43 protein-coding genes and 1 pseudogene are annotated in these 54164 nt (G+C 27.7%); 31 read left to right on the plus strand and 13 right to left on the minus strand.

The window, feature by feature from the left end:
- Window positions 1–75 precede the first annotated feature (75 nt).
- From HUJ77_RS00495 to HUJ77_RS00505, 3 genes are all read right to left on the minus strand, one after another.
- Window positions 76–876, minus strand: coding sequence for an Rpn family recombination-promoting nuclease/putative transposase (locus HUJ77_RS00495; protein WP_291706608.1), 801 nt, complete (start codon window positions 874–876; stop codon window positions 76–78).
- 188 nt (window positions 877–1064) lie between these two features.
- A complete protein-coding gene (locus HUJ77_RS00500; RefSeq protein ID WP_291706609.1) occupies window positions 1065–2348 on the minus strand; it encodes an MFS transporter in 1284 nt (427 codons plus the stop codon).
- A gap of 194 nt (window positions 2349–2542) precedes the next feature.
- Window positions 2543–3844 (minus strand): ectonucleotide pyrophosphatase/phosphodiesterase, encoded by a 1302-nt coding sequence (locus HUJ77_RS00505; protein ID WP_291706610.1) that lies wholly within the window; start codon window positions 3842–3844, stop codon window positions 2543–2545.
- A 149-nt stretch (window positions 3845–3993) separates the two neighbouring features.
- Here HUJ77_RS00505 and HUJ77_RS00510 point away from each other — a divergent pair, with 149 nt between their 5' ends.
- From HUJ77_RS00510 to HUJ77_RS00520, 3 genes are read left to right on the plus strand one after another with little or no spacing between them, the layout of a single operon-like run.
- On the plus strand, window positions 3994–4578 hold the full coding sequence (locus HUJ77_RS00510; protein WP_291706611.1) for a hypothetical protein: 585 nt from the start codon (window positions 3994–3996) through the stop codon (window positions 4576–4578).
- Between the two features lie 58 nt (window positions 4579–4636).
- Window positions 4637–5311: a response regulator transcription factor gene (locus HUJ77_RS00515; protein ID WP_291706612.1), complete on the plus strand. Its 675-nt coding sequence runs from the start codon at window positions 4637–4639 to the stop codon at window positions 5309–5311.
- Complete coding sequence (locus HUJ77_RS00520; protein ID WP_291706613.1) at window positions 5298–5606, plus strand: hypothetical protein; 309 nt, start codon at window positions 5298–5300, stop codon at window positions 5604–5606. Before HUJ77_RS00515 ends, HUJ77_RS00520 begins: the two co-directional genes overlap by 14 nt.
- A 327-nt stretch (window positions 5607–5933) precedes the next feature.
- Here HUJ77_RS00520 and HUJ77_RS00525 read toward each other — a convergent pair whose 3' ends face one another.
- The 3 genes from HUJ77_RS00525 to HUJ77_RS00535 all read right to left on the minus strand — a co-directional run bounded on the left by HUJ77_RS00525 (window position 5934) and on the right by HUJ77_RS00535 (window position 8194).
- Window positions 5934–7685 (minus strand): methyl-accepting chemotaxis protein, encoded by a 1752-nt coding sequence (locus HUJ77_RS00525; protein ID WP_291706614.1) that lies wholly within the window; start codon window positions 7683–7685, stop codon window positions 5934–5936.
- 105 nt (window positions 7686–7790) lie between these two features.
- On the minus strand, window positions 7791–7955 hold the full coding sequence (locus tag HUJ77_RS00530; protein WP_291706615.1) for a hypothetical protein: 165 nt from the start codon (window positions 7953–7955) through the stop codon (window positions 7791–7793).
- Window positions 7956–7978: 23 nt separating this feature from the next.
- The gene (locus tag HUJ77_RS00535) at window positions 7979–8194 is read right to left on the minus strand and encodes a hypothetical protein (protein ID WP_291706616.1); all 216 of its coding nucleotides are present in this window, start codon (window positions 8192–8194) and stop codon (window positions 7979–7981) included.
- Window positions 8195–8396: 202 nt separating this feature from the next.
- Here HUJ77_RS00535 and HUJ77_RS00540 point away from each other — a divergent pair, with 202 nt between their 5' ends.
- From HUJ77_RS00540 to HUJ77_RS00560, 5 genes are all read left to right on the plus strand, one after another.
- Window positions 8397–9335: a type I phosphomannose isomerase catalytic subunit gene (locus HUJ77_RS00540; protein WP_291706617.1), complete on the plus strand. Its 939-nt coding sequence runs from the start codon at window positions 8397–8399 to the stop codon at window positions 9333–9335.
- Window positions 9336–9489: 154 nt separating this feature from the next.
- Window positions 9490–10200 carry a GntR family transcriptional regulator gene (locus tag HUJ77_RS00545; RefSeq protein WP_291706618.1) on the plus strand — a complete coding sequence of 237 codons (711 nt, stop codon included), beginning with the start codon at window positions 9490–9492 and terminating at the stop codon, window positions 10198–10200.
- 118 nt (window positions 10201–10318) lie between these two features.
- On the plus strand, window positions 10319–11719 hold the full coding sequence (locus HUJ77_RS00550; RefSeq protein WP_291706619.1) for a glycoside hydrolase family 1 protein: 1401 nt from the start codon (window positions 10319–10321) through the stop codon (window positions 11717–11719).
- A gap of 45 nt (window positions 11720–11764) precedes the next feature.
- Complete coding sequence (locus HUJ77_RS00555; protein WP_291706620.1) at window positions 11765–12676, plus strand: ROK family protein; 912 nt, start codon at window positions 11765–11767, stop codon at window positions 12674–12676.
- Window positions 12677–12845: 169 nt separating this feature from the next.
- Window positions 12846–14297, plus strand: a complete 1452-nt coding sequence (locus HUJ77_RS00560; RefSeq protein WP_291706621.1) for an ABC transporter substrate-binding protein — start codon at window positions 12846–12848, stop codon at window positions 14295–14297.
- A gap of 70 nt (window positions 14298–14367) precedes the next feature.
- On the opposite strand, the gene HUJ77_RS00565 is transcribed toward HUJ77_RS00560, so the two are convergent.
- The 3 genes and pseudogenes from HUJ77_RS00565 to HUJ77_RS00575 all read right to left on the minus strand — a co-directional run.
- Entirely contained in the window at window positions 14368–14820 is a 453-nt protein-coding gene (locus tag HUJ77_RS00565) for a glycoside hydrolase family 125 protein (protein WP_366032499.1), read from the minus strand.
- A gap of 20 nt (window positions 14821–14840) precedes the next feature.
- A complete protein-coding gene (locus HUJ77_RS00570) occupies window positions 14841–15065 on the minus strand; it encodes a hypothetical protein (RefSeq protein WP_291706657.1) in 225 nt (74 codons plus the stop codon).
- 126 nt (window positions 15066–15191) lie between these two features.
- Window positions 15192–15527, minus strand: a pseudogene (locus HUJ77_RS00575) (DUF624 domain-containing protein); the annotation flags it as partial.
- Window positions 15528–15724: 197 nt separating this feature from the next.
- Between HUJ77_RS00575 and HUJ77_RS00580 the strand changes: the two are divergent.
- The 9 genes from HUJ77_RS00580 to HUJ77_RS00620 all read left to right on the plus strand — a co-directional run bounded on the left by HUJ77_RS00580 (window position 15725) and on the right by HUJ77_RS00620 (window position 30133).
- Window positions 15725–17455, plus strand: a complete 1731-nt coding sequence (locus HUJ77_RS00580; RefSeq protein ID WP_291706622.1) for a histidine kinase — start codon at window positions 15725–15727, stop codon at window positions 17453–17455.
- 2 nt (window positions 17456–17457) lie between these two features.
- The gene (locus tag HUJ77_RS00585) at window positions 17458–18978 is read left to right on the plus strand and encodes a response regulator (protein ID WP_291706623.1); all 1521 of its coding nucleotides are present in this window, start codon (window positions 17458–17460) and stop codon (window positions 18976–18978) included.
- Between the two features lie 153 nt (window positions 18979–19131).
- Window positions 19132–20091, plus strand: coding sequence for an ABC transporter permease subunit (locus tag HUJ77_RS00590; RefSeq protein WP_291706624.1), 960 nt, complete (start codon window positions 19132–19134; stop codon window positions 20089–20091).
- Between the two features lie 20 nt (window positions 20092–20111).
- A complete protein-coding gene (locus HUJ77_RS00595; protein ID WP_291706625.1) occupies window positions 20112–21119 on the plus strand; it encodes a carbohydrate ABC transporter permease in 1008 nt (335 codons plus the stop codon).
- Between the two features lie 85 nt (window positions 21120–21204).
- Window positions 21205–24342, plus strand: a complete 3138-nt coding sequence (locus HUJ77_RS00600; protein WP_291706626.1) for an alpha-mannosidase — start codon at window positions 21205–21207, stop codon at window positions 24340–24342.
- A gap of 131 nt (window positions 24343–24473) precedes the next feature.
- Window positions 24474–26351, plus strand: a complete 1878-nt coding sequence (locus tag HUJ77_RS00605; protein WP_291706627.1) for a glycoside hydrolase family 20 zincin-like fold domain-containing protein — start codon at window positions 24474–24476, stop codon at window positions 26349–26351.
- A gap of 147 nt (window positions 26352–26498) precedes the next feature.
- The gene (locus HUJ77_RS00610) at window positions 26499–27491 is read left to right on the plus strand and encodes an aldo/keto reductase (RefSeq protein ID WP_291706628.1); all 993 of its coding nucleotides are present in this window, start codon (window positions 26499–26501) and stop codon (window positions 27489–27491) included.
- 12 nt (window positions 27492–27503) lie between these two features.
- A complete protein-coding gene (locus HUJ77_RS00615) occupies window positions 27504–28496 on the plus strand; it encodes an SGNH/GDSL hydrolase family protein (RefSeq protein WP_291706629.1) in 993 nt (330 codons plus the stop codon).
- 263 nt (window positions 28497–28759) lie between these two features.
- Window positions 28760–30133, plus strand: coding sequence for an MATE family efflux transporter (locus tag HUJ77_RS00620; RefSeq protein WP_291706630.1), 1374 nt, complete (start codon window positions 28760–28762; stop codon window positions 30131–30133).
- A gap of 856 nt (window positions 30134–30989) precedes the next feature.
- Here the strand turns inward: HUJ77_RS00620 and HUJ77_RS00625 are convergent.
- Window positions 30990–31847, minus strand: a complete 858-nt coding sequence (locus tag HUJ77_RS00625) for an AraC family transcriptional regulator (protein WP_291706631.1) — start codon at window positions 31845–31847, stop codon at window positions 30990–30992.
- A gap of 207 nt (window positions 31848–32054) precedes the next feature.
- Here HUJ77_RS00625 and HUJ77_RS00630 point away from each other — a divergent pair, with 207 nt between their 5' ends.
- From HUJ77_RS00630 to HUJ77_RS00665, 8 genes are all read left to right on the plus strand, one after another.
- Window positions 32055–33797 carry an ABC transporter ATP-binding protein gene (locus HUJ77_RS00630; RefSeq protein ID WP_291706632.1) on the plus strand — a complete coding sequence of 581 codons (1743 nt, stop codon included), beginning with the start codon at window positions 32055–32057 and terminating at the stop codon, window positions 33795–33797.
- Window positions 33798–35567: an ABC transporter ATP-binding protein gene (locus tag HUJ77_RS00635; protein WP_291706633.1), complete on the plus strand. Its 1770-nt coding sequence runs from the start codon at window positions 33798–33800 to the stop codon at window positions 35565–35567.
- Window positions 35568–36076: 509 nt separating this feature from the next.
- On the plus strand, window positions 36077–38023 hold the full coding sequence (gene abc-f, locus HUJ77_RS00640) for a ribosomal protection-like ABC-F family protein (RefSeq protein WP_291706634.1): 1947 nt from the start codon (window positions 36077–36079) through the stop codon (window positions 38021–38023).
- A gap of 84 nt (window positions 38024–38107) precedes the next feature.
- A complete protein-coding gene (locus HUJ77_RS00645; RefSeq protein WP_291706635.1) occupies window positions 38108–39292 on the plus strand; it encodes an MFS transporter in 1185 nt (394 codons plus the stop codon).
- A gap of 666 nt (window positions 39293–39958) precedes the next feature.
- Window positions 39959–41017 (plus strand): methionine ABC transporter ATP-binding protein, encoded by a 1059-nt coding sequence (locus tag HUJ77_RS00650; protein WP_291706636.1) that lies wholly within the window; start codon window positions 39959–39961, stop codon window positions 41015–41017.
- Entirely contained in the window at window positions 40986–41666 is a 681-nt protein-coding gene (locus tag HUJ77_RS00655; protein WP_291706637.1) for a methionine ABC transporter permease, read from the plus strand. The genes HUJ77_RS00650 and HUJ77_RS00655 overlap by 32 nt, the downstream gene beginning before the upstream one ends.
- 34 nt (window positions 41667–41700) lie before the next feature.
- Window positions 41701–42531: a MetQ/NlpA family ABC transporter substrate-binding protein gene (locus tag HUJ77_RS00660; RefSeq protein ID WP_291706638.1), complete on the plus strand. Its 831-nt coding sequence runs from the start codon at window positions 41701–41703 to the stop codon at window positions 42529–42531.
- A gap of 18 nt (window positions 42532–42549) precedes the next feature.
- A complete protein-coding gene (locus HUJ77_RS00665; protein WP_291706639.1) occupies window positions 42550–43719 on the plus strand; it encodes an amidohydrolase in 1170 nt (389 codons plus the stop codon).
- 171 nt (window positions 43720–43890) lie between these two features.
- On the opposite strand, the gene HUJ77_RS00670 is transcribed toward HUJ77_RS00665, so the two are convergent.
- From HUJ77_RS00670 to HUJ77_RS00680, 3 genes are all read right to left on the minus strand, one after another.
- Window positions 43891–45117 carry a C40 family peptidase gene (locus HUJ77_RS00670; RefSeq protein WP_291706640.1) on the minus strand — a complete coding sequence of 409 codons (1227 nt, stop codon included), beginning with the start codon at window positions 45115–45117 and terminating at the stop codon, window positions 43891–43893.
- A gap of 305 nt (window positions 45118–45422) precedes the next feature.
- Complete coding sequence (locus HUJ77_RS00675; RefSeq protein ID WP_291706641.1) at window positions 45423–46448, minus strand: hypothetical protein; 1026 nt, start codon at window positions 46446–46448, stop codon at window positions 45423–45425.
- Window positions 46448–46951: a hypothetical protein gene (locus HUJ77_RS00680; protein ID WP_291706642.1), complete on the minus strand. Its 504-nt coding sequence runs from the start codon at window positions 46949–46951 to the stop codon at window positions 46448–46450. Before HUJ77_RS00680 ends, HUJ77_RS00675 begins: the two co-directional genes overlap by 1 nt.
- Before the next feature lie 222 nt (window positions 46952–47173).
- Between HUJ77_RS00680 and HUJ77_RS00685 the strand changes: the two genes are divergently transcribed.
- The 6 genes from HUJ77_RS00685 to HUJ77_RS00710 all read left to right on the plus strand — a co-directional run bounded on the left by HUJ77_RS00685 (window position 47174) and on the right by HUJ77_RS00710 (window position 54080).
- Window positions 47174–48145 carry a DUF624 domain-containing protein gene (locus HUJ77_RS00685; protein ID WP_291706643.1) on the plus strand — a complete coding sequence of 324 codons (972 nt, stop codon included), beginning with the start codon at window positions 47174–47176 and terminating at the stop codon, window positions 48143–48145.
- A gap of 48 nt (window positions 48146–48193) precedes the next feature.
- On the plus strand, window positions 48194–48940 hold the full coding sequence (locus HUJ77_RS00690) for a hypothetical protein (RefSeq protein WP_291706644.1): 747 nt from the start codon (window positions 48194–48196) through the stop codon (window positions 48938–48940).
- 163 nt (window positions 48941–49103) lie between these two features.
- On the plus strand, window positions 49104–49907 hold the full coding sequence (locus HUJ77_RS00695) for an HAD family hydrolase (protein WP_291706645.1): 804 nt from the start codon (window positions 49104–49106) through the stop codon (window positions 49905–49907).
- Window positions 49908–50230: 323 nt separating this feature from the next.
- Window positions 50231–51136: a Gfo/Idh/MocA family oxidoreductase gene (locus HUJ77_RS00700; protein WP_291706646.1), complete on the plus strand. Its 906-nt coding sequence runs from the start codon at window positions 50231–50233 to the stop codon at window positions 51134–51136.
- Between the two features lie 227 nt (window positions 51137–51363).
- On the plus strand, window positions 51364–52491 hold the full coding sequence (locus HUJ77_RS00705) for an ABC transporter ATP-binding protein (protein WP_291706647.1): 1128 nt from the start codon (window positions 51364–51366) through the stop codon (window positions 52489–52491).
- Window positions 52491–54080: a glycine betaine ABC transporter substrate-binding protein gene (locus HUJ77_RS00710; RefSeq protein WP_291706648.1), complete on the plus strand. Its 1590-nt coding sequence runs from the start codon at window positions 52491–52493 to the stop codon at window positions 54078–54080. Before HUJ77_RS00705 ends, HUJ77_RS00710 begins: the two co-directional genes overlap by 1 nt.
- Window positions 54081–54164: the final 84 nt, after the last annotated feature.

Raw genomic sequence — 54164 nt, forward strand, 5'->3', positions numbered from 1 at the left:
ATTTCCAGTTATATTCGTAAATCAAATTTATTATTTACACAAATTTTTAAACATTCTCAACCAATTAGGTTTCCGCTATATTGTAATATTTAAAATTTCTTCTTTGCTAAGTTTTGTGTATTTCATTATTTTTTCAATAGGCTCATTATCTTTAAGCATTTCTTTAGCTAGATTCAATCTTTCTTCTTCTCTACCTTCTTTTCTACCTTCTTCTAACTTTTCTCTATCACGTTCTAAAAGTGTCATAAATTCCACCTCCACATTAGGATTACTCTTAACTTCAATTACTCTTCTATGAATATTTTTAACTAAAGTACTCTTGCTTTTTTCAGCTGTTTTATCATCTGAATTCTCTACATACTCTAAAAATTCAATTAGTTCTTCACTTAAATCATTTAATATTCCCTTTGTATTTAATATTATTTTATTTGTATCATCTTCTAATTTTATAGTATTATCTTCAACACATACAGTTTCAAATGTATATTTATGTCTTCCTGCTTTAAATAAGTCAAAAGTACATATGAAAATAATATAACTTTTAGATAGCTTTTTATAATCTTCACCTTTACTGATTAAATCTAAATCAATATTTCCTTGATAATATCTTAATCTTTTGGGAAGATTTCTATTATTTCCTCTTTGCATTTCAACATTATAAACTGTATTATTTTCATCTTTAACATATATATCTAATCTAATGCCTTTACTTTCTAAAAGTAAATCTATAGTCTTTTGATTTTCAGGCATTTCTATTTTTTCAATTTCAATTTCTAAAAGCTTTTCTAAAAATTCTTTACATATTTCTTTATCACTCATTACTTTAGCAAATAAGAAATCATCTTCTAAATTTAATTCTTTTAAAGTTTTAATCATTACAATTTTCCTTATTTAAATTTATTTTGTCATTTACTTAAGTTCTTACCTTTATTATATAAAATTATTCAATTAATCTCAACGATAAATTAGTAGGTATAGTTTATGTAAAAACATAGTTCTAAAGAAAGTTAAATACTAACTTTAGAGCTATGTTTATTTTGATGTTATTTTAATATATTTTCAAATTACATTGATAAATCTTTATTTTGACTCATAGCAGCTTTATGATTAGTATCATCTACTCTTGTTAAGCAAAGGAATCCTATTACAAATAGTACTATTAAGCTTAAAATACCATTTCTAGTATGACCTGTTGCTTGAGTTATTATTGCCATAAGTAATGGACCCATAATAGCAGCGAACTTTCCGAAGATATTATAGAAACCAAAGAACTCATTTGCATTTTCTTTAGGTACCATCTTTCCGTAGAAGGACCTAGAAATTGCTTGGATACCACCTTGAGCAGAGCCAACTGCCATAGCTAGAATCCAGAAGTCTAAGGTAGTTTTTATAAAATATCCATAAATACATATTATAGTATAAGTAATAATTCCGATGTAAAGTAATTTTTTACCACCAATTTTTTCAGATAACTTACCATATAACATTGTAAATGGGAAAGCTACAAATTGAGTTAATAGTAAAATTATAAGTAAGGATATCATAGAAATTCCAAGGTCAGTTCCATAGGAGGTAGCCATACCTATAATAGTATCTACACCATCTATATAGAAGAAGTATGCTATTAAGAATAAGAATATATTTTTATGATTTTTAATAGCTTTAAGTGTAGTAAATAATCTTTTAAAGGATTTTTTTACAGGATTCTTTTCTGGTTCAACATAGTATATTTGATTAACATTCTTTAATATTGGAATGGTAAATATCATCCACCATAGTGATGTAATTAAAAAGGTAATCTTACATGCAAGGGCAAGACTAATAGGTAAAATTTCTTTTTGAGAAAGTAAAACTACACCTATTGAAATAATAAATGGAATTGTACTTCCAATATATCCAAGAGCAAATCCATAGGATGAAACCTTATCCATTCTATCTGGAGTAGTTACATCTATTAAAAATGCATCATAGAAAATATTAGTTCCAGAGAATCCAACTAAGGCAAAGCCATAGCATATTAATAATAATATAGGATTATTTTCTGGAATAAAAGCAAGTAAAGTTGTAAATAAAACACCTATACTAAAGAAGAACTTAAAAAATCTCTTTTTATTTCCCTTATAATCAGCTATAGTACCAAGAATTGGTGCAAGTATTGATACAACCATAGTAGATAAGGAAATAGTATATCCCCAAAGAGCTGTAGAATTAGCAGAGGACATTCCACCTGCTGATGCAACAGATTTGAAATATATAGGCAATACAGTAGATGTAATAGTCATTGAATAAGCAGAGTTAGCCCAATCATAAAATGCCCAACTCTTTTCTTGTTTTGTTAAACTTTTCATATTTTCCCCCTTTAAAGATAATATTTTAAACGTAGATTGTCCAAATTCAATTTAAAATTTTTTCTCAAGTTTAGTATTAATTTTTTTATTATTTTTGTTAAATTATATTATTGCAAATTACATATATTCCTTGTAAGTCCATATGGAGCTTGCAATTTAGTGGGAGAACACTATATGTAATTTGCATTAATTTACTACTCAAAAATTCTTAGTTCTGCTTCTCCATCAGTTTTCCCAAGGTTAACTCCTAGAATTTTAGCTAGTGTAGGACCATGATTAATAAGCTTACCACCATCAATTTTAAGTCCTTTCTTTATACCTTTTCCATAAGCCATAAAGAAGGTAGTATAGTTAGATTTTTTAGGGTGATATCCATGAGTTGCCTTAGTTCTATGAGGAACATTTCCAACTTCATCTTCCTTCACTTTTTCAATTACACTTCCTAAAGCTTCATTAACAAAATAAAAATTATTATTACCTTCAACCATAAAACTACAATTAGGGTCAGCACCTTCATTTTCAGCTTCCTTTGAAGTTAATATAAATTCAATAGGTGAGTTTTCCTTATTTTTTAGTTCCTCTAATAATTCCTTAACTATTTCATAAGTTTTGCTATCATTTTTATCTTTTAGATAGACATAAGAAGACCCATCGCAGCTTTTAGCTACAGCCTTATAAGATTTAATTACTCCTTTGTCATTAACATTAAGTAAGCCCTTTTCTCTAAATAAGGAGTTAAGTCTAATTAAATAATCACCATCTAAAGCACTATGATCACCTAAAGCAACAATAGTACAATCTTCAAAGATATTTGCTTCTTTTAAAGTAGTTATTAACTCTCCCAATCTTTCGTTATGTCTTATTAATGCTTCACTAACTTCCTTGCTATTATATCCATGATAATGTCTGTTAGTATCAACATCTGTATAGTGAATCAATAACAAATTAGGTTTATATTTAGCAATAGTATATTTTGCAGATTCATGAACAAAGTTATCTAAAGCAGGTTGAGATAACCCATGTCTTAAATATCCGAAACGCTTATTTAAATCTAATTGATATTTAACACTTCCAGATAGAGCAGACATAACCAATTGGTTTTGCCAAGGTTTTGGAGCAAATATTTCTGTTAAATTATAATTTATGCTACTGCGTCCAGAAACCGGCCATAATAAAGCAGCAGTAGTTAATCCCTTTTCAGCTGCTAAATCATATATGGTAGGTGCTTTTATATATTTCCTATACCAATACCAATTTGGATTCATATCAGAAAACTTATTTAAAGTATTATTTATAATCCCATGATTTTTAGGATACATTCCTGTGCTAATTGTAGCATGGGCAGGATAAGTTAATGTTGGATAGACACTTTCAACATTTGTTATTAAGCTACCATTATCTATTAAGTATTTAAAATTATTTAGTTTCTTTAGTTTATCAATATCTTCTGATGATACAGCATCAAATGATATGACTATCAAATATTTTGATTCCATTTTTCCTCCAATCTTTCTATATAGTATAATTTATATATTAATTATACATTTATTTTAATAGAAATAGAATATATTGGTATAAAACATTATATTTTAATATTATAGATTTAATTATTATATAGAATCATGCTGAAAATGTGGTGATATAAATGAGCAAAGATAATTGTAATCCCTATGCTGGTGGAGAAGTTCCACCCTGTAGTGAGTTTTTAGGTAATGCTAATCCAATAATTAAAGATGGAGAATTAATTTTTAAAAATAACAATAGAGTATTTTATTTTTTAAGTACAAATTCACTAATTAATAATTCTACCACAGGGTGTTTTGCCCTTGGAAGTTCAAATGTTCAAACTAATTTACAAATTAGTTTAGAAACCTTCTTGGTAGGTTTATATATAAATGAAGTAGAGATTGGCAATATAAAACATTCAAAAGATAATACTATTCATAGTAATAAAGAAGCCAATGATTTTATTAACACTACCCTTGAAAATAATCCAGAGATAACAGTAGACTACAATCCAGAAATAATAATAGTTATATCTAACAGTAATGCTATTCTTTCCTTATATACAAATATAATAAACATATCTCCTTTAAATTATTACATCCTATTTATATTAAATAGATTAGAAAATAATCCAGGATTATTCTTTGGAAACAATTCTTATGCCACAGAAGATTCAATTAATTTTAGCTTAGCAGATTTAGCATTAAGATTTCCCTTTGAATGAAAATAATGAGATAATAAGATTATTAAATTATAAAGGACTATAATCTAGGGGTGAGAATATGGAGAGAATACTTATAGTAGAAGATGAAAAGCAAATTAGTAAAGTAATGAAATTATATCTAGAAAAAGAAGGCTATTCTATTGATTTAGCTAGTGATGGGAAAATAGCAGATGAATTAATAGGAAATAATATTTATGACCTTGTTATACTAGATATTATGATGCCCTATAAGGATGGATGGTATCTTTTAAAAAAGATAAAATCCATAAATAATAGTACACAAGTTATTATTACTAGTGCTAGAGGAGAAGAAGAGGATAGAATCTTTGGACTTGAGCTAGGTGCAGATGATTATATGGTTAAACCAATAAGTATGAGAGAGCTATTATTAAGAGTTTCATTAAGACTAAAGAATTCAAAAAAGGAAGAAATAGATGAATTTTATTTAGGGAGCTTAAAGGTAGAGAATAATAATAGAAGAGTTTTTGAAGGTAATAAAGAAATAATCTTAACTCCTAAGGAATATGACTTAATGCTATTTTTTATTGAAAATAAAAATAGGGTGTACTCAAGGGAAGACTTAATATTAAAGGTTTGGGGATATGATTTCTATGGCGATTCAAGAACAGTTGATACTCATATTAAAAAACTTAGGGAAAAGATTACTTTCTTTAGAGATAATTTAAAAACTATATGGAGGGTAGGCTATAGCCTTACAATTGAAAATGAATAAGATAGGTAAAAGAATTATTAAATACATGATTATTATTAATTTAATAGTAGCAGTTGTAGGAATCTTACTAACTTCTTTTATACTTCCTAAGGTATATATTAATAATGAGTACTCTGATTTAGAGAATGTAAGTGAGTATTTTATAGAGGCAGCAAAAAATAATACTACTATAGATTTAGGAAATATATATGCTGTATTAATAAAAGATAATTCAGTTACTAATCTGTGGAAGAAAAGTATGGGCGGAGATGGAAGAGGTCCTATGTCACAAATGGGTAGGTTGGAGGTAGTGTAGCTACTTTTGCAGCAGAAACTAATGAAGATACCACAGTAAATGAAGTAAACACAATTACTGAAGAAAGTAATACTTATGGAAAAGAAAATTGTCCATATTATACTGAAGAAAATAAGGGGTTAGGAAATCCAGAATGTCCATATTATGAAGAAAATCATAATGAAAATAATGAAGGTCTTGGACAAGGGAAAAGATATGGTTATAATTCAGAAAATAAGGGGAATGGTAATTGTAACGGAACTGGACAAAGAAATATGAGAGGCAGAAGTAATAATTAATAAAAAATAGGAGCTGTTGCGACAGCTCCTATTTTTAGTCATTATCTAATTAAATGCTTTTTTCTAATTTAAACTTTGATACAAGATCAAGAAGTTCTTGAGATACTTCAACTTGCTTTGTAGCAGTATCCACCATCATTATGACAGTTTCAGTTGTTTCTGTTATACTATTTTTTACATTATCAACAGTACCAGATGAATTTTGTGACATAGAGGCTAATGATTGAATAGCATCGCTTAATTCAGACATAGTTGCTGAAACTTCTTCAGACATAGCAGCTATATTTTCACTCATTTCTCTTATAAATAATCCATCTTTTTCGTATTTATCACCAACATCTATAAAGTTATTAAATTCTGTCATTATTTCTGTATTAATAAAGTCTAGAAGATTTTTACTGCTATTAGTAATATCATTAAATGCAGTTTTTACTTCACTTATTGTATTTTTAACATTTTGAACAGAAATCTTAGATTGTTCAGCAAGAACTCTAACTTCTTCAGCTACTACTGCAAAGCCTTTTCCTTGTTCCCCTGCACGAGCTGCTTCAATAGCTGCATTTAATGCTAAAAGATTTGTTTGTTCAGCAATTTCTTCAATAGAGTTTGCCATATGTACTATTTCATTAACAACATTTCCTCTATCTATAGAAGACTTTATATTCTTTTCAAAGTCTTTATAAATAGAATTTGTATTGTTAATTACATATTCAGTATTATCTTTAATTTCTGTAGATCTTCTTTGGATCTTTTCAGCATTCATATTACCATCATTAGCTTTTTCAGAAAGAACTTCTATGCTAGAAGAAACTTCTATTATAGATGCAGCTAACTCTTCTGTTATTGCACTAGTTTCTTGAATAGTAGAATTAATATCTTGTGTAGCTTCGTTAATTTGATCAAATTGAACAGTAATTTCTTCTATTCCCATAGCAAAATTTTCACTAGATGAATTAACATTCCTAGTAGTATTTGTAACAGTATTTATTATATTTTTTAAATTTTCTTGAGCTATATTTAAGGCAGTTGAAATTTCTCCAAACTCATCCTTATATTTAATTTCTATATTTTCAGATAAATCATATTGAGATAATCTATCAGATAAACCTAATACTTTTTTTAAGGACTTAGATATTCTAGAGGTTATTACAGCTGCGGAAACTAAGGTTGCAAATAATGCAAGTATTAGAACTATAGCAGATACTCTCACAGAATAATTATAAATTTTACTATTTGTATTAAGAGAATCTTCTGCCCAAGTGTTATTTAATTCAACTAAACGAGTTAATTTAATAGTAAGATCATTTCTTAAATTATCAAGTTCTTGAACATGAGTTGCTGCGTGTTCATACTTATTTTCTTCTACTAAATCTATGATTTCATTAGAAACTTCAACATTACTTTTTATACCTTTAATTATTTCATCAAATCTTTGTCTATCTTCATCAGATTTTATAGTCTTATTATATAATTCGATAAGTTGTTCATTACGAGTATTATTGTAAGTAATATTTTGAATTGTTGTTTTTCTTTCAATGTTATTTGGAGTGTTAAGTAATAGTTTACTACTAAGATAGTTAAATGTAGAATTTTCACTTAATTCATTTATGTATGAAATTCCAAGAGTGTTGTTCAGATAAAGACTTTCACTTGCTGTATTAACTTTATAAATACTAAAAAATCCTATCCCCCAAATACATAGTAATAAAACAATTAATAAAGTAAAAGTAATAATAAGCTTAGACGAAATTTTGTTTATCCATTTGAGTTTATTCTTCTTGTTTTTTAGTTTTTTCCTCATATCAATCTCCTTATATGTTATTAATTAAATAAAAAAAGATAACCACTTTAATTATCGATAAAAAATAAGGATAATTAAGTGGTTATCTTAAATTATTACTAAATACTAATAAAATTGATTGGTTTTGCTTACTCTATCTATGTGCTCCCTATCAAAATTATTATCAAGGGAAGCAGATGAATTATTTGATTTTAATGGAGTAGCAACATTTTTGCCTTTCATAGGAATTGTCCCATCTGTTCTTTTCTTTTTATTATTAGATTTAGACATATTACATTCCTCCTAATAATTTACTAAATATCATCATTTAGAGTTGCATCAAACTGTTCTGTGTAATCAAATTCTGCATTTGAAATATTATTTATAACTATTGGATCTTCAACAGTACTTGGTAATATTGAAGAAGGACCTTCTATTTTACCATGACTTATTAAAGCATGTTCTTCTGGAGCATAGCCTGTTCTATCTTCTGGTAAATAAGCATTTTTATTGTTTTTAATTTTTGACATATAAACTCCTCCTTATATAGATATTATTTGAAGGAAAAGATTTTTAATTCCTAGTATTATCTTCTAATATTGTATTAGGAAAATAAAATTTATAAGTGTAACTAAATAAATTATGATAAAATAATCTAGAGTAAAAGAGTTATTGTAGTTAAAGTGAGAAAATAACTTAAAATATATATTTTTAATTAAAAGGAGGAGAATTATGTATCCAATTAAATTCGAAAATTTATATTACGATAAAATTTGGGGCGGAAGAGATTTTGAAAACTTTAGAGATAATCTTCCAGAAGGTGAAATAGGAGAAAGTTGGGATATAGCTTGTCATCCAAATGGAACTGGAACAGTTGAAAATGGTGAATTTAAAGGAATTAAATTTGATGAGTTAATAAATAGATTTGGACATGCTTTAGTTGGTAATAAAATAACATTAGAAAAATTTCCTTTACTTATTAAATTAATAAATTCAAAAGAAAAATTATCAGTACAAGTTCATCCAGGTGATGAATATGCAGCAAAATATGAAGGTGATTATGGTAAAACTGAGGCTTGGTATGTTATGGATGCAAAACCAGGTGCATCTTTAATAGTAGGAACAAAAAATTGCACTAAGGAAGAATTTGAAGCAGCAATAAAGAATAATAAAGTTGAAGAATATTTAAATAAAATTGAAGTTAAAAAAGGAGATTGCTTCTTAATTAATAGTGGTTTAGTACATGCTATTTGCGAAGGGGTTATTATAGCAGAAATCCAACAAAATAGTGATGTAACTTATAGAGTTTATGATTATGGAAGACCAAGAGAAATTCATGTTGATAAAGCTCTTGATGTTATTAATTTTGATCTTCAATGTGAAAATTTAAGTGAGAATGAAGAAGTTAAGAATGAAGGATATTCACAAAGTATTCTTTGTAAAAATCAATATTTTGGAATAGAAAAAATATCAATAGATAGTGAATACCTTGATAAAAGTAATGAAGATAACTTTGATATGTATACTTGTGTTGAAGGTGAAGGAACAATTGAAGGTAAAGGCTTCTTAGAAAATATAAAGATGGGTGATAGCTTCTTAATTCCAGCAACCTTAGGAGATTATAAAATCAAAGGAAATATTAAAGTATTAAAGAGTTATCCAGTAGTTTAATATTAAAAACTTACAAAGTTAAATTGAAAAATTAAAACTCCGAAAGGAGTTTTTTCTTTGATTTTACACTCTTTAAAGTTATAGCTTTTTCGTTGTAGATATATAATTTGTAATATATAATATATTTAATTAATGAAAGATAAGGGGATTTTAAATGACTAAATATGAGGAAATAGCTGCTTCCATAAAAAACAAAATAGCAAGCGGGGAATATAAAGCTAATGATCAATTGCCTTTTGAAAAGAATATGTGTGAAAAATTTAATGCTAGTAAGATGACTGTAAAAAAAGCATTAGATTTATTAGTTACTGAAGGATTAATAGTAAAAAGAAGAGGATCAGGTACCTTCGTAAAGGATATATCACAGAATGAAATAGATAATTTGTCCATTAAAAATCAATTTGCAGGATTCACAGCCACTATGGTTGGACATAATGTAGAAACTAAAATATTAGATTTTAAAATTATAAATGCAGAGGATAAGGTTGCAGAGAATCTAAAGATTGAAAAGGATGATTTTGTTTGTTTAATACACAGAGTTAGATATGTAGATGGGAAAGCAATTGTTATAGAAAAAACATATATGCCATTATATCTTTTCCCTTCAATAAAGAGAGTAGATGTTGAAGGCTCAATTTATAGTTATATAGAAGATAAATTAAAGTATAAGATACAAAGCTGTCATTCCACAGTTAGAGCACAAAAATCAGAGGATCTAGATAAGGAATATTTGAAATTGCAAAGTGATGAACCTGTGCTTGAAATAGAAAGAATTGGGTATTTAGATAATGGAAAAGTATTTGAATATTCATTTTCAAGACATAGATATGATACATATGAATTTAAAGCTATAATTATTAAATAATTATAGCTTTTTTTAAAATAAATCTGAATTTAAATATATATATTAATATAAAAAGTATAGATATATTCTCAATATATAGATATAATTTACTTATAATATTTTGAGGAGGAGAAGTAATATGGCAAATAAATATGTTTTTCCTGAAGGCTTCTGGTGGGGATCAGCAACTTCAGGACCACAAAGTGAAGGTAATTTTAATAAGATAAATAAAAATCTTTTCGACTATTGGTATGAAATAGAACCAGAGGCTTTCTTTGATAGGGTAGGACCAGATGTTGCCTCCAATTTTTATAACTCCTATAAAGAAGATATAGCTATGATTAAGGAAATTGGCTTAAATAGCTTAAGAACTTCTATTCAATGGACTCGTCTTATTAAAAATTTTGAGACTGGAGAAGTTCATGAGGATGGAGTAAAGTTTTATAATAATGTTATTGATGAAATTATAAAAAATGGAATGATTCCTGTAATGAATTTACACCATTTTGATTTACCAATAGAATTATATGAAAAATATGGTGGATGGGAATCAAAATATGTTGTTGACTTATTTGTAAAATTTGCAAAGGTAGCCTTTGAGTTATTTGCAGATAGGGTTAAACATTGGACAACCTTTAATGAACCAATTGTAGTAGTTGAAGGAGAATATCTATATAGATTCCATTATCCTAAAATAGTAAATGGTAAAAAGGCAATGCAAGTTTTATATAACTTAAATTTAGCTTCTGCTAAGGTAATTAAGGAATATAAAGATGGCGGATATGGAAAAGATAATGGACAAATTGGTATAGTATTAAATTTAACTCCTGCATATCCAAGAGATGCTAAAAATGAAAAGGATTTAGAAGCTTCTAAAATAGCTGATAACTTCTTTAACAATTCATTTTTAGATCCAGCTGTAAAAGGAGAGTTTCCAGAGAAGATTGTAAAGCTTTTAAAATCTGAAAATGTGCTTTGGGAATGCACAAATGAAGAATTAGATATTATAAGAAACTATACTGTAGACTTTTTAGGTGTAAATTATTATCAACCAAGAAGAGTAAAGGCAAAGGAAACAGAATTCAATAATTCTAATGGATGGATGCCAGATAAATACTTTGATAATTATGAAATGCCAGGAAGAAGAATGAATATTTATAGGGGATGGGAGATATATCCTGAAGCTATTTATGATATTGGAATTAATATAAGAGACAATTATAACAACATACCATGGTATATTTCTGAAAATGGTATGGGAGTAGAAGGAGAAGAGAGATTTATAAATTCTGAAGGATATATTGAAGATGATTATAGAATAGACTTTTTAAAAGAACATTTAAGTTATCTTCATAAAGCTATTGAAGAAGGTTCTAATTGCTTCGGATATCATTCATGGACTCCTATAGATTGTTGGTCTTGGACTAATGCTTATAAAAATAGGTATGGATATATTGCTGTAGATTTAAATACCCAAAAGAAAACTATAAAAAAATCAGGGAAATGGATAAAAGAAGTGTCTAAAAATAATGGATTTTAAATAGACTGTATTAAGTCTAAATATTTTATATAAGGGAGATAAATGATGAAGAGCTATATTGTATTTGATATTGGTGGAAGCAGTGTAAAATATGCTATTATGACAGAAGAAGGAGAATTTATAAAAAAGGGAAGCTATAAATCAATAAGAAAGGATTTTGATGGTTTTAAGTCTTCTATGATTTCAGAAATAGAAAAGGCTAAGGAAGAGTATAATATAGCAGGAGTAGCTATTAGTGCTCCAGGAGGAGTAGATAGCGATACTGGATTAATAGGTGGAGCAAGTGCTTTACCTTGTATTCATGGACCAAACTTTAAGAAGTTATTTGGAGCAGATTTAGGACTAACTTTAGAAATAGAAAATGATGCAAACTGTGCAGCTTTAGGTGAAGTCTGGAGAGGTAGTGCAAAGGATAATAATGATGTACTTTTTGTAGTTTGTGGAACTGGAATAGGTGGAGCTGTAATTAAAGATAAGAAAATTCATAAAGGAAACAATCTTCATGGTGGAGAGTTTGGATATTTCATTTTAGAAGCTGATAAAAATGGGGAAGATTCAAACTTTAAAACATGGAGTCAAGTAGGTGCAACTGGAGCATTAGCGAGAAATGTTGCTAACCTAAAGGGGATTTCAGAGGATGAGATAGATGGAAGAAAGATATTTGAATTAGCTGAATCAGGAGATGCAGATTGTATTAAGGCTATTGATGATTTCTATTTCAATAATGCAATGGGAATATTTAATTTACAATACACTTATGATCCAGAAAAAATAGTAATTGGTGGAGCAATTAGTAGTAGAGAAGATTTTATAGATAGAATAAATGAAAAGCTAGATATTATAATGAATAAAATTAGCGATGCTAAGATAAGACCAGTAATAGAAAAATGTAAATTTGAAAATGATGCAAATCTTATGGGTGCATTATTCCATTACTTACAAAGAAACAGTATATAGAAATTCATAATTAATGTAAAAAGGGGCTGTTGCGACAGCTCCTTTTGTTTATTTTATATAATTTACCTAGATTTAGTTAATGAAATATGAAATAAGTACACTATAAAAGGATATTTATACATATTATAATAATTTTAGTAAAAGCTATAAAATAAGGAGGAAGGCAGAAATGAGAAAAATAAAAAAGATGGTTGCCCTTGCAACATTCGGAGTGATGGCAATTTCAACTATACTAACAGGATGCGGTGATTCCGCAAAAGCTTCTGGCTCAAATGATGGCAGTCCAACTACTTTAACTTGGTATACCATTGGAGAAGAACCAAAGGATTTAGACAAGGTATTAGCTGAAACAAATAAATATTTAGAAGAAAAAATAAATGCTAATATAAACATGAAGTTTATAGGCTTTGGTGATTATAATCAAAAAATATCTGTAGTAATTAATTCAGGTGAAGATTATGATTTAGCCTTTACATCATCATGGGGTGGAGATTATTTAGGAAATTCAAGAAAGGGAGCTTTCTTAGAATTAGATGAATATTTAAATTCTGATTCGGGAAAGGAATTAAAAGATGCTATTGACCCAAGATTTTGGGAAGGAGCAACTATAGATGGTAAAATTTATGGCGCACCAAATCAAAAAGAGTTAGGAACAGCGCCTATGTGGGTATTCACTAAAGAATATGTTGATAAATATAATATACCATATGAAGATATACATAGTTTAGAAGATTTAGAACCATGGTTAAAGGTTATTAAGGAAAATGAACCTGATGTAGTTCCTTTATATATTACAAAAGGTTTCTCTTATGCAGTATTCTTTGATTTAATAGTAGATCCAGTTGGTATAGAATCAGATGATACATCTTTAACTATAAAGAATATGTATGAAACACAAGAAATGAAAGATAGATTAAAAACTTTAAGAAAGTATTATGAGGCTGGATACATAAATGCAGATTCTGCAACTGCTCAAGATGATACAGCAGTTAAAAGATTTGTAACAAAAGCAGATGGACAACCATATGCTGATAAGATTTGGTCAAAATCATTAAATTATCCTGTTGTATCAAGTCCTATAGTACAAACATTAATTACAAATGCATCTACAACAGGATCCTTAGTTGCAATATCAAGTAATTCAAAAAATAAAGATAAGGCTTTTGAATTCTTATCATTATTGAATACAGATGAAACTTTAAGAAACATGATAAACTATGGTGTAGAAGGCCTTCATTATGAAAAGGTTGGAGAAGATCATATAAAGCTTATTAATCCAGAGCAAAAGAACTATGATGTACCATATTTTTCATTAGGAAATTTATTTATAACTTATAAATTAGAAGGTGAGCCAGATACTAAATGGGATGAATTTAAAGAATTCAACGATAATTCAATAATGTCACCAGCACTAGGATTTAAATTTGATTCTTCAAGTGTTACTAATGAAATTGCTGCAATAAATAATGTTATGGAAGAATTTAAATCAGCTATTTACAGTGGATCAGTTGATGTAGATGAATACTTAGGAAAGCTAAATGCTAAGTTAAAAGAACAAGGAATTGATAGAGTTATAGAGGAAATGCAGAAACAAATAGATGAATGGAAAGAAACTAAGTAATTTAAACAATTTAAGTAATTGAAAAAATAAATGGAGCTATCATATAAAAGAAGCTCCATTTATTTTTAAGTTATTCTATTATTTTTTTATAGATAAAATATGCAAATAATGAATTAGACCAAGCAAACCAATCCCTTGTATATTCATTAGGATTATTGCAGTTAAAACCTTCATGCATATAATATTTATCTCCATGAACATTAATTAAAGTTTTAATTAAGTTATATATTTCTAACATGTTATTAGAGGTTAACCCTTGAATTGAAAGAGCTATATGCCATATATATTCTTCAGGAGTATGGGGACTACCTATTCCAGAGGCATAAGTACCTTCATAATAATAAGGATTATTTTTACTTAAAATAAATTTACGAGTATTTTGATAAATCTCATCATCTATTGACCTATATCCTATATAGGGTATTGATAAAAGACTAGGAACATTAGCATCATCCATTAAATTATAGTTACCTAACCCATCAGTTTCATAAGCATAAATTTTACCGAAATCCTTATGGTAAATATATTATGTACTTATTAATCCTAAATGTTTTGTTCCTTTGATATACTATCTAGTTCTAGTAATAATGACTTATTTACAAATAGTAACAAAAAAGATAGTAGGCTAGAGATAAATAGTATTACTGTACCTGGAGCTACTTCAAATATAATAAGAGTAAAAATAAATAATAATAAATTAGTTATAGTTAATATTGGTCTGGTAAAGCTTAAAATAAATGCTGTTCTTAAAGTATCAATTGTTTTCATTTTAAATCTACTAATGAGTATAGAGATATAAGGTGTAACAATAGCTAAAACAATAAGAATAGTAGAAAATAAGCAAGTTAATATTATATTATGTTTAATTAAAGTGAAAAATCGTATATTAATATAAAGTATATTTATTAGTGAAAGTTCAATGAACCAAATTAGAAATGACTGTTTAAAATTAAGTTTAATTCCCTTTATAAAATCTTTAATAATTTCTAAATCTTTATTTGTAATTATTTTATTCATACAATAAAGCAATGCAGTAAATGTTGGCATGGTGGGAAGTAAACATATTAAGAATAAAGGGAAATATTCAAAGATATTACTTATGCCTACAAATGTAAAGAAGAGTATCAAAGGAATGTTAAAGGCCATAAAAAATAAATTTAATAAGAAAAACCAGAATACATAATTAAATGCCTCAAAAATTTTTTCGAAATTAAATAAATTATTGAACATAAAAATCCCTCCTTAAATTTTTACTTGTAATAAGTAGTATAATTTAAGGTGTATATAAATTCAATTTTTAGGGCGAAATTAGCAGTTTTAACTAGAAAAAATACAATAAAAATAGAATTTAGCAACTTTTAGCAACTTTAAATAAAAAATTTAATATGATTAAATATATATATAAGATATACTGAAAGGGTAGAAATATGGAGATAAGAAAGTCAACGGTATATAAAAGATTATTTACAGTTAATATATTAGTTACTATTTTTTTAATAACAGCACTTGATTTCTATTTTGTAAATACCTTTGTAAAGAACAATAAAGAAATGAAATCCTATATTAATGAAAAAATCCTTTTTGATATTAATGATGAAATAAATAGGATAAATAATTCTAGTGAAATAATTATAAAAAATATGCATAGCGATTTAAGGGTTGAAGAAGATATTCTTAGATTTATGGAAAGAGATACTATTTCTTATCTAACAGATAAATTGGACAGGCTAGCTGAAAGTTCAAGTAATTACTATAATGGTACCGAAAGATTTATAAGTAACTCCTTTAATTTAAATTATAATTTAGAGGAAATTTCATTAGTAAGTTACAGTAGAATGGAAGAAAGTTCTTTTAATAGGGAAAATCAAATTAAAGTAGTAAATATCAATAAGGATAATATACCAACAGAAGAAAGTGATAAAAATATTTTAGCAGGAAAGAATAAACTAAAATTTATAAAAGAAGTGAGAGATCCAATTGACTTAGAAAGCAAGGGGTTAATAATCCTCACATACAACTTAAATACCGTAAAAGATATAGTGAAAAAATATGATGATAAGCATCAAGTGATGATTTTAGATAGTGACGGATATATTATATACCAATCTTATGATGAATATAATTATGAAAAATACCAATATTATGATGAAATATTAAATAGCTATGGTGAAGTAAATTTAGATAAGAAATACTATATAAATAAAATTATGAATCCTTCAAAAATAATTTCTGTATCTAAGATGGAAAAGAGAGAGGTCAATAAAATATCTCCAGTATTAATTAAGTCTATAGTTTTTGTAGATATTTTACTTCTAATTATTTCTTTATCTATTCTATATATTAAATTAAAATTATTAAGTGATAGAACAGATAATATTCTAATTGCTATGGAAAAAGTAAAGAATGGTAATTTAGATGTAGAAATTCCAATTACATCTGATAATGATGAGATTAATTATATTTCTGAGAATTTTAATATAATGTGTAAGGATTTAAATAAACATATTAAAAAAATATATTTAGCAGAAATTGAACAAAAAAAAGCAGAGATGGTGGCATTGCAGAATCAAATTAATCCTCATTTCTTGTACAATACTCTGGAGTCAATAAGAATGAAAGCCATTTGCAATGGTGATAAAGACGTTGGGAAAATGCTATACAATCTTTCTTCTTTATTTAGAAAGCAAGTTAAGGATAGTTATATAATAACTTTAAAGGATGAATTGGACTATTGTATAAAGTATATAGAAATATTTCAATTTAGATATTATGATAATTTTAATTATGAAATAAACTGTCCAAAGGAGCTTGAAAAATATAAAATTGTGAAATTTTCAATACAGCCATTAATTGAGAATTACTTTGTACATGGAATTAAATTTGAAGAGGATGATAATCTATTAAAGATAGATGTAAGTAAAGTAGGAAATGATATTTTAATAAAAATAATAGATAATGGACGAGGTATATCTGAGGAAAAATTAGAAACGATAAATGAAAAATTAATTAATAATATACAGGAAAGTGATTCAATAGGAATAGTTAATGTAAATAAAAGAATTGTTAATGAATATGGGGAAGGCTATGGGCTGAATATATTAAGGAATGAAGAGTGTGGAGTAACTACAATATTAAAAATTTTATGTAAAGAGGTGTAATTATGTATGATGTAATGTTAGTTGATGACGAGAAATTAATTACTCAAGGACTGATGAATATTATTGATTGGGAAAACCTCGGATTAAAAGTAAGAGAAGTAGCACATAATGGAGAAGAAGCCTTAAATAAATTTAAAAATAGAGCTGTAGATATAATAGTAACAGATATTAATATGCCCAAATTAACAGGACTAGAGTTAATTAATGAAATAAAAAAAATAAATTCTAATACCAGATTCACAATTCTTTCAGGATATGATGAATTCAATTATGCAAAAGAGGCAATAAGGTATGGGGTTGAAAGTTATATATTAAAGCCTATAGATGAAGAAGAACTTCAAGAAGCTATGAGTAGAATTGTTAAAGGTTTAGATTTGAAAAAGAAGGAAAAAAACATATTATTAGATAAGAATAAAAAAACAATTCAATATCTAGAGGGAATGCTAGATGAGAATTTTATATATAATATGGAAGAGCCTATTTCAATAGATATATACAACAAGATATATACAGTTGCAAATATAAAAATACTAAGAAGAGAAAATGAAGATAATAAAATATACATTGAAGATATAATCGAAAGAAATACAAATGATAAATTCGAGATGCTTTATAAATATGATGATCAAGTTATATTAGTGAACTCTTGGAATGAAGATATGTCTAGAAAAGATATTATTAATTATTATGAAAATATTAAGCAGGCACTTATTGAAGAGTCTAATAATGACATCTTTATAGGTGTAGGAGATACTGCTTTTGATATAAAAGATATAAGAAAAAGTTATAAAGTAGCTAGTGAATTTAAAAAGTATATATTAACAGAAGGAGTTAATACATGCATATATAAAGAGAAGATTAGAGATATAAAAGAAAATAATAAGAGTTTTAAAGATGAAATAGATTACATAAATAAGTTGATTATAGAGAAAGATAAGAAGTCTTTAAAGAAGTATATATCCGAAATAATAGGTAATAAGAATTTAACACCTAAAAATATTTACGATTTTTCAATAAGAGTAATAATATTAATTGATCAGATATCAGATGAATTTAATATTGAAAAAAAGTATGGAGAAGATAGCTTAAGCAATACAATAATAGAATTATGTAATGAAAGCACTAGAAAAAGTGTTAAAGCCTTTATATTTAGGGAAGTAGAAGACATTATTGAAGCAATGAGTGATGATACAGTGAAATATAGCCCTGTAGTTCAACAAATAGTACATATAGTCAATGAAAAATATTATGAAGAGTTAAGTTTAAAAACTCTAGCATATCAATATAATGTAAATAGTTCATATTTAGGACAAATATTTTCAAAGGAAATAGGATGTTCATTTTCAGAATATTTGAATAAAGCAAAAAATATTAAGGCAAAGGAATTAATACTTAATACAAATATGAGGATAAATGACATAGCTAAAGAAGTAGGATATATTGATACTAGTTATTTCTATAGAAAATTTAAAAAATATTATGGAGTTTGCCCATCAACATTAAGAGAAATGAAGAATTACTAATAAAAGAAGTTGTCTTAGGACAGCTTCTTTCTTGTTATATTATAAAACTTTAATTTCTTCACTAAATCTAAAGTATTTCAACTTTATGGAAAATATCAATTATGATATATTTTAATAAACACAAGAAAGGTTACATAAAAAGGAGGTTAAGAAATGGCTAAATTTAAGGAATTAGATAAAAAGAAGAGAAAATCAAAATTCAAAAAGTTAAAGGATAATAGAGAATTTTTACTATTAACACTACCTGGAACACTTTGGTTTCTGATTTTTGCATATTTACCAATGATAGGTATAGTAATTGCTTTTAAAAATTGGAGAATTAATGGTGGATTTATAGAAAGCTTAATAAGAAGCAAATGGGTAGGACTTAGTAATTTTAGATTTTTATTCAATAGTAGTGATGCATGGCTAATCACAAGAAATACAGTCTTATATAATTTGATTTTTATAGTTTTAGGTATTGTAGTTCCAGTTATATTAGCTATTTTACTTAATGAACTATTAAATAAAAGGTTAGCTAAATTTTATCAAAGTTCTATGTTCTTACCTTATTTTTTATCATGGGTTGTTGTAAGCTATTGCTTATTTGTATTCTTAAGTCCTGAAAAAGGATATTTTAACGGAATTCTGACAACTTTAGGAAAAAATAAAGTTTCTTGGTACACTGAACCTAAGTATTGGACTATAATAATAATATTTATGAGCCAATGGAAGTCAGTAGGTTATGGAACAGTTGTATATTTAGCCTCTATATGCGGAATAGATAAGGGTTACTATGAAGCAGCAATGATTGATGGAGCTACTAAGTGGCAACAAATAAGATATATTACTATTCCTTCATTGAAGCCTGTTTTAGTAATAATGTTTATAACAGCAGTAGGGGGAATGTTTAGAGCAGATTTTGGATTATTCTATCAACTTCCAAAAAATTCGGGAGCCTTATATTCAGTAACTAATGTTATAGATACTTATGTTTATAGAGGATTAATGAACTTAGGTGATATAGGAATGAGTTCAGCGGCAGCACTATATCAATCCTTTGTAGGACTTGTTTTAATATTAGTTACTAATGGAATTGTTAGAAAAGTAGATAATGAAAATGCATTTTTCTAAAAGTAAAGGTGGTGTAGAGTATGGAAGGAAAAATTAATAATATTTCTTATAATACTAAGAATATTAAAAATATAGAAGCAGCAGAGGAAGTAGAAGAAGTAGAAAAATTAAAAGAGGTAGAAGAGCTACCAAACAAATTTAATAGAATATCAAAACCAACAAATACAATTTTAAATATAATGTTTTTATTACTTGCAGCATTATGTATAGTACCATTTTTATTTGTTTTAATGGTTTCCTTCACTAGTGAGGCGGCTTTACAAGTAAATGGATATAGATTTTGGCCAGAAGAATGGAGCTTAGAAGCTTATAAATATATATTTAAATCTGGAAGTAATATAATTAGAGCCTATGGGATAACTATTGTAGTAACTGTTGTTGGAACAATATTAGGATTAGTTATAATGACAACCTTTGCTTATGCATTATCAAGAAAGGATTTTGCATATAGAAAATTCTTTACTAAGCTAATCTTTATTCCAATGTTATTCTCTGGTGGTATGGTTTCATCATATTTAGTAGTAACAAGATTTTTAGGCCTTAAAAATAATATATTGGCACTTATATTACCCATTTGTGTCAGTTCATTTCACATTATAATTTTAAGAACTTTCTTTAAGACTTCAGTACCTGATGCAATTGTAGAATCTGCAAAAATAGATGGAGCTTCAGAATTTCTATTATTTATTAAAGTAATACTACCAATATCCCTACCAGGAATAGCAACTATAGCATTGTTTTTAACCTTAGGTTTTTGGAATGATTGGTTTAATGCAATGCTTTATATAGATAACAATACTTTAATACCAATACAATACTTACTTATAAGATTAGAAACCTCAATGGAATTCTTAATAAACAATTCTAATACCATGGGGTTATCTGCTACTGAAGCAGTATCTCAAATGCCAAAGGAAACAGTAAAAATGGCAATAGTAGTTATAACTACTGTACCTATTATTTTTGCTTATCCATTTTTCCAAAAGTATTTTGTAAGTGGATTAACAATTGGAGCAGTAAAAGAATAGTTTTTATAAATTGCCTAGGTATAAAATTAATAGAGTAGTAATAAAGGGTATAAATTAAAATATTAATATTTTAAGGAGAAGATTTATGTTTTATTTATTAGAAAGAATTGAAAAGATCTGCAATGAAATAGCTAAAAATATACATAGAAATGAGATATCTCTTGATATTTATAAATATATTGATGGAAATTACAATAATATTAATTTAATTAAGGGTTTAAAAGAAGAGGATTGGAGAGAGTTTAGAAGTGGAGACTTATGGGGAGGAAGAGACTGCCATGGGTGGTTTAAATGCTCTATAGAAGTTCCAGAAAATCTTCATGGAAAGGTAATAGCCTTAAACTTTCATACTTTTGATGAAGGATGGGATGCAACGAATCCTCAATTTATGTTATATGTTAATGAAAAAGAAGTACAAGGTCTAGACATAAATCATAGAGAAGTAATTTTAACTCATAATGCTGTTGCTGGAACAAGATATGAAATAGATTTACAGGCATATTCAGGGATGCTTTCTAATAAGAAAGCCACATTATATGGGAAGTTAGTAGAACTAGATTTGAATTCTAGAGAGCTATACTGGAATTTAAAAGTTCCTTTAGATGTATGTAAAGAGTTAGATAGTGAAGACAAAAATAGAATTGATATGATAACTCTTTTAAATGAAGCTATAAATTTAGTAGATTTAAGGAGACCAAAATCAAAGGAATATGATGAAAGTGTTAATGTAGCAAATAACTTTCTAAAAGATAAGTTTTATGGAGAATTATGTGGTGAAGAAAATGTAGTTGCAACTTGTGTAGGACATACCCACATAGACGTAGCATGGCTTTGGACTGTGGCACAGACAAGAGAAAAAGTAGCTAGAAGTTTTGCAACTGTATTAAAGCTAATGGAAGAGTATCCAGAGTATATATTTATGTCATCTCAACCACAGCTTTATAAGATGCTAAAGGAAGATTATCCTCAATTATATGAAAGAGTAAAGGAAAAAATTGGGGAAGGTGTTTGGGAACCAGAAGGCTCTATGTGGCTTGAAGCAGATTGTAATGTTACATCAGGAGAGTCATTAGTAAGACAAATACTTCATGGTAAAAGATTTTTCAAAGAAGAGTTTAATGTTGATAATAAGATATTATGGCTTCCAGATGTATTTGGATATTCAGCAGCATTGCCTCAGTTGCTTAAGAAATCAGATATAGATTATTTTATGACAACTAAAATAGCTTGGAATCAATTTAATAAAATTCCAAATGACACATTTATGTGGAAAGGGATAGATGGAAGTGAGGTATTAACACATTTTATAACAACAACAACTCCTAAACAAGATAGAGCTTCTCACTTCACAACATATAATGGTCATATTCAGCCAGATGCAATAATGGGAGCATGGAGAAGATACCAAAATAAGAATATAAATAATGATGTATTAGTTTCCTTTGGATGGGGAGATGGTGGTGGTGGTGCTACTATCGAAATGCTTGAGAATGCTAGAAGATTATCTAAAGGAATACCAGGAGCACCAAAAGTAAAAATGGGTAAATCACTTGATTATTTCAAGAGATTAGAGAAAAAAGTATTAGGAAATAAAACTTTGAAAAAGTGGGTAGGAGAATTATATCTTGAATACCATAGAGGGACCTACACTTCAATGGCAAGAAATAAAAGAGATAATAGGAAATGTGAAAATCTATATATAGCAGCAGAAAAACTTAGCTCCATTTCCTTATTATTAGGTAATGAATATCCTCAAAGTAATATAAATAATTCATGGGAGAAAATATTATTAAATCAATTCCATGATATTATTCCTGGCTCATCTATTAAAGAAGTTTATGATGTTACAGATGTTGAGTATAAGGAATTGTTAGAAAATGTGGATAATCTTATTGAAAACAGTATAGATGATATACTTTCTAATATAAATATTAAGGAAAGAAGCCTAGTCGTATTTAATACTTTAGGATTTAATAGAAGTGATATTGCAACCTTTGAAATACCAATGGATATAAAAAATCCAGTAATTATTGATGAGAATAACTTTGAAATTCAATGTCAAAAAATAGAGGGAAATAAGGCTATATTTTTTGCTGAGAATATTCCATCCAATGGATATAAAACCTTTAGGGTTATAGAAGCAACAAAATCTAACTATGAATTAGTTAAGATTTCTAAGGAAGAAGTAGAAAATAGATTTTTCAAGGTTAAATTTGATAGTAAGGGACAGATTATCTCATTTATAAATAAGGAAGAAAATAGAGAGATATTAAAAGAAGGAGCAATAGGTAATGAGCTTCAAGCTTTTGAAGATAAACCTATGAGTTTTGATAATTGGGATATAGATATATATTATAAAGAAAAAATGTGGAGAATAGATGATGTTCAAAGCATTGAAGTTATTGAAGAAGGTCCTGTAAGAAGTACACTAAAGGTTGAGAGATGCTTCTTAGATTCAAGAGTAATTCAAAAAATTCATGTGTATAAAGAGGTAGAGAGAATAGATTTTGAAACTTATATAGATTGGAAGGAAAAAGATATCTTAGTTAAGGCAGCCTTCCCAATAGATATAAATGCCAAGGATGCTACTTATGAAATTCAATATGGAAATGTAACTAGACCAACTCATAATAATACATCTTGGGATGTTGCAGCCTTTGAAGTATGTGGTCATAAGTGGGCAGACTTATCAGAAGGAGGCTTTGGGGTTTCATTATTAAATGATTGTAAATATGGTCATGATATAAAGGACGGAAATATGAGATTAACACTATTAAAATCAACATCTGATCCAAATCCAGATGCAGATAAGGAAGAGCATTTCTTCACTTATTCAATATATACTCATACTGGAACATGGAAGGAAGCTAAAACTGTTAATGAAGGCTATGAGTTAAATACACCTTTATTTACAAAAATTACAGAAGCTAAAGAAGGGTCATTAGAAGGAGAATTAAGTTTAGCTAGTGTAAATAAAGATAATGTAATGATTGAGGTTATAAAAAAGGCGGAAGATAGTGATGATTTAATAATCAGACTATATGAATTCCATAATAGGAAATCAAATGTTGATTTAACTTTCTTTAGAGATATAGAGAAGGCTGTAGAGTGTAATTTATTAGAAAGAGATATAGAAGATGTAAATGTAGATGTAAATGGAAATACTATGAGCTTTACAATTAAGCCTTTTGAAATAAAAACCTTTAAAGTTAAGCTTAGGTAATTAAAGTTATAAGGTAATAATATATCAAGATTTTTATAAATTAAGATATTTTATTACCTTTAATATTAAATAAGTCTTATAAAAATCAAGAGAAAATATATAAGTATTTTAATTAAGTGGGAGGAGTATAAATGAATATAATTCCAGTACCTAGAAGTATAAAATATCTTGAAGAAAGTTTTAAGTTAAAAAGAGAAACTAATATAATTTTAGATTACAACTGTTCCTTTGAGGATTTAGATTCTGCAATATTATTGCAAAAGGAAATAAATAAGGATTTTGGACTTAAAATAAATATAACTAAGGCTTCTAATTACAATATTAATAATATGTTTATATTATTAAAGAAAATTCCATCAATGGAAGAGGAAGAGTATAAACTAATAATAAAAGAAGATAGGATTGAAATAAATGCTTCTAGTGATAAAGGCTTATTTTATGGAATTCAGACATTAATACAAATAATAAGAGAATATGGATATAGCTTGCCAGCAGTAATAATTGAGGATAAGCCTTACTTTAAGCATAGAGGCTTTTATCATGATATTACTAGGGGAAAGGTGCCTAAGCTTGAGACACTAATGAAGTTAGTAGATAAGGCAGCATTTTATAAGATAAATGAACTTCAATTATATATTGAACATACCTTTGCATTTAAAGGAATGAGCGAAGTTTGGATGGATAAAGACCCATTAACTTCAGAGGAAATACTTTTATTAGATAACTATTGTAGAAAAAAACATGTGGAGCTTATACCATCAATAGCAACCTTTGGACACTTATATGAAGTTTTAAAAACTCAATCCTTTAAAAGATTATGCGAATTAGATTTACCAGAAAAAGAAGAAACTAAGTTTTCTTTTATAGATAGAATGGCTCATCATACGCTAAATGTTAGTGATGAAGGTAGCATAAAATTAGTTAGAGGAATGTTAGAAGAATTTATACCACTATTTTCATCTAATAAATTTAATATATGTTGTGATGAAACCTTTGATTTAGGCAAGGGAAAAAGTAGTAAAGAGGCTGAAGAATTAGGAGTCGGAAAGCTTTATGTTGATTTTCTCAATAAAGTTATTTCTATTGTAAAAAAATATCATAAAGAAGTAATGTTTTGGGGAGATGTAATATTAGGGCATCCAGATTTAATAGACACTATAGACAAAGATGCAATTTGCCTAAATTGGAATTATTGGTATGGTGCTGAAGAGAAGGATACAAAAGCAATTTATGAAAGTGGTAGAAAACAATATGTATGTCCTGGGGTAGCAGGATGGAACCATTTAATGAATTTAATGGATAATGCTTTTGAGAATATATATAGAATGGTTTCCTATGGAGTAAAATATAATGCCATAGGAGTGTTAAATACCAATTGGGGAGACTTTGGAAATATTAATTTATTACCTAGCTCTATTCCAGCTATGATATATGGTGCTGCATTATCTTGGAATCCAGAAATAGAAAAAGATTTTAATAAAATGTATAAGGATATATCTGTTATAGAGTTTGAAGATAGTAGTGGAACTTTAGTTAAATTATTAGCAGATTTAGGAAAGTGTCAGCATTTTAACTGGGAAGACCTTGTAGTATGGAAGGAAAAATTTAATACTGATGAACCTATAAAAGAGCAATTAATAAATAAAATGAAAAAAGCAAATCTTAGTGAAATACATGATTTGAAAGAGAAGGTATATAAAATAATAGAAAGATTCCAATATCTATCTTATGGAATCAAAGATATAGAAGCAAAGGAGATAATTCAAGAATTTATAATTGCATCTAGAGGAATATCATTGATAAATGAAATAATGGTGGTAATAATAAATTGTGAATTATATAAGGATAATTCTAATTTAGAAAATACTAAGTATAAAGAATTAGCTAAAGCCTTTGAAGAGTGGTTCTATGATTATTCAAGTATATGGAGAAAAACTAATAAGGAAAGTGAATTATATAGAATAAAAGATGTAATTAAATACACTTGTAGCTATTTAAGGTATATATAAAATAGACAATAAATATATATGTATTTATAATTATATATAAGGAGTTTTATTATAAAAGAAATTAGCTCCATTAATATAAGAAGAATATTCAGAAAAGTGAAAAAATAAATTATCTACAGATAATAATATTGTTGGGAGGAAAGAATTATGGGAAATATTAAAGAAGATAGATACGATAAGATGAAGTATATAAAGTGTGGTAATAGTGGATTATACCTACCAAGGGTTGCCCTAGGTTTATGGCATAACTTTGGGTCAGTAGATCCAATTAAAAATCAACAGGATATAATTTTTGAAGCCTTTAATAATGGTATAACTCATTTTGATTTAGCTAATAATTATGGTCCTATTCCTGGAGCTGCTGAAGAAAACTTTGGAAGAATATTAAATAAACACTTAAAGTCTTACAGAGATGAAATGGTTATCTCCACTAAAGCTGGATATGAAATGTGGGCTGGACCTTATGGAAATGGTGGCTCAAGAAAGTATTTAATGTCAAGCATAGATCAAAGCTTAAAAAGAATGAATTTAGATTATGTAGATATTTTTTATCATCATAGACCAGATTCAGACACTCCATTAGAAGAAACTATGGGAGCTTTAACAGATATAGTTAAGCAAGGAAAAGCCTTATATATAGGTTTATCAAATTATCATCCAAAGGAATTAAAGGAAGCTTCAAGAATATTAAAGGAAAATGGAACACCATGTTTAATTCATCAATTTAGTTATAGTATGTTTAACAGATGGAGTGAATCAGAAGGATTACATGATGTCCATAAAGAAGAAGGTATTGGTTCAATAGCCTTTTCACCACTAGCACAAGGACTTCTTACTAATAAATATCTTCATGGAATTCCAGAAGATTCAAGAGCTAAGAAAGTAACTAGTAGATTCCTACATGAAAAGGATATAACAGAAGAAAAATTAAATAAAATAAGAAAATTAAATGAATTAGCAGAGGGAAGAGGACAAACTCTAGCAGAAATGTCACTAGCTTGGGTTATAAGAAAAGATATTGTTAATACTGTATTAATTGGAGCAAGTAAGCCAGAACAAGTATTAGACAATGTAAAAATAATTGAAAATTTAAGTTTTTCAGAGGAAGAGTTAAATAAAATAGATGAAATCTTAAAATAGAGGTAAGAGATAATGATATTATCTAGAAATGAAATAAAATATTCAGGAAGATTTGACTTTTCTAATTCTCATAAGGTTGAATTTGGATGGGCTAAGACTTCATTAACTATAAATTTTATAGGAAATAGAGTTTATGCAGATATTGAATCAGATGGAGAAGATTATTTTTTAGTAGTTTTAGATGGAGAAGTATATAATCATTCCTTTCCTGTTACAGAAAGAAAGCTATATAAGTTAGTAGAAGATATAGAATATGGGGAACATACTTTAGAATTAGTTAAGAGAACAGAAGCCTTTGTAGGAACTGCAAGCTTTTATGGCTTTGAAATCTTTCATGGGAAAATACTAGAGCCACCTAAGGAAAAGCCTTTAAAGATAGAGATTTTTGGTGATTCTATAAGCTGTGGTTATGGAAATGAATCAGAAAATGAATTTGGAGATTTTTATTCTAAGGATGAAAATAGCTATTCCTCCTATGGAGCTATAGCAGCTAGAGAGTTAAATGCAGAATTAACATTAACTACTTGGTCAGGACTTGGGCTAGTAAGAAATTATGATGATTCCCCAATGCCACTTCCAGAGAGAATAGAGTGGATAACTAATAAAGATGCAAATAAGAAGTGGGACTTCTCTAATTATGTTCCTGATATTGTAATAATTAATTTAGGAACTAACGATTTTAATGAACATCCACCAAGCAAAGAAGACTTTGTAGATGGTTATAAAAGATTAATAGACAGAATTAAAAATTACTATGAATCAGTAAAGATAATATGTGCTATAGGTCCTGTTATGGAGGGGAAAGCCTTAGATGATATAAGAGATTATGTTAAGAATAATGTAGTGGAATACTACAATTCCATAGGAAATAAGGATATATTTTTCCTAGAGCATAGTCATCAAAAAGAGGAAAATGGATATGGACAAGCATATCATCCAAGCCAAATAACTCACAATATTATGGCAGATGAATTAGTGGATAAGCTTAAAGAAATTTTACAATAAGATTATGCACAATTCATTAAATAATCAGAGTAAATGAATTATTAACAATAATTAAACAACCTTGACTAAAGAAAATAATCTTTGTAAAATAAATTTGTTCATCGGAGGGTGTAATAATTTTTTAGAATTATGCGCTGGATAAGATGGTAAGCAATGGCTTACTAACTTATCCAGCTTTTTTGATTTAGGGGTAAATTACAATTAAATCATATTTAAAAATTATACATCAGATAGACTAAAATAAGCTTAGGAGGACATTAGATTTGAGTAATTTAACACAGGGTAAAATTAGCACAACATTATTAAAATTTGCAATGCCACTTCTATTTGCAAGTTTATTACAAGCATTATATGGGGCAGCAGACTTATTTGTGGTAGGACAGTTTTCAGATTCATCAGCAGTTTCAGCAGTTGCTATTGGAAGCCAAGTAATGCAAACTATAACTGGTATAATTTTAGGGATTTCAATGGGAGCTACAGTATTAATTGGAAAGTGTGTAGGAGAGAAAAATAATGAAGGTGTATCAAAGGCAATTGGATCATTAAGCATTTTATTTATAATATTTGCTTTAATATTAACACCAATAATGCTATTAGCTACTGATTCAGCCATTTCTGTAATGCATACACCTATTGAAGCTGTAGAGTATACAAGACAATATATAATAATTTGCTCTTTAGGTATTCCATTTATTATAGGATATAACGCAGTTAGTGCAATATTTAGAGGAATAGGAGATTCAAGAACTCCAGTATACTTTGTATTAATAGCATGTGTGATAAATATAGCTGTAGATATTATTTTAGTTGGTGTATTTAATTTTGGAGCTGTAGGAGCTGCGATAGCTACAATTTCTGCACAAGCTATAAGTTTTATAATAGCTATAATTTATATGTGGAAGAAAGGATTTTCCTTTGAAATTAAAAGAAAGCATTTTAAGTTAGATAGAGAATCCTGTAAATATATATTAATTGTTGGATTCCCATTAGCCTTACAGGATGCATTAGTAAATATATCATTTTTAATTATAACTTCTGTAATAAATACTATGGGGGTAATAGCATCAGCATCAGTTGGAGTAGTAGAAAAGCTTATTATATTTGCAATGTTGCCACCAACAGCTTTTGCATCAGCAGTTTCTGCAATGGCAGCACAAAATATTGGAGCAGGAAAAACTAAAAGAGCAAGGAAGGTTCTGTATTATGGAATAATATATTCATTAATATTTGGAATTATTGCTGCAGTTTATTCTCAAATAAGTCCAGAAAAATTAACAGCTATTTTTTCAAAGGATTCAGAAGTTATTAAAGTAGCTAGCCAATACTTAATGTCTTTTTCTATTGATTGTATTATGGTTAGTTTTGTATTTTGTATGAATGGATATTTTAGTGGACAAGGAAAATCAACAATTTCACTTGCTCATAGTCTAGTTGCAACCTTTATGTTTAGGATTCCATTAACATATATAATAAGTAAAATAGAAGGGGTTACCCTTTATGAAATTGGTTTTGCAGCACCTATTTCAACATTTGTTTCAATAATAATATGTTTTGGATATTTAGCTTGGGAAAGTAGAAAGAATAAAATTAATGAAGATAGAGATAAAATAGAAGAATCAATATCTATTTGCTCATAAATTTTAAATAAGAATATAGAAGTGTAGAAATAGCTCAGGCTATATGAAGTTTAATCAATAATTATTTAATTTTCAAAAACTCCGAAGGGAGTTTTTTTCTTTTATTTCTTGGATTTATTTAATTTTAATATTAATAGTTTTTTTGGAGAAGATATATAATTTTTTTATATTTGTGGAATTATATTCCAAATAAATATATAATAAAAATTATACTAAGTCTATTATTGTATATATTATATTTTTGGTTGTAACATATCTAATTTATCATTTTCCTTAGAGTTATTTTTAATATTTATATGTTTTTATATTGGAAAACGTAGAGCTAGTTGAAGTTACAATACATTAGTAAAGAACAATTTTATAATACTACTTATTAATTGTTTTAAAAAAAGTTATAAAAGATGGAGTTGGGCCTAAATTAAAAACAATATTTAAAGAAAGTTTTGAATAACGTTAATGCCTTATGTTCTTATATAACGAACTAAAGTCCAAGGTTTTAAATTCTTGGACTTTTAATAAATACACTTTAATCAATACATAATTGACAATACATAATGCATAATTGTGGAAATAACTCAGACAAGCTGAGTTATAAAATTTAAAATTCCTTAATTATTTCATTCTTTCATGCCAATTTTGCTTCAGCAAAGAGGCTCTTCATTTTTTCATTTTGATTTTGCGTCAGCAAAAGAGAAACTTCATTTTTTCATTCCTTCTTCATTCTTTCATTTTTCTAAATTCCGAAGGAATTTACACCTTAATTATGCATTGTGCATTATGCATTATTCATTATTCTAAGTTCCGACCTTTGAGGAATTTACACCTTAATTCTACATTCTTAATTTTTCATTTTACATTACCGTAGGTTAACCCTTGTTTTATTTGGTGAAACTCCATAATACTTTTTATAAAGCTTACTAAAATAATAAGGATCATCGTATCCCACCATCTTGGCTATAGTTTTTATTGAAAGCTTTGTATTTTCTAATAACTCCTTTGATTTGGCAAGCCTTATTTGTATTAAATAATTAATAGGTGAATCACCCATTATCTCTTTAAATATCTTAGATATATAAACAGGACTTAAATACATATTTTTTGAAAGTGTATATAAGGATATATCTTTTACATAATTCTCATTTAAATATTTAGTTATTCCTTCAACTAACTCTTTTTTCTCACGAGATTTAAAAGAAACTTCATGGGAATCAGAATTAGGAGATTCTTCATTTATCTCCCTATGTAAGAGGATTAATAATTTCATTACTAGAGCTTTTAGAATAAAGGGAGAACTATTATTATAATCCTTTTGTTCATCAGATATTTCTAAGCAAGTTTTTAAAATATCATCCTTGTATTTAACTAAGGTTAAAACATTTTTATCTCCAACATCAATATAGTCCTTTTTAGAGTTACTATATAAGTTTAAATTAGTTACTCCAATATGAAGCTCATTACATCTGGTATTAGAATGAAAAAGCTCTCTATGATAAACTCCTGGATTAGATATTAAAACTTGTCCCTTTCTCAAGGTATATTTTTCACCTTCAATTAAATAATCTACTGAACCAGAAGTTATAAAGGAAAGTTCAACAAAATCATTATGGCAGTGATAATTAGTTTCTGGAGTAGGGATTTCAGGGGAACAAGATCCATCAATTACAAAAAGAATTTGAGGATTATAATTGTCTATGCTTGTATATATTTTGCTCATATCAATACCCCCTAATAAAATGTTACTTTTAAATGTATAATAATATACATTTAAAGTTTAATATAATACATTTTTATTTTCAATAACTTAGCTATAATCTTACATAGAAATAATTTATATAGGAGAAATATATTATTTAAATTTTTAAAAGATATTTAACTATTAAAATTAAAAATTATAAATAAACAATATAAAGGAGGCTAGATTATGGATAGCATAAAATGGATATTTAGCTATTTAAAAAAGCACAAATTTAACTATTTCTTTGCGTTGTTCTTAGTATTAATGACTTCAGCAATTAATATGATAAATCCATTTATTACAGGTAGAATTATTGATAGAGTTTTTGGAAATGGTGAAACATCATTACTTATTCCTCTTGTTTCGATAATGATATCTATTGTAGCCATTAAAGGTATTATAACCTTTAGCTATCAAATGCTTTTAGAACACATTTCACAAGATGTTCTATTTAAAATAAGAACAGATTTATATGATAAACTCTTAAACTTAGATGTTAATTTCTATAGTAGAGTAAAAACTGGAGACATTATGGCAAGAATGACAGGAGATACTGATGCCATAAGACATTTTATTGCTTGGGTTGTTTATAATATTTTATCAGCTGTAACAACCTTTAGTTTTGCTATTATTGCAATGATGTATGTAAACTGGATTTTAACTCTATTTATGCTTTTAATTGCACCAATGATTGGATTCTTAACTTTTAAAATGAGTAAGGAAATTTCACCAACCTTTTATAATATAAGAGAAGCTTATTCAAAATTAAATTCAGTGGTTCAAGAAAATATAAGTGGTAATAGAGTAGTAAGAGCCTTTGGAAGAGAGGATTTTGAAGTTAATAAATTTACTAGAGAAAATGAGAATTATAAAAATAGAAATCTTGATACTATAAATGTTACTAAAAAATATATTCCTAAGCTTGAATTCTTATCTAACAGCCTTTCTGTAATTATGATTTTAGTAGGTGGAATTTTAGTTGCATTAGGAAAGATGACTTTTGGAGAACTTATTATTTTTAGTAGCTTATTATGGGCATTAAATAACCCAATGAGAATGAGTGGATATTTAATTAATGATGCTCAAAGATTTATAGCATCTTCAGCTAAAATTATGGAGTTAATAAATACAGAAAGTATCATTATAAATAAGAATAATGTTTATAATGTTAACAAGTTTGAAGGTAATATAGAATTTAAAAATGTAAGTTTAACATTAGAAGGTAGAAAGGTAATAAATAATATTTCCTTTAAGGTGGAAGCTGGACAAACAGTTGGCTTAGTTGGACATACAGGTTCAGGTAAATCTCTTATAATTAATTTGCTTTCAAGATTTTATGATGCCACAGAAGGTGATATTTATATTGATGGAATTAATATAAAGGATATAGATTTAGATATTTTAAGAGGAAATATTGCAACAGCTATGCAAGATATATTCCTATTTTCAGATACCATTAAAGATAATATAGCCTTCGGTAATCCAAAGGCAAGTTTCCCTGAAGTAGAAGAAGTTTCTAAAAGGGCACAGGCGCATGATTTTATAAAAGGTCTTGATGAAGGTTATGAAACTATAGTAGGGGAAAGAGGAGTAGGACTATCAGGAGGACAAAAGCAAAGAGTGTCATTAGCAAGAGCAATGATGAAAAATGCCACAATATTTGTCCTAGATGATGTAACTTCTGCTGTTGATATGGAAACAGAAAAGAAAATACAACATGAGTTAAAGAACATGAAAGAAAAGAAAACTACATTTATAATTGCCCATAGAATTTCTTCATTAAAGCAAGCAGATTTAATTTTAGTATTAGATAATGGAGAAATAGTAGAAAGAGGAACTCATAATGAGTTAGTACAAAAGGGTGGATACTATTCAAATATATTTTATACTCAATATGGCAATATAGATACAAGGATTGGAGGGGTATAAATGGCTAGAAATAAATATGATGTAGATGAAGAATTAGAAGCAGGCTTTAATTTAGACTATTTAAAAAGATTACTAAAATATATGAAACCCTATAAAACTAAAATAACAGCTTCAGTTATTTTAATGTTAATTTCAAGTTCACTTGCCTTATTAGGACCAGTAATAATTAAATTAGCATTAGATAACTTTATACCAAATAAGGATATTAAGAATTTAGCTTTAATATCAGTTTTATATATAATGATATTTATAGCTATAGCAATAATTATGAAGCATAGAATGCAGACCATGGGAAATGTGGGACAAAATATATTGGTAGATATGAGATATGATTTATTTAAAAATCTACAATATGTACCTTTTAATTATTATGATTCAAGACCTCATGGAAAGATATTAGTAAGGGTAGTTAACTATATTAACTCACTTAGTGATATATTATCTAATGGTTTTGTAAATTTAATTGCAGATATGGTTACCTTAGTATTGGCAATAGTCTTTATGTCATTCCTAAGTATTAGGCTAACCTTAGTTACTTTAATAGGTATTCCTATACTTATGATAGTAATGATGTCTATAAAAAATGCACAAAGAAGGGCTTTCCAAAGATTAAGTGCAAAGCAATCAAACCTAAATGCGTATATTCATGAAAGCATAAGTGGTGTAAGAGTAACACAATCTTTCTCAAGAAAAAGGGAAAGTATGGAGACTTTCAAGGAACTTTGCTTTGAAAATAGTGATTCCTGGATGAAGGCAGTTAGATTTAATTTTCTAATTTGGCCAAGTATTGATATTATTTCAGTAGCATCAATATCTTTAATTTATATCTTTGGAATCTTAATATTTAGAGATTCAGTTTCCTTAGGATTAATAGCAGCCTTTATTTCATATGTATGGATATTCTGGGCTCCAATAATGAACATAGGAAACTTCTATAATACCTTAATTAATGCAATGGCTTACTTAGAAAGAATATTTGAAGCTATGGATGAAAAACCAGAGTATGATGCAAGTGATGCTATAGAGATTAAAGATATTAATGGTAAGGTAGAATTTAAAAATGTGTATTTTGAATACGAAGAAGATATGCCTATTTTAGAAAATATAAATATGACAGTTAAAGCTGGGGAAAAAATAGCTTTAGTTGGACCTACAGGGGCAGGAAAAACTACAATAGTTAATTTACTTTCAAGATTTTATAGAATAAAGTCTGGAGAAATTCTAGTTGATGGAATAGATATAAATGATGTAACACTAAAATCTTTAAGAAAAGAAATAGGAGTTATGCTTCAAGATCCATTTGTTTTCTCTGGAACTATAATGGACAACATAAGATATGGTAGGTTAGATGCCACTGATGAAGAAGTAATAGAAGCTGCTAAAATAGTAAGAGCAGATGACTTTATAAAGGACTTTAATAATGGGTATTACACTGAATTAAATGAGCAAGGAACTGGATTATCAGTTGGACAAAAGCAACTTATATCCTTTGCTAGAGTGTTACTATCAAATCCTAAAATACTAATTTTAGATGAAGCAACAGCAAGTATAGATACAGAAACAGAGGCTTTATTACAAAAGGGAATAGAAGAATTATTAAAGGGAAGAACATCCTTTGTAATAGCCCATAGACTGTCAACTATAATTAATTCAGATAAAATAATGTTTATAGGAAATAAGAAAATCTTAGAAGAAGGTACTCATCAAGAGCTGCTTAAAAAAGAAGGCCTATACTATAATTTATATAAATCACAATACCTAGAGATTTAATCCCCAGGGGAACATAAAAAGGATTATATGCAATAAAATGTAAAATACTTATTTTAAGTTAAAATGAAGTATGATACAATATATAAAAGAGTTGAAGGGGGAATGTAAGTTATGACACCAGCTAATTGCTAATATAAATTAATTTTTAATTTTATATTTATTTTATAATGAGTAAAAATTTACCTAGTTAATAGGTTTTATTGTTATGCTCTTTATAGAAGAAAGCATTTAGAAGGTAACTTACATTACTAAATACAAGTATTATAGTTTTTATATATTTCAAATAGGTATTCTTTAATTATAGTATTATAATTTATCATAAGATTTTTTATTGTTATTTCTTATAGTTTATATTACATATAATTAGTTAGAGTATTGCTATTGTAGAGACTATGTTAACATTGTTATTTTAGACTGTAGGGAGATTAAATCTTCTTACAGTTTTTTTGTTTTAAATATTTATGCTTTTTTCTTTAGAGCCTTAATATAGAGAGAAAGAAGGCGTGTTTATGTTTGAATTATCATTAATTAATGTGAAAAAATATATGGAAGCAACTCTTGTTCTTAAGAATATTAATTTTCAAATTTATTCTGGAGAAAAGGTTGGTATTGTTGGAGTTAATGGTAGTGGTAAAAGTACTATCCTAAAGTTAATTGCAGGAATATTGCCAATGGATTATTGTGTTGGATATCCAGGGGCTACTAGTCCTGGCTATGATGAAGGCTTTATTAATATGCCTAGTGGGGCTACCTCAGCATATTTAGAGCAAATTCCACAGTATGAAGATGGCATTAAGGTTATTGATGTGTTAAAAATGGCCTTTAATGAAGTTTATAAAATAGAAGAACAAATGCATGAATTAGAAGAGGAAATGAAGCTTTTAAAAGAGGAAGAACTAGAAAGAACCTTAAAAAGATATAGTAATTTACTTCAAAGCTATGAAGTTATGGGTGGATACAATACAGAAGAGAAACTAGCAAGAATATGCACTGGGTTAAAGTTTACAGAAGGCTTTTTAGATAAGGACTTTAATTTGTTAAGTGGTGGTGAAAAAACTACCGTTATTTTAGGGAAAATATTAATGGATAATCCAGATATTTTATTATTAGATGAACCTACAAATCATTTAGATATGGATTCTATTGAATGGCTTGAAGGATATCTTAAGAGATATGAGGGGATTGTAATTATAGTTTCTCATGATAGATATTTCTTAGATAATGTAGTAAGTAAAATTATAGAAATAGAAGATATGGAAAGTAAAACCTATAAGGGAAACTACTCAAGCTATGTTAAGCAAAAGGAAGAAAAGCTTATTGAAGAAATGCATAATTATAAAGAGCAGCAAAAAGAAATAAAGAGTATGGAAAACACTATAAAAGAACTTAGAGATTGGGCAATAAGAGCAGATAATAGTAAGTTCTTTAAAAGAGCCGCTAGTATGGAGAAAAGACTTGAAAAAATGAAAAATAGTGACGAGGTACAGAAGCCAAAGCTTGAAAATAAGACTATGAAGCTAAATTTTAAAAGTAGTGAAAGATCAGGAAATGAAACTATAAAAGCAGAGGGCTTATGTAAAAGCTATAATGATAAAACTATTTTTAATGAAGCTGCTTTATTAGTTAACTTTAAAGAAAGAGTTGTTTTAATTGGGCCTAATGGTAGTGGAAAGACAACCTTCTTAAGAGTGTTACTAGGAGAAGAGGCAGCAGATAAAGGCATAGTAGAGCTAGGTGCCAATGTAAGGTTAGGATATTTACCGCAGGTCATTACTTTTAATAATGAGGATGATACTGTACTTCAAGACTTTAGAGATAACATTTCTATATTAGAAGGCCAGGCAAGGCAGTATTTATCTAAGTTTATGTTCTTTGGTAATAGTGTATTTAAAAAAGTTAAAGCCTTATCTGGAGGAGAAAGAATAAGATTAAAGCTTTCTATGTTGTTATATGAAGATATAAATTTATTAATATTGGATGAGCCAACTAATCATCTTGATATTGATTCAATAGAAACCTTTGAAGAAGCTTTAGAGGAGTTTAAGGGTACTATTTTCTTTATATCCCATGATAGGTATTTTATTAATAAAATTAGTGAAAGAGTTATTGCTATTGAGGATTATAAATTTAAAAGTTATCTTGGAAACTATGATTACTATAAGGAAATGCAAGATAAATTAAAGCTAGAAAAAGAGAGTAATATTATTGAGAAGCCTAAAGAAATAAAAAAACAAAAAAAGAAAAAAGAAGTAGATGAAGTAAAAAAGAAAGAAAATGAAATAAAAAGACTAGAAGGAAGAATTAAAAGTCTTGAAGAGGAAATTAGACATATTGAAGAAACTATGGCAGATCAAACAATGAATTATGAAGAATTAAATAAGCTGTTTTTTAAAAAGGAAGAATTGAGCTTAGAGTTAGAAAATGTAATGGAGGAGTGGATGAAAATCAGCATGTAATTTTTATAAATATTCAGTTAAGTGAATTTTTTAATTATAAAAGATGATACTAATAACTGAGTATTTATAAAAAGGAGGATTTTTATGGACTCTCTTTCTAAGAAGTTTTCAAAATATCTTCTTGTTTCTTCACTAGGAGGTAATATTATTGGAAGTGTTTTTGTAATATTTCTAAGTTTTATAAAGGGATTTGATGCTAGGGAAATTAGTTTTATTATAGGAACAACGCCATTAATAGTACTTCCTTTATTTTTAATCTGGGGAAGTATACTAGATAAATATAAAGATGTAATTAAGATTAGTAAGTTTATTAACTTGTCCAATGTAGCTACTATGATTATATTAACTTTAATAAATAATTTTCTTTTATTTTTTATAGTTAATTTAGTAAGAAGTATTTTACTACAGCCTGGAGGAACGCTAAATGATAAGTATTTATTAAATATATCAAAATATAATGAAGGTTCTTATGGGAAAATTAGAGTAATGTTAACTATAGGATTTGGCCTTGCAGGGATAATCGCACCAATAACAATAAAGCTTGGAGGCATTTATTTAGCCATAATAGTAGGAATTATTTTAATAATACTTAGCAATTTTTTACTTAATAAACTTTCAGAAGATGAAGAAGACCTTATAGAAGAAACAGAAAGAAGCAAAAAAGATAAAAAAGGACTTTTTAAATCTATATTGGAGTTAGTGAAAAATAAAAAGTACTTAAAGTATTTAATAATAATCTCAATTATTTGGGGTACCCAAAATTCTGCTGCGTGGTATGGAATTCAAATAATATTAATAGACTTAAAGATATCAGATGCAATTATAAGTCTTATTCCTTTTTTGATGGTTATATTTGAAGTTGTTATCCTATTAACATATGAGAAAATTAAATTCTTTGAAAGAACAGATATAGCCCTATTAATATCTCTTATAGTTCTTACCTTTAGATGGGCAATAATGATTTTTACAAATTCCTATATAATAATCTTGATTATAACCATGCTTCATGGAATAGTAACAGGAATAGTATTGCAAATACAAAATAAAATAGTTGGTGACATTGTATCTCCAGAACAGCAAGTTATAGCATTTATATTAATGAACTCACTTTCTGCCACTATTTTGCCAAGTATTTTAAACCTAACAACAGGTGAATTATATAGTAATTATGGAATAAAAGTCTTTGGTTTAGTTTATTTAATTTTATCTATTATAGCTTTAGGATTATTAAGTACTAAAATTTTAAAAAGAAAAAGTGCAAAAAAATGAAACTTTTTATTGACATATAGGAAATGTATAGTTAAAATACTATTAATAATTAAATAGATTTATCATGAAAGACGGAGGGACTGGCCCAAGGAAGTCGAAGTGCTACGCACACTACAATGCATAATTAAGTTTTAAATTTTTTCAGAATTTATTTTTATTATAAAATGAAGAAATGAAGAAATGAAAGAATGAAGTAATTAATTTTAAATAATTTTTAAAATTATGATACCGAAATTATTGCAATGAGTATGCAAAGTTAGATGTGCCAAATGCATAATGTATAAGTAAGATAAAACTACTGAAAGTAGTTTTAAGAAGCATTAATTTAAGTATTTCAGAATGAAATACTACCATAATTCTTCATTTTACATTTTACATTCTTCATTTGTACGATAGTACTATTTCCTGCAGTGACTACTGCGTCTGAAAGATTAGAACTGAATAAGTGTTTACTACACTGCTTTCTTATTTTTTAGGAAAGCAGTTTTTTTATTTTACAGGAATTTATAAAAATATTACCCTAGGTATAATTTTTTATAAATTCCTTTCCTTTAGTGCTCAATGAGCTAGATGTTATATTCTAGCGACTTGGAGCTTGCGACGGAGCGAAGAATATAACATCTAGCTTATTTTTTATAATTTTTTATAGTTAAAGGAGGGAAAATTATGATCTTATTAAAAAATCTAAACAAAACTTATAGTACTAAAGCTGGGGAAGTTGAAGCTTTAAAGGATGTAACACTTAATATTAAAGAAGGTGAGATTTATGGAATTATTGGTTTTAGTGGGGCAGGAAAATCCACCTTAGTAAGATGCATTAATTTCTTAGAAAAGCCAACTAGTGGTGAAGTAATTGTAGATGGAAAGGAACTTAGCACTTTATCTAATAAGGAGCTTAGGACTGAAAGAAAGAAGATAGGAATGATATTTCAACATTTCAATCTTATGAAATCTAGAACTGTCTTTGAGAATATAGCTTATCCACTTAAGGGAAAGGGATACTCAAAGGAAGAGATAAATAAAAAGGTAAATGATTTATTAAAATTAGTTGAGCTAGAAGATAAAGCAAAGGTATATCCATCAGAGCTAAGTGGGGGACAAAAGCAAAGAGTGGGAATAGCAAGGGCTTTAGCAAATGATCCAAAGGTTTTACTTTGTGATGAAGCAACTAGTGCCTTAGATCCTCAAACTACAAAATCCATATTAAGACTTCTAAAAGAGGTAAATAAAAAGTTTGGAATAACAATAGTAATAATAACTCACGAAATGCAAGTGGTGAAAGAAATATGTACAAGAGCTGCTGTAATGGAAAATGGACGAGTTGTTGAAGAAGGGAATATATTTAAAATATTCTCAGAGCCAAAGGAAAATATAACAAAGAACTTTATAGATAGCACTTCATTATTAACTAATATTTATGACTTAATTAAAGAAGAATCTTCAGTGGTAGATATAAAGGAAAATGAGAAAATATTAAAACTTAAATATTTAGAAAATAGTACAAGTGAGCCAATAATTTCAATAGTATCTAGAGAATTCAATGTGGATACAAGCATTATATTTGGGAATATAGAAATAATTCAAGAACAGCCACTTGGAGGGCTTATAGTAATTATTAGAGGTGAGGAAGCTCAAGTTAATAAGGTTATAGCGTATCTTAAAGAAAATAAAGTAGAAGTGGAGGTAATTAAGGATGGCAGAATTAGTACAAAAATTATTGCCTAATGCAATAACAAAGCTACCAGAAATTTATAATGCTACTTTGGACACTTTACTTATGATTTTAGTGGCAGGTGGTATCTCCTTCTTTATAGGAATTCTATTAGGAGTAGTTTTAGTTGTAACTAAGAAAGGAAATATACTAGAAAATAAAGCTATATATTATGTTCTAGAAAAAATAATAAATATTACAAGATCAATTCCATTTATTATTTTACTAGCAGCAGCAATTCCACTAACAAGATTAATAGTAGGAACTGCCATTGGAACAAAGGGCTCCTTTGTGCCACTAGTATTAGGAACTATTCCCTTCTTTGCAAGGCAAATAGAAAGTGCTTTATCAGAGGTTGATAAGGGAATAATAGAAGCAGCAGAAGCCATGGGGTCATCACCTTTTGAAATAATTTTTAGAGTTTATTTAAAAGAAAGTATACCTAATATAGTAAGGGCAACCACTATAACCTTTGTAAGTTTAGTAGGACTAACAGCTATGGCAGGATCAGTAGGGGGCGGGGGCCTTGGTGATTTAGCTATAAGATATGGATATCAAAGATATCAAGTAGATATTACCTTTGTAACTGTAATAATACTACTTATTTTTGTAAATATAATTCAAGGGGCAGGAAATATAATAATTAAAAAAACAACACATTAAGCAATAAGCAATAAATGAAAAGGAGAGTTTAAATATGAAAACAAAGAAATTATTAAATCTTATATTATCAGGAGTATTAATTTTATCATTAGCAGGCTGTGGGGTAGCAGAAGCTAAGGAATCTAAAGAGGAAAACAAGGTTATTAAAATTGGATTAGTTGGGGAAAATACAGACCAATGGGAACCTGTAATAAAGAAACTTGGGGAAGAAGGTATAAAATTAGAACTTGTAACTTTTTCAGATTATAGTCAGCCTAATCAAGCTTTAGCAGATAAAGAAATAGATTTGAATTCCTTCCAGCACTATGCTTTCTTAAATAAGGACATTGAAGATAGAGGCTTTGATTTATCAGTTATAGGGGAAACAATAATTGCTCCTCTTGGAGTTTATTCAAATAAAATAAAATCCTTAGATGAATTAAAGGATGGGGATTCTATTGCAATACCTAGTGATGCAACTAATGGAGGAAGATCTCTTAAAGTGTTAGAAACAGCAGGAGTTATAAAGGTAAATGAAGCAGCAGGATATACACCAACTTTAAGTGATATTACTGAAAATCCTAAAAATATAAAATTTGTAGAAGTGGAAGCTGCACAAACACCAAGATTATTAGATGATGTAGCTGCTGCATTTATAAATGGTGGACACGCTGTTGATGCAGGATTCTATCCAAGTTCAGATGCTATATATTTAGAAAAAACTAGTGAAGGTAGTGACAATCCATATATTAATATAATTGTTGCAAGAACAGAAGATAAGGATAATGAAACTTATAAAAAAGTTGTAGATGCATATAGAACTGAGGAAGTAGCAAATGTAATAAAAGAACAATATAAGGGTGCTTATTTACCAACTTGGAAATAGCAAAAGGAGGGGCAACTAATGAGTATAAAGGATTATGTATTAAAGGAAAAAGATTATATTATTTCTCTAAGAAGAGAATTTCATAAATATCCAGAGGTTAGTTTAAAGGAATATAAAACAGCAAAAAAAATTGAAGAGGAATTAGATAAATTAAATATTCCTCATAAGAGAGTTGGGGAAACAGGGGTTTTAGGAATAATAAAAGGTAATACTGAAACAAATAAAGTAATAGCTTTAAGAGCAGATATTGATGCTCTTAAAGTTCCAGATGATAAAGATGTAGAATATAAATCACAAAATGAAGGATATCATCATGCTTGTGGTCATGATGCTCATACATCTAGTCTTTTAGGAGCAGCAAAGATATTAAAGGAAAGAGAATCAGAATTAAAGGGAGAAGTAAGATTATTTTTCCAACAAGCAGAAGAAATTGGACAAGGTGCAAAGATATTTATTCAAGAAGGGGCATTAGATGGAGTGGAAGTAATACTTGGGGCACATGTATCCTCTCATTTAGATGTTGGACAAGTATCAGTAACAAGTGGACCTATAGCTGCTTCTTGTGATTATTTTAAAATAATAGTTAAAGGAAAAGGAGGCCATGTATCTGTACCACATTTATCAGTAGATGCCTTATATATTGCAAGTCAAATTGTATTAAATCTACAATCAATAGTAAGTAGACAAACAGATCCTGTTGATACAGTAGTTGTGGGGGTAGGTGTAATTAGTGGGGGAACAATTTATAATGCAGTAGCTGAAGAGGTTGTACTAAAGGGAACTACAAGAACCTTCTCCTTTGAAACAAGGGAAAAGACTAATAAAAATGTAGAGAAAATAGCAAAATCCATTGGAGAAATATATGGAGCAGAAGTGTCAGTAGAATTTAAAGATTATGCATCACCACTTATAAATGATGAAAAAGTTAGTAAAGAAGTAGCAGGTATAGCTAACACTATTGTGGGTGAAGAAAATGTAATAACTAACGCTCCAAAGAGATTAGGAGCAGATGACTTTGCAGAATTCCTAATAGAAGTACCAGGCACATATATTCATGTAGGAACTAGGAATTCATGTAACTCAAATACTGCTGCAGAGCATCATAATCATTTATTTGATGTAGATGAAGAAGGACTTCTTGTAACAACAAATATAGAAGTAGATTATGTACTAAGTAAGCTACTGTAAAAAATTGGTCCCCTGGGGAAATTCTATTTCCCCAGGGGACCAAAAACTGGAAAAAAGCTGCCACACAATACCTTACAAATACTTTGTGACAGCAGCATATCATCCCTAGTGGGGGAGATGTGCCATTATATAATGAAGTTACACTTAGTATGTGTAATTATAATTTATTTATTAATTAATAATTCTCTTTGCAGATGTTATATTGCTTAAATTTATTGGTTGTATTCTTACATAATCTCCTGTGTTAGGGGCATGAAGTATATAACCTCCATCAATATAGAAAGCCACATGAGTAGCTGGGCTTCCCCAAAATACTAAGTCACCTGTTCTAAGCTCAGATAAACTTACATCTGTTCCAAAGTTTTGTTGGTCTTGAGATACTCTTGGAAGATAATATCCAAATTGTTTATAGCAATATTGGACTAATCCAGAGCAATCAAATCCATTAGGAGTTGTACCACCCCAAACATATGGAACACCTTGGAATTGACTAGCATAAGCCACAATTTCAGAAGCAGAATAGCTACTTATTGGATAGTTTGTACTTTCATTTTCTTCATAGCTACCTCTATTTGGTTCAATAGAATTACTTTTCGAACTGTCTTGAGAAGATTCTTGTCTTTTAGATTCTTCCTCTGCTTGTATTCTAGCTTCCTCTTGTCTTTGTTTTTCAAGTTCAGCTTGAACTCTTTGCTCTTCTAATTCAGCAGTTATACTTGAAACAGCTGCTTTTTCACTTTCTATTTTTTCAGATAAATTAGCTTGAATTATATTTAATTCACTTAATTTTTCTTGTTGTTCATTCTGCATAGATGTCATATCATCAACAATAGATTTTGCTTCATTATTAGCTGCCTCTAATTCCATTTTCTTTACTTCTAAGGCTTCTTCTTCATTTATTAAATCTTTTTTTAGTTTATCTAATTCTTCTATATTCTTTTTGCTAGAATTAACTAAAGCAGAGTAGTTATAAAAATTATAGGCTGCATCAAATACATTATCAGATTTAAAAATAACATCAACATAAGATAATTCCCCGAATTTGTACATGCTACGTACAAATACATTCTTATTAGCTTCTCTTTTTGCTATTTCTTCAGTGTATTGATCAATTTTTAGTTTACTTTCATGTATAGAGTTATTAATTACACTTATTTCTTCTTCAAGGGCAGCTTGTCTATACATTGCAGCTTCTATTTTGCTATCTAATTCTTGAATAGAGAGTCTTAATTCTTCTGATTGAGCTTCATAGGTACTTAATTTATAAGTATCTTCTTTTATACTTTCATTGTATTCCTGTAGCTGTTGCTGAAGTGGGTCTGCAATAGCTATTTTATCTTGAGTAGAAATTAATAAAATAATTATTAAGACTAAGGATAGTCTTGATTTATATTTCATTTTTTCACCCCTCTTTATTATCTAAAGCAGATAAATTCTAAAAATTTATTAAATAAATAGACAAAGGCAGTCCTTTAGACTGCCTTTGCTTATATAGAATCATAATAATTAATTTCTTTAGTCTTTACTAACATAGCTTCAACTCTGGTAGATGATTCAATATTAGCAGTTCTAATATAAATTTATTTTTTTAATGAAATAATAAGAAAATATAACTTGTAAAATTAATATAATTATTGTTAATAATTTGTATACTTATAGTCTACCACTTATTGAAAAATAATACAAGAATAAGGATGTTTAATTTAAATATGGTAATAGTCATTTTCTATTATTTTTAGTTTTTCTATATCTTTATAAAGATCCATATATTCTAAATGTTCCTTTGAACCATTTATTAGGTTTATCTTAGTAGGACCAATAAATAAATATAGACCTTCAGTTTTAATAACATTAAGAGTAAGGTTATCAAAAATAGCTCCTAATCCTCTTATTGAAAACAATAAAGTAGTATCATGACTTTGCTTTCCATCTACAAGGTAATAAACATTTATTCTATCAGGCTTTTCTTCAATTCCAAACTTATCTTCCCAGTTACTTGGAAAGTTTATTGAAATTCCTATATCTTCATTTTCATAAAGATAAGTATCATCATTTTGCTTAATTAAATCATTATTAGGTATTAAAGGATACCTTGTAAAATTATATTTTCCAATGAAAAAGCTAGAAATAAAGGATAATAAAATAGTAAATATAAAAATAGCATATAACTTTTTATTTCTATTCTTTAACCTTTTAAATTCATCTTTTACAATAAGAGAATTATTTTCATTAATAAGTAATGCTAGAAATTCTTCTAAGGAAATAGGCAAAGCAGTTTTTGGGATAAAGGGAGACACCTTTGAATTTTTAACAGATAAGATTAATCCATGTTTTAAAAGAATAATATTATCAATTTCACTTAATTTAATTTTCATAGAACTAAATTCATTTTCTCTTATTAAATAACCATCTTCTATAGTAAAGTAAAAGGTACTTTCAATATCACAAAATAATTTAGTGTTTTTTATTGCTCTCTTTCTTCTTAATTTAATTATTAGTAAAAATAATAAAAGAAGAAGGGCAGAAAATACAATAATAAACGGGATTAAATAAGGAAGATATCTATAATCTTCAGATAATATATAAGTAATTAAGGAAAATGCAAGTATTAAATAAGGAGCTAAAATGGTCTTTAGGTATAGAGTAATAACTGGAGAGGTTGTATTTAAATACCTAAAATACTCTCTGAAGCTAATTCTATAATCACTTGGCTTATATTCAAATTCCATTATTTAATCCTCCTTACCTTAATATATTTTTCAATATCATTAATTAATTCTTCTGCATCAACATCAAAGAATTTTAAATAAAATAAGTTTCCAGGTAGTCCAATAAGCTTATAATGCAATCTTAAACTATCATTATCTACAATAACATTACTTACTGCTTTCCAGTTAATATGTTTTGATACATCAGCACTTTCAAAATAAATTCCTTCTTCAGCAAAGGAGATATTTACTTCGTCATTAGGCACAGAAGTTAATAACTTTTTACATTCATTTCTGTAAGATACAAGGAATATAAAGAATTCTAATAATAAAGTTAAGGTAATTATAGATGAGAGGATTTCCATTTGTAACTCTAAAGCTTTTAATACTATGATTGATAATAAAAACAAACCAATATTAACTATAAAAACAAGAGTTAAACTACCCTTTAAGAGAGTTTTCTTAATATATCTTTTATAAGTAATTTCAAAATCAGCATTATTAGTTAATTTATAATAATACATTTAGTTTCTCCTTTATAATTTTATTTCCTTTATTATACAGGAAAGTAGGGGGAATATAAACAATTTAAGTAAATGTAAATTATTGCACCCCAGGGGACCAAATATTTACATAATTATATTTATGGATTAAAATGGATTTAATATATACTTTTTATGGAAAATATTTTGATAATTCAGTAAAAGTATTAAAGAAAAGAATTAGAAAAATAGGGGAGAATTAATATGAGCAATAATAATTTGAAAAGTACTGAGGGCTATTTTTCTACAAAGAAACTAATATATATTTTAATTACAAATATATATTTTTTAATAGCAATATCACCTTTTTTAATATACTGCCTAGCTTTAGGAAATGACATATCTATTTACATTGTAGCCATTTTAGCAGTTATAGTAGGACCAGCTATATCAACAGTATTTTCAGTACTAGGTAGAGTTATTAAGGGAAAAGAAACTAATGCTCCTCAGGATTTTTTATACTTCTATAAATTAAACTTCCTACAAGGAATACTTGCAGGAGCAATAATAAGTGCAATATTATTAGTTGCTTACTTAGATATGGGATACTTCCTTAAAATGGGAGTAAATAAAATTTTATACTTATTTATTGTAATTAAAGGATTCATATTGGCAGTTAGCCTTTATGTTTTTCCAATTATAGCTAGAATTAGTGCTAAAACCTTAGATGTTTTTAAACTAGCTATAGAATATACAATAAAAAAGTTTTATTTATCATTAACAATGATAACAATAGTGATAGCATTTTTATTTGCAGTAAAACTATTAAAAATATCATTGATTTCATTATTATTTGGACCAGTTGTTATAGCATATATAATATTATTATTAGAGAAAAACATACTAATAGATGCAGAGGAAATCCTAAAGGATAAATATAAGGAAATACTAAAAAATGAAGAAATTAAGAAATTAGAAAATAGACAATTTAATGAAGATGAATATGTACAAGAGATGGTTAATATAGAATTAATAGATAATGAATATTTAGAAAATGAATATTTAGAAAATGAATATTTTGAGGATGAGTATTTGGAGAATGAATATTTTGAGGATGAGTATTTGGAAAATGAATATTTTGAGGATGAGTGCTTTGAAGAGGAATTAATTGAAGATGAAGATTTTGCAAATAAAGAAATAAAAATAGAAGATGAATATTTAAAAAAAAATAAATAGAATGTATAATTTATATATAAGGAAAAATATGGTTAAGAAGGTGAAGTAATGAAAATTACAAAAATTCTATTTCTTTTTATATTAAGTTTATTATTAATTGGATGTAATAAAAATACTAAGAGTATTATAGAAAAGGATACTAATACTAAAAAAGTAAGTGAAAATAATAGTGATACCAATAAAAATATAGAAAAAAATACTGATATGAAAAATACTATAGTTAAAAAAAATGAAGTTAATATTGAGGATAACTCTAAGAATATTATTGATTTAGAATTAAGAAATAGTACTATTGCAAAGGTTTATTCAGAAGCAATTAACTCAGTTAAAGACTTCTCAGAAAAAAACTCCTTAGAATTAATATTCGAAGAACCAATAGAACATAGAATTAGTAGAATGGCTCACTTTGGTAACACATCAATCTTATTACAAGATTTACAAGCATTAGGAGCAGAAACCGTAAGCTATTTTACTGATGAAGATATACTAAATGTAGAGTTGAGTATTGTAGAAGATGATAACACTTATTCACATATAGCTTATAAAGCATCAATTGCAAATATAAATAAAGACTTTAATTTTATGGAATCAAAGCTAAATGAATTTAGAAGTATGTTAGTAGATAAGAATGAATTGAATTTTGATAATATAAATAAATATATTGAAGATATGCTTAATAATAACTTAGAAGGAGATGCCTTATTTTTTAATAAGATAGATGATGATAGATATGAGAGTATTAGGATTAAAAATAATAATTGTTATTATAAATTAATATATAATCCAAAGCTTTAAATCAGTGAATAACATATATTTACTTGAAAATTCCAGATTTAATAAAAGAAATAATATAATATTTAAGACTTTAAATTACCACTGAATGGTATTTTAAGGTCTTTTAATTTTCCATATGTATTATATAATAGTAATAAGTAGAATTAAAGCAAAGGAGAAAAACATGAATAATAAGGGAATAGTATTTTTTGATGTAGACGGAACCCTAATAGATTGGACAAAAAAGATATACGATCCAACTGAAAGAACAAAGCTAGCTATAGAAAAGCTAAGAGAAAATGGCTACTTAACAGTATTAGCAACAGGGAGGCCAATGAATTCAGTTCATAAAGGATTATTAGATTTGGGCTTAAATGGATATGTTGCTTCAAATGGTGCTTATTTAGAAATAAATAATAAAGTATTATTTAATGAAACTTTAAACAATGATGAACTTAAAGAATTATTAGATTTCCTAGAAGAGAACAATGTAGTTTATATGCTTGAAGGACAAGAATACAACTATGTTTTAGATATTGGAAATGAAAAGCTATCAAGCTTTCTAGAAGCAGCTAATTTAGATAAAAACAATTTTAGAGAAGATTGGGACAAAGATACTGTTAAAGTTAACAAGATTATAGCTATAGCCTATGACGGAAATTCCTTCAATTTAGTTTTCGAAAAATTCAAAGAAAAAGATTATGCTTTTATGTCAAACCAAAGCAATGGTGGCGTTTTCGAAATATACAAAGCTAAATATACAAAAGGATATGGAATTGAACAGTTATTAAATTTATTAGACATAAGTAAAGATAAAGCCTATGCCTTTGGAGATGGTGAAAATGACATAGAGATGTTCCAAGTAGTAAAATACGGAATAGCAATGGGAGATTACCATGAAAGATTAAAAAAATATGCCTATGATTTAACAGAAAATGTAGAAAATGAAGGAATAGAAAAAGGACTGAAAAGATTAGGACTAATATAAATAAATGAATAATGCAAAATGGGTAATGCACAAAGATTAATGCATAATGCGTAATGCACAATGCATAATTAAGGTGTAAATTCCTCCAAGGTCGGAATTTAGAAATAATGAAAAGCCTCTTTGCTGAAGCAAATTGGCATGAAAGAATGAAATAATGAAGATTCTCTTTTGCTGACGCAAAATCGAAATGAAAAAATACAGGAATAAATTCCTTTGGAATTTATAAAATTTCATAATTCAGCTTGTCTGAATTATTTCAACAATTATCAATTATGCATTACGCATTATTAATTGCTGCCTTAGGCAGCCGAAAGGGGTTAGAGATGAGAGTTGCAATAATTGGACTAGGTGCCATAGCGCAAAAGGTTTATTTACCACTGTTATCTTCTATGGAGGATATTGAGCTTTTGATATCAACTAGGAACAAAAAAGTCTTAGAAGAGGTATCTAATAAATATAAAATAGATAGAGCGTATAATCTATTAGATAATTTGTTAAAAGAAGATTTTGATGCTGCCATAATTTCCACTCATGCTGATGGTCATTATGAAATAACTAAAAAGTTATTGAATAAGGGTGTTAATGTATATATAGACAAGCCATTAACATACAATCTTAAGACAAGTACAGAAATAGCAGAGCTTGCAAAGAAAAATAATTTAATTGCTATGGTAGGTTTTAATAGAAGATTTTGTCCAAAGGTTAGGGAGCTTAAAAATAAGGGCAAGGCTGATATTATTATTATGGAGAAAAATAGAGAGTATCCACCAGGTGATATTAGAAAATTTGTTGTAGAAGATTTTATACATGTTGTTGATACATTAAGATTTTTAATGGATGAAGAAGTTAAGAGGATGGATATTAATTTTTCTAAGGAAAATAATAATCTAAAAAATGTAGTTGTTACATTTAAAGGAGATAAAACAACAGCTATAGGAGTAATGAATAGAACTGCTGGTATAACAGAAGAAAATATAGAGTACATGGTAAAAGGCTGTAAATATGTAGTGGAAGACTTAGTAGATTCATTTAAAATTAGTAACAAGGGACGAGTGAAGACAACTTATGGTGGTTGGGAAAATACTCTTTATAAGAGAGGTTTTGTAGATTTAATTGATCATTTCCTAACTTCAGTAAAAGAAGGAAAAGAGACAAATCCATCTATTGAAGATTCAATAATAACTCATAAATTATGTGAGTATATTGTAAATCAAATAAATAATAATTAATTTAGTTAGCTAACTAGAGATATTCTTTAGTTAGCTTTTTTTATAAAAACCTTGGTAAAGCTACAGATGATGGTGATTTAAGTATAATTTACCTAAAATAGATAATATTAAGTATTTACAATAAATATTAGAAATGTTCATAAAATTTTGACTAACTGACAACTTTAATATATAATAAAGTTGTTTACAAATAAAGGAGAATTTGTGTATTTCAAAGGAGGTTTAAAATGATAGAGTTTAAAAATGTAAAGAAAAGTTATAAGAATAGTGTAATCCTTGAGGACTTTAATCTTAAAATTGATGAAGGAAATTTAGTGGTTTTAATAGGTTCTAGTGGTTGTGGTAAAACAACATTATTAAAAATGATAAACAGATTAATAGAAACCACATCGGGAGAAATTTTAATAGATGGTAAGAATATTAAAGATATGGATCCAATTAAATTAAGAAGAAGCATAGGTTATGTTATTCAACAAACAGGACTATTTCCTCATATGACAGTAAAAGAAAATATAGAAATAATTCCTAAGCTAATGGGTAAATCAGAAGAGGAAATAGATAAGAAAACATTGGAATTATTAAATATGGTTGGATTAGAACCAGAAAAATATAGTGATAGATATCCAGCAGAACTAAGTGGAGGACAGCAACAAAGAATTGGAGTTGCAAGAGCCTTTGCAGCAGATGCAGAAATAATATTAATGGACGAGCCTTTTAGTGCTTTAGATCCAATAACAAGAGCAGAACTTCAAGAGGAATTATTTAATATTCAAAAGGAATATAAAAAGACTATAGTATTTGTTACTCACGACATGGATGAGGCATTAAACTTAGCAGATAAAATTTGTATATTGAAAGATGGTAAGATTCTTCAATATGATACACCAGAAAATATATTAAAAAATCCATCTGGTGAATATGTTGAAGAATTTGTTGGTAAGAATAAGATTTGGACTAAGCCTGAAATGATAAAGGCAACAGATGTTATGATTACAAGACCAATTACTGTTAATCCAAAGAGAAACCTTCTTCAAGCAGCTCAAATTATGAGAGAAAGTAAGGTTGATAGCTTGCTTGTTATAAATAGAGAAGGACTATTATTAGGATATGTAACATTAGAAAATATTCAAAGAGTAGTAGATAAAAATATTTTTGTAGAAGAAATTATGAGTAAAAATCCTTTATGTATTAATGGAGATATTGCACTACCGGAATTATTAGAAGTATTTAATAACTTAAAGAGAGGATATTTACCAGTATGTAATGGCCAAGGAAAATTACTAGGGCTTGTTACAAGAAGTAGTTTAATTTCAGTTTTAAGTAGTCAATATATAGAGGTAGGGGGAGATAATTAATGGATAAATTCTTTGAACAATTAGCAGTGAGAAAAACAGAGATATTATCACTTTTAATAGATCACTTACAACTAACATTAGTTGCAGTTTTAATTGCAGTAGTAATAGGTGTTCCCTTAGGTATTTTAATAACTAAAAATAAGAGAGTTGCTAGTGTAGTTATTGGCTTTGCTAATCTAGTGCAAGCCATTCCTAGTTTAGCTATACTAGGATTTTTAATTCCTATTATAGGTATAGGCTCAACACCTGCTATTACAATGGTAGTTTTATATTCAATGCTACCACTTATTAAAAACACATATACTGGAATAACAAATATTAATCCAGATATGTTAGAGGCAGCTAAGGGATTAGGGATGACTAATAGTCAAACCCTAAGATTAATAAAAATTCCTCTAGCTATGCCAGTAATTATGACAGGTATAAGAATATCATCAGTAACAGCTGTTGGACTTATGACAATAGCAGCCTTTGTAGGAGCTGGTGGACTTGGATACTTAGTATTCTCTGGTATTCAAACAGTAGATAATAATCTAATTTTATTTGGAGCTATTCCAGCAGCAGTATTAGCATTATTTATTGACTGGATAACAGGAAAAATAGAAAATGTAACTATGCCTAATGGTATAAAGAGAGCTGATGGAACTATGAAGATTAAGAGAATGAATAAAATTTCTAAGAAGAAAAAGAAATTTTACACTGGTATAGCATCTTTATTAGTTATAGGGGTTTTAGCTTTAATTATAGTACCTAAGGTGATTTCAGGAAATAATAAGAAGATAACAGTTGGTTCAATGAACTTTTCAGAACAGTTAATTTTAGGTAATATGATTTCACAATTAATCCAAGAAAAAACTGATTATGAGGTAGATGAACAATTAAACTTAGGGGGTAGCCAAGTTACCTTTAGTGCAATTAAATCTAGATCAATAGATTTATATGTTGAATATCTAGGAACAGCTTATGTAACTATGTTAAATATTGATGAACCAAATTCAAATACAGAAGAAGTTTACAATATAGTAAAAGAAAGATTTGGTGAAGAATACGGAATAACAGTTTTAAATCCTTTAGGTTTTAATAATACCTATGCTATGGCTGTAACAAAAGAAACAGCAGAAAAATATAATTTAAAGACTATTTCAGATTTAGCTAAAGTTTCAGACCAATTAACTCTTGGCCCAACAATTCAGTTCCCAAATAGAGAAGATGGACTAATTGGTTTAGAAAAAGCTTATAATATGAAATTTAATGCTGTTAAGCCTATGGAAACTGGATTAAGGTATACAGCTCTTATGAGTGGAGAAAGTGATGTTACTGATGCCTTTACTACAGATGGACTTATAAAGAAATTTGATTTAGTAGTTTTAGAAGATGATAAAAACTTTTTCCCACCATATGATGCAGTTACAATGGTTAAAAAAGAAGCTTTAGAAGAATATCCAGAGCTTGAGGAAGTTATAGGATTATTAGACGGAGTAATAACAGAAGATAAAATGATAAAAATGAATTATGAAGTAGATGAAAATAAAAGAAGTCCAAAAGAAGTGGCTATAGAATTTTTAAAATCAGAAGGACTAATAGATTAATAGTAATTGTATTATAAATTATGGAGCTGTGGCAACAGCTCCTAAATTAAAAATGTAGAATTATTCATTTTACATTGTGCGACA

It is taken from the genome of Clostridium sp. (assembly GCF_021443865.1).
GTDB lineage: Bacteria > Bacillota > Clostridia > Clostridiales > Clostridiaceae > Clostridium.

What these genes read in the sequence shown, in the direction of transcription:
- HUJ77_RS00555 (WP_291706620.1), top strand. Translation starts at nt 11,765, where the DNA reads ATGAAGAGCTATATTGTATTTGATATTGGTGGAAGCAGTGTAAAATAT.
- HUJ77_RS00560 (WP_291706621.1), top strand. Translation starts at nt 12,846, where the DNA reads ATGAGAAAAATAAAAAAGATGGTTGCCCTTGCAACATTCGGAGTGATG.
- HUJ77_RS00540 (WP_291706617.1), top strand. Translation starts at nt 8,397, where the DNA reads ATGTATCCAATTAAATTCGAAAATTTATATTACGATAAAATTTGGGGC.
- HUJ77_RS00550 (WP_291706619.1), top strand. Translation starts at nt 10,319, where the DNA reads ATGGCAAATAAATATGTTTTTCCTGAAGGCTTCTGGTGGGGATCAGCA.
- HUJ77_RS00650 (WP_291706636.1), top strand. Translation starts at nt 39,959, where the DNA reads ATGATCTTATTAAAAAATCTAAACAAAACTTATAGTACTAAAGCTGGG.
- HUJ77_RS00605 (WP_291706627.1), top strand. Translation starts at nt 24,474, where the DNA reads ATGAATATAATTCCAGTACCTAGAAGTATAAAATATCTTGAAGAAAGT.
- HUJ77_RS00685 (WP_291706643.1), top strand. Translation starts at nt 47,174, where the DNA reads ATGAGCAATAATAATTTGAAAAGTACTGAGGGCTATTTTTCTACAAAG.
- HUJ77_RS00525 (WP_291706614.1), bottom strand. Translation starts at nt 7,685, where the DNA reads ATGAGGAAAAAACTAAAAAACAAGAAGAATAAACTCAAATGGATAAAC.
- HUJ77_RS00635 (WP_291706633.1), top strand. Translation starts at nt 33,798, where the DNA reads ATGGCTAGAAATAAATATGATGTAGATGAAGAATTAGAAGCAGGCTTT.
- HUJ77_RS00600 (WP_291706626.1), top strand. Translation starts at nt 21,205, where the DNA reads ATGTTTTATTTATTAGAAAGAATTGAAAAGATCTGCAATGAAATAGCT.
- HUJ77_RS00570 (WP_291706657.1), bottom strand. Translation starts at nt 15,065, where the DNA reads ATGAAAACAATTGATACTTTAAGAACAGCATTTATTTTAAGCTTTACC.
- HUJ77_RS00645 (WP_291706635.1), top strand. Translation starts at nt 38,108, where the DNA reads ATGGACTCTCTTTCTAAGAAGTTTTCAAAATATCTTCTTGTTTCTTCA.
- HUJ77_RS00670 (WP_291706640.1), bottom strand. Translation starts at nt 45,117, where the DNA reads ATGAAATATAAATCAAGACTATCCTTAGTCTTAATAATTATTTTATTA.
- HUJ77_RS00655 (WP_291706637.1), top strand. Translation starts at nt 40,986, where the DNA reads ATGGCAGAATTAGTACAAAAATTATTGCCTAATGCAATAACAAAGCTA.
- HUJ77_RS00710 (WP_291706648.1), top strand. Translation starts at nt 52,491, where the DNA reads ATGGATAAATTCTTTGAACAATTAGCAGTGAGAAAAACAGAGATATTA.
- HUJ77_RS00530 (WP_291706615.1), bottom strand. Translation starts at nt 7,955, where the DNA reads ATGTCTAAATCTAATAATAAAAAGAAAAGAACAGATGGGACAATTCCT.
- HUJ77_RS00690 (WP_291706644.1), top strand. Translation starts at nt 48,194, where the DNA reads ATGAAAATTACAAAAATTCTATTTCTTTTTATATTAAGTTTATTATTA.
- HUJ77_RS00705 (WP_291706647.1), top strand. Translation starts at nt 51,364, where the DNA reads ATGATAGAGTTTAAAAATGTAAAGAAAAGTTATAAGAATAGTGTAATC.
- HUJ77_RS00510 (WP_291706611.1), top strand. Translation starts at nt 3,994, where the DNA reads ATGAGCAAAGATAATTGTAATCCCTATGCTGGTGGAGAAGTTCCACCC.
- HUJ77_RS00680 (WP_291706642.1), bottom strand. Translation starts at nt 46,951, where the DNA reads ATGTATTATTATAAATTAACTAATAATGCTGATTTTGAAATTACTTAT.
- HUJ77_RS00585 (WP_291706623.1), top strand. Translation starts at nt 17,458, where the DNA reads ATGTATGATGTAATGTTAGTTGATGACGAGAAATTAATTACTCAAGGA.
- HUJ77_RS00545 (WP_291706618.1), top strand. Translation starts at nt 9,490, where the DNA reads ATGACTAAATATGAGGAAATAGCTGCTTCCATAAAAAACAAAATAGCA.
- HUJ77_RS00515 (WP_291706612.1), top strand. Translation starts at nt 4,637, where the DNA reads ATGGAGAGAATACTTATAGTAGAAGATGAAAAGCAAATTAGTAAAGTA.
- HUJ77_RS00630 (WP_291706632.1), top strand. Translation starts at nt 32,055, where the DNA reads ATGGATAGCATAAAATGGATATTTAGCTATTTAAAAAAGCACAAATTT.
- HUJ77_RS00590 (WP_291706624.1), top strand. Translation starts at nt 19,132, where the DNA reads ATGGCTAAATTTAAGGAATTAGATAAAAAGAAGAGAAAATCAAAATTC.
- HUJ77_RS00675 (WP_291706641.1), bottom strand. Translation starts at nt 46,448, where the DNA reads ATGGAATTTGAATATAAGCCAAGTGATTATAGAATTAGCTTCAGAGAG.
- abc-f (WP_291706634.1), top strand. Translation starts at nt 36,077, where the DNA reads ATGTTTGAATTATCATTAATTAATGTGAAAAAATATATGGAAGCAACT.
- HUJ77_RS00665 (WP_291706639.1), top strand. Translation starts at nt 42,550, where the DNA reads ATGAGTATAAAGGATTATGTATTAAAGGAAAAAGATTATATTATTTCT.
- HUJ77_RS00580 (WP_291706622.1), top strand. Translation starts at nt 15,725, where the DNA reads ATGGAGATAAGAAAGTCAACGGTATATAAAAGATTATTTACAGTTAAT.
- HUJ77_RS00700 (WP_291706646.1), top strand. Translation starts at nt 50,231, where the DNA reads ATGAGAGTTGCAATAATTGGACTAGGTGCCATAGCGCAAAAGGTTTAT.
- HUJ77_RS00495 (WP_291706608.1), bottom strand. Translation starts at nt 876, where the DNA reads ATGATTAAAACTTTAAAAGAATTAAATTTAGAAGATGATTTCTTATTT.
- HUJ77_RS00535 (WP_291706616.1), bottom strand. Translation starts at nt 8,194, where the DNA reads ATGTCAAAAATTAAAAACAATAAAAATGCTTATTTACCAGAAGATAGA.
- HUJ77_RS00595 (WP_291706625.1), top strand. Translation starts at nt 20,112, where the DNA reads ATGGAAGGAAAAATTAATAATATTTCTTATAATACTAAGAATATTAAA.
- HUJ77_RS00625 (WP_291706631.1), bottom strand. Translation starts at nt 31,847, where the DNA reads ATGAGCAAAATATATACAAGCATAGACAATTATAATCCTCAAATTCTT.
- HUJ77_RS00615 (WP_291706629.1), top strand. Translation starts at nt 27,504, where the DNA reads ATGATATTATCTAGAAATGAAATAAAATATTCAGGAAGATTTGACTTT.
- HUJ77_RS00660 (WP_291706638.1), top strand. Translation starts at nt 41,701, where the DNA reads ATGAAAACAAAGAAATTATTAAATCTTATATTATCAGGAGTATTAATT.
- HUJ77_RS00695 (WP_291706645.1), top strand. Translation starts at nt 49,104, where the DNA reads ATGAATAATAAGGGAATAGTATTTTTTGATGTAGACGGAACCCTAATA.
- HUJ77_RS00505 (WP_291706610.1), bottom strand. Translation starts at nt 3,844, where the DNA reads ATGGAATCAAAATATTTGATAGTCATATCATTTGATGCTGTATCATCA.
- HUJ77_RS00500 (WP_291706609.1), bottom strand. Translation starts at nt 2,348, where the DNA reads ATGAAAAGTTTAACAAAACAAGAAAAGAGTTGGGCATTTTATGATTGG.
- HUJ77_RS00610 (WP_291706628.1), top strand. Translation starts at nt 26,499, where the DNA reads ATGGGAAATATTAAAGAAGATAGATACGATAAGATGAAGTATATAAAG.